The organism is Ideonella azotifigens (assembly GCF_021043325.1).
Classification (GTDB): domain Bacteria; phylum Pseudomonadota; class Gammaproteobacteria; order Burkholderiales; family Burkholderiaceae_C; genus Ideonella; species Ideonella azotifigens.
The window spans coordinates 57,010-114,287 of record NZ_JAJNKD010000018.1 but is presented as its reverse complement, the minus strand read 5'-3'; the positions used below and the strand labels follow the sequence as shown (position 1 = coordinate 114,287).

The 57,278-nt window shown below is 66.2% G+C and carries 49 protein-coding genes (2 of these 49 only partly in view); 23 read left to right on the top strand and 26 right to left on the bottom strand.

What is annotated here, in order from left to right:
* Both LRH25_RS27050 and LRH25_RS27045 read right to left on the bottom strand, forming a co-directional pair.
* Nucleotides 1-717: the 5' portion of a RelA/SpoT family protein gene (locus tag LRH25_RS27050; protein ID WP_231012874.1), read on the bottom strand. Its footprint begins 1,536 nt before the window's first position; 717 of the gene's 2,253 nt are visible here — the first part of the coding sequence; it begins with the start codon at nucleotides 715-717; its stop codon lies beyond the left edge, outside the window.
* 21 nt (nucleotides 718-738) lie between these two features.
* Entirely contained in the window at nucleotides 739-1,617 is an 879-nt protein-coding gene (locus LRH25_RS27045; RefSeq protein ID WP_141288279.1) for an alpha/beta fold hydrolase, read from the bottom strand.
* Nucleotides 1,618-1,750: 133 nt separating this feature from the next.
* Here LRH25_RS27045 and LRH25_RS27040 point away from each other — a divergent pair, with 133 nt between their 5' ends.
* On the top strand, nucleotides 1,751-2,521 hold the full coding sequence (locus LRH25_RS27040) for a 3-hydroxybutyrate dehydrogenase (protein WP_141288278.1): 771 nt from the start codon (nucleotides 1,751-1,753) through the stop codon (nucleotides 2,519-2,521).
* Between the two features lie 24 nt (nucleotides 2,522-2,545).
* On the opposite strand, the gene LRH25_RS27035 is transcribed toward LRH25_RS27040, so the two are convergent.
* Entirely contained in the window at nucleotides 2,546-3,280 is a 735-nt protein-coding gene (locus tag LRH25_RS27035; RefSeq protein WP_141288277.1) for an SIMPL domain-containing protein, read from the bottom strand.
* A gap of 158 nt (nucleotides 3,281-3,438) precedes the next feature.
* On the opposite strand from LRH25_RS27035, the gene ompR reads away from it, so the two are divergent.
* Nucleotides 3,439-4,173 (top strand): osmolarity response regulator transcription factor OmpR, encoded by a 735-nt coding sequence (gene ompR / locus LRH25_RS27030; protein WP_141288276.1) that lies wholly within the window; start codon nucleotides 3,439-3,441, stop codon nucleotides 4,171-4,173.
* Nucleotides 4,174-4,360: 187 nt separating this feature from the next.
* Nucleotides 4,361-5,683, top strand: coding sequence for a sensor histidine kinase family protein (locus tag LRH25_RS27025; protein WP_375140584.1), 1,323 nt, complete (start codon nucleotides 4,361-4,363; stop codon nucleotides 5,681-5,683).
* Here LRH25_RS27025 and ispF read toward each other — a convergent pair whose 3' ends face one another.
* Nucleotides 5,684-6,178 (bottom strand): 2-C-methyl-D-erythritol 2,4-cyclodiphosphate synthase, encoded by a 495-nt coding sequence (ispF, locus tag LRH25_RS27020; protein WP_141288275.1) that lies wholly within the window; start codon nucleotides 6,176-6,178, stop codon nucleotides 5,684-5,686. It abuts the gene before it with no gap.
* The gene (gene ispD, locus LRH25_RS27010) at nucleotides 6,175-7,278 is read right to left on the bottom strand and encodes a 2-C-methyl-D-erythritol 4-phosphate cytidylyltransferase (protein WP_141288274.1); all 1,104 of its coding nucleotides are present in this window, start codon (nucleotides 7,276-7,278) and stop codon (nucleotides 6,175-6,177) included. Before ispD ends, ispF begins: the two co-directional genes overlap by 4 nt.
* Before the next feature lie 242 nt (nucleotides 7,279-7,520).
* Here ispD and LRH25_RS27005 point away from each other — a divergent pair, with 242 nt between their 5' ends.
* The 4 genes from LRH25_RS27005 to mfd all read left to right on the top strand — a co-directional run bounded on the left by LRH25_RS27005 (nucleotide 7,521) and on the right by mfd (nucleotide 13,444).
* Nucleotides 7,521-8,411, top strand: coding sequence for a hypothetical protein (locus LRH25_RS27005; RefSeq protein WP_141288273.1), 891 nt, complete (start codon nucleotides 7,521-7,523; stop codon nucleotides 8,409-8,411).
* 15 nt (nucleotides 8,412-8,426) lie between these two features.
* Nucleotides 8,427-8,975: a hypothetical protein gene (locus LRH25_RS27000; protein ID WP_231012872.1), complete on the top strand. Its 549-nt coding sequence runs from the start codon at nucleotides 8,427-8,429 to the stop codon at nucleotides 8,973-8,975.
* Nucleotides 8,959-9,861, top strand: coding sequence for a helix-turn-helix domain-containing protein (locus LRH25_RS33210; protein ID WP_170201188.1), 903 nt, complete (start codon nucleotides 8,959-8,961; stop codon nucleotides 9,859-9,861). The genes LRH25_RS27000 and LRH25_RS33210 overlap by 17 nt, the downstream gene beginning before the upstream one ends.
* 121 nt (nucleotides 9,862-9,982) lie before the next feature.
* Nucleotides 9,983-13,444, top strand: a complete 3,462-nt coding sequence (gene mfd, locus LRH25_RS26990) for a transcription-repair coupling factor (protein WP_231012871.1) — start codon at nucleotides 9,983-9,985, stop codon at nucleotides 13,442-13,444.
* 21 nt (nucleotides 13,445-13,465) lie between these two features.
* On the opposite strand, the gene LRH25_RS26985 is transcribed toward mfd, so the two are convergent.
* Nucleotides 13,466-16,051, bottom strand: coding sequence for a DUF3772 domain-containing protein (locus LRH25_RS26985; RefSeq protein WP_141287374.1), 2,586 nt, complete (start codon nucleotides 16,049-16,051; stop codon nucleotides 13,466-13,468).
* Here LRH25_RS26985 and serB point away from each other — a divergent pair.
* Nucleotides 16,050-16,763, top strand: coding sequence for a phosphoserine phosphatase SerB (serB, locus tag LRH25_RS26980; protein WP_141287375.1), 714 nt, complete (start codon nucleotides 16,050-16,052; stop codon nucleotides 16,761-16,763). The two genes, LRH25_RS26985 and serB, sit on opposite strands and share 2 nt — an antisense overlap.
* Here serB and LRH25_RS26975 read toward each other — a convergent pair.
* Complete coding sequence (locus LRH25_RS26975) at nucleotides 16,756-17,679, bottom strand: AraC family transcriptional regulator (protein ID WP_141287376.1); 924 nt, start codon at nucleotides 17,677-17,679, stop codon at nucleotides 16,756-16,758. The two genes, serB and LRH25_RS26975, sit on opposite strands and share 8 nt — an antisense overlap.
* Before the next feature lie 111 nt (nucleotides 17,680-17,790).
* On the opposite strand from LRH25_RS26975, the gene LRH25_RS26970 reads away from it, so the two are divergent.
* Complete coding sequence (locus LRH25_RS26970) at nucleotides 17,791-18,534, top strand: SDR family oxidoreductase (RefSeq protein WP_141287377.1); 744 nt, start codon at nucleotides 17,791-17,793, stop codon at nucleotides 18,532-18,534.
* Nucleotides 18,535-18,544: 10 nt separating this feature from the next.
* On the opposite strand, the gene hrpA is transcribed toward LRH25_RS26970, so the two are convergent.
* Entirely contained in the window at nucleotides 18,545-22,594 is a 4,050-nt protein-coding gene (hrpA, locus tag LRH25_RS26965) for an ATP-dependent RNA helicase HrpA (RefSeq protein ID WP_375142189.1), read from the bottom strand.
* A gap of 125 nt (nucleotides 22,595-22,719) precedes the next feature.
* On the opposite strand from hrpA, the gene argA reads away from it, so the two are divergent.
* The 7 genes from argA (at nucleotide 22,720) to hemH (ending at nucleotide 32,026) form a co-directional block, all read left to right on the top strand.
* Nucleotides 22,720-24,060: an amino-acid N-acetyltransferase gene (gene argA, locus LRH25_RS26960; RefSeq protein WP_141290057.1), complete on the top strand. Its 1,341-nt coding sequence runs from the start codon at nucleotides 22,720-22,722 to the stop codon at nucleotides 24,058-24,060.
* A 63-nt stretch (nucleotides 24,061-24,123) separates the two neighbouring features.
* Complete coding sequence (locus LRH25_RS26955) at nucleotides 24,124-24,396, top strand: oxidative damage protection protein (protein ID WP_141290056.1); 273 nt, start codon at nucleotides 24,124-24,126, stop codon at nucleotides 24,394-24,396.
* 164 nt (nucleotides 24,397-24,560) lie between these two features.
* Nucleotides 24,561-24,866: an H-NS histone family protein gene (locus tag LRH25_RS26950; protein WP_141290055.1), complete on the top strand. Its 306-nt coding sequence runs from the start codon at nucleotides 24,561-24,563 to the stop codon at nucleotides 24,864-24,866.
* 276 nt (nucleotides 24,867-25,142) lie between these two features.
* Nucleotides 25,143-27,113, top strand: coding sequence for a DNA primase (gene dnaG / locus LRH25_RS26945; protein WP_310742447.1), 1,971 nt, complete (start codon nucleotides 25,143-25,145; stop codon nucleotides 27,111-27,113).
* Between the two features lie 502 nt (nucleotides 27,114-27,615).
* Nucleotides 27,616-29,826 carry an RNA polymerase sigma factor RpoD gene (rpoD, locus tag LRH25_RS26940; RefSeq protein ID WP_141289601.1) on the top strand — a complete coding sequence of 737 codons (2,211 nt, stop codon included), beginning with the start codon at nucleotides 27,616-27,618 and terminating at the stop codon, nucleotides 29,824-29,826.
* A gap of 143 nt (nucleotides 29,827-29,969) precedes the next feature.
* The gene (locus LRH25_RS26935) at nucleotides 29,970-30,929 is read left to right on the top strand and encodes an adenylate/guanylate cyclase domain-containing protein (RefSeq protein ID WP_141289602.1); all 960 of its coding nucleotides are present in this window, start codon (nucleotides 29,970-29,972) and stop codon (nucleotides 30,927-30,929) included.
* Between the two features lie 5 nt (nucleotides 30,930-30,934).
* Nucleotides 30,935-32,026, top strand: a complete 1,092-nt coding sequence (hemH, locus tag LRH25_RS26930; protein WP_231012868.1) for a ferrochelatase — start codon at nucleotides 30,935-30,937, stop codon at nucleotides 32,024-32,026.
* 18 nt (nucleotides 32,027-32,044) lie between these two features.
* Here the strand turns inward: hemH and LRH25_RS26925 are convergent, their stop codons facing one another.
* From LRH25_RS26925 to LRH25_RS26915, 3 genes are read right to left on the bottom strand one after another with little or no spacing between them, the layout of a single operon-like run.
* Nucleotides 32,045-33,538: a tripartite tricarboxylate transporter permease gene (locus tag LRH25_RS26925; protein ID WP_141284975.1), complete on the bottom strand. Its 1,494-nt coding sequence runs from the start codon at nucleotides 33,536-33,538 to the stop codon at nucleotides 32,045-32,047.
* A 15-nt stretch (nucleotides 33,539-33,553) separates the two neighbouring features.
* Nucleotides 33,554-34,063, bottom strand: coding sequence for a tripartite tricarboxylate transporter TctB family protein (locus LRH25_RS26920; protein ID WP_231012867.1), 510 nt, complete (start codon nucleotides 34,061-34,063; stop codon nucleotides 33,554-33,556).
* Between the two features lie 20 nt (nucleotides 34,064-34,083).
* Entirely contained in the window at nucleotides 34,084-35,046 is a 963-nt protein-coding gene (locus LRH25_RS26915) for a Bug family tripartite tricarboxylate transporter substrate binding protein (RefSeq protein ID WP_141284979.1), read from the bottom strand.
* 141 nt (nucleotides 35,047-35,187) lie between these two features.
* Between LRH25_RS26915 and LRH25_RS26910 the strand changes: the two genes are divergently transcribed.
* The 6 genes from LRH25_RS26910 (at nucleotide 35,188) to dnaJ (ending at nucleotide 41,940) form a co-directional block, all read left to right on the top strand.
* A complete protein-coding gene (locus tag LRH25_RS26910) occupies nucleotides 35,188-35,871 on the top strand; it encodes a response regulator transcription factor (RefSeq protein WP_141284981.1) in 684 nt (227 codons plus the stop codon).
* 16 nt (nucleotides 35,872-35,887) lie between these two features.
* Nucleotides 35,888-37,345: a sensor histidine kinase gene (locus LRH25_RS26905; protein ID WP_141285013.1), complete on the top strand. Its 1,458-nt coding sequence runs from the start codon at nucleotides 35,888-35,890 to the stop codon at nucleotides 37,343-37,345.
* 88 nt (nucleotides 37,346-37,433) lie between these two features.
* A complete protein-coding gene (locus LRH25_RS26900; protein ID WP_231012866.1) occupies nucleotides 37,434-37,874 on the top strand; it encodes an Hsp15 family ribosome-associated heat shock protein in 441 nt (146 codons plus the stop codon).
* Nucleotides 37,875-38,098: 224 nt separating this feature from the next.
* Complete coding sequence (grpE, locus tag LRH25_RS26895) at nucleotides 38,099-38,635, top strand: nucleotide exchange factor GrpE (RefSeq protein ID WP_141284985.1); 537 nt, start codon at nucleotides 38,099-38,101, stop codon at nucleotides 38,633-38,635.
* Between the two features lie 98 nt (nucleotides 38,636-38,733).
* Nucleotides 38,734-40,680 (top strand): molecular chaperone DnaK, encoded by a 1,947-nt coding sequence (gene dnaK / locus LRH25_RS26890; RefSeq protein ID WP_141284987.1) that lies wholly within the window; start codon nucleotides 38,734-38,736, stop codon nucleotides 40,678-40,680.
* Nucleotides 40,681-40,794: 114 nt separating this feature from the next.
* Nucleotides 40,795-41,940 (top strand): molecular chaperone DnaJ, encoded by a 1,146-nt coding sequence (gene dnaJ, locus LRH25_RS26885; protein ID WP_141284989.1) that lies wholly within the window; start codon nucleotides 40,795-40,797, stop codon nucleotides 41,938-41,940.
* Nucleotides 41,941-42,026: 86 nt separating this feature from the next.
* Here dnaJ and LRH25_RS26880 read toward each other — a convergent pair whose 3' ends face one another.
* The 9 genes from LRH25_RS26880 to ppsA all read right to left on the bottom strand — a co-directional run bounded on the left by LRH25_RS26880 (nucleotide 42,027) and on the right by ppsA (nucleotide 52,278).
* Nucleotides 42,027-43,313 (bottom strand): hypothetical protein, encoded by a 1,287-nt coding sequence (locus tag LRH25_RS26880; protein ID WP_141284991.1) that lies wholly within the window; start codon nucleotides 43,311-43,313, stop codon nucleotides 42,027-42,029.
* 448 nt (nucleotides 43,314-43,761) lie between these two features.
* The gene (locus LRH25_RS26875; RefSeq protein ID WP_141284993.1) at nucleotides 43,762-45,087 is read right to left on the bottom strand and encodes a glycoside hydrolase family protein; all 1,326 of its coding nucleotides are present in this window, start codon (nucleotides 45,085-45,087) and stop codon (nucleotides 43,762-43,764) included.
* Between the two features lie 233 nt (nucleotides 45,088-45,320).
* The gene (locus tag LRH25_RS26870; protein WP_141285015.1) at nucleotides 45,321-46,433 is read right to left on the bottom strand and encodes a PA0069 family radical SAM protein; all 1,113 of its coding nucleotides are present in this window, start codon (nucleotides 46,431-46,433) and stop codon (nucleotides 45,321-45,323) included.
* 170 nt (nucleotides 46,434-46,603) lie between these two features.
* Nucleotides 46,604-48,028, bottom strand: a complete 1,425-nt coding sequence (gene dnaB, locus LRH25_RS26865) for a replicative DNA helicase (protein WP_141284995.1) — start codon at nucleotides 48,026-48,028, stop codon at nucleotides 46,604-46,606.
* A gap of 193 nt (nucleotides 48,029-48,221) precedes the next feature.
* Complete coding sequence (gene rplI, locus LRH25_RS26860) at nucleotides 48,222-48,674, bottom strand: 50S ribosomal protein L9 (RefSeq protein ID WP_141284997.1); 453 nt, start codon at nucleotides 48,672-48,674, stop codon at nucleotides 48,222-48,224.
* Nucleotides 48,675-48,686: 12 nt separating this feature from the next.
* Nucleotides 48,687-48,971, bottom strand: a complete 285-nt coding sequence (gene rpsR, locus LRH25_RS26855) for a 30S ribosomal protein S18 (RefSeq protein ID WP_141284999.1) — start codon at nucleotides 48,969-48,971, stop codon at nucleotides 48,687-48,689.
* Nucleotides 48,972-48,990: 19 nt separating this feature from the next.
* The gene (gene priB, locus LRH25_RS26850; protein ID WP_141285001.1) at nucleotides 48,991-49,299 is read right to left on the bottom strand and encodes a primosomal replication protein N; all 309 of its coding nucleotides are present in this window, start codon (nucleotides 49,297-49,299) and stop codon (nucleotides 48,991-48,993) included.
* A gap of 40 nt (nucleotides 49,300-49,339) precedes the next feature.
* A complete protein-coding gene (gene rpsF, locus LRH25_RS26845) occupies nucleotides 49,340-49,702 on the bottom strand; it encodes a 30S ribosomal protein S6 (RefSeq protein WP_141285003.1) in 363 nt (120 codons plus the stop codon).
* A gap of 176 nt (nucleotides 49,703-49,878) precedes the next feature.
* Nucleotides 49,879-52,278: a phosphoenolpyruvate synthase gene (ppsA, locus tag LRH25_RS26840; RefSeq protein ID WP_259372422.1), complete on the bottom strand. Its 2,400-nt coding sequence runs from the start codon at nucleotides 52,276-52,278 to the stop codon at nucleotides 49,879-49,881.
* A gap of 221 nt (nucleotides 52,279-52,499) precedes the next feature.
* Between ppsA and ppsR the strand changes: the two genes are divergently transcribed.
* Nucleotides 52,500-53,324 carry a posphoenolpyruvate synthetase regulatory kinase/phosphorylase PpsR gene (gene ppsR, locus LRH25_RS26835; RefSeq protein ID WP_141285007.1) on the top strand — a complete coding sequence of 275 codons (825 nt, stop codon included), beginning with the start codon at nucleotides 52,500-52,502 and terminating at the stop codon, nucleotides 53,322-53,324.
* Between the two features lie 43 nt (nucleotides 53,325-53,367).
* On the opposite strand, the gene LRH25_RS26830 is transcribed toward ppsR, so the two are convergent.
* The 6 genes in view from LRH25_RS26830 to lpxD are tightly spaced (at most 16 nt apart) and all read right to left on the bottom strand, a layout consistent with a single transcriptional unit that may run on beyond the window.
* Nucleotides 53,368-54,144: a TrmH family RNA methyltransferase gene (locus tag LRH25_RS26830; protein ID WP_141285009.1), complete on the bottom strand. Its 777-nt coding sequence runs from the start codon at nucleotides 54,142-54,144 to the stop codon at nucleotides 53,368-53,370.
* Nucleotides 54,145-54,157: 13 nt separating this feature from the next.
* Nucleotides 54,158-54,790 carry a ribonuclease HII gene (gene rnhB, locus LRH25_RS26825; RefSeq protein ID WP_141285011.1) on the bottom strand — a complete coding sequence of 211 codons (633 nt, stop codon included), beginning with the start codon at nucleotides 54,788-54,790 and terminating at the stop codon, nucleotides 54,158-54,160.
* Nucleotides 54,762-55,919, bottom strand: a complete 1,158-nt coding sequence (gene lpxB, locus LRH25_RS26820; protein ID WP_231012865.1) for a lipid-A-disaccharide synthase — start codon at nucleotides 55,917-55,919, stop codon at nucleotides 54,762-54,764. Before lpxB ends, rnhB begins: the two co-directional genes overlap by 29 nt.
* A 16-nt stretch (nucleotides 55,920-55,935) precedes the next feature.
* Nucleotides 55,936-56,724 (bottom strand): acyl-ACP--UDP-N-acetylglucosamine O-acyltransferase, encoded by a 789-nt coding sequence (gene lpxA / locus LRH25_RS26815; protein WP_141287896.1) that lies wholly within the window; start codon nucleotides 56,722-56,724, stop codon nucleotides 55,936-55,938.
* A 7-nt stretch (nucleotides 56,725-56,731) separates the two neighbouring features.
* Nucleotides 56,732-57,181: a 3-hydroxyacyl-ACP dehydratase FabZ gene (fabZ, locus tag LRH25_RS26810; protein ID WP_141287897.1), complete on the bottom strand. Its 450-nt coding sequence runs from the start codon at nucleotides 57,179-57,181 to the stop codon at nucleotides 56,732-56,734.
* On the bottom strand, nucleotides 57,178-57,278 hold the 3' portion of the coding sequence (gene lpxD / locus LRH25_RS26805; protein WP_231012864.1) for a UDP-3-O-(3-hydroxymyristoyl)glucosamine N-acyltransferase. It continues 946 nt past the right edge of the window; 101 of the gene's 1,047 nt are visible here — the last part of the coding sequence; the start codon falls outside the window, past its right edge; its stop codon occupies nucleotides 57,178-57,180. Before lpxD ends, fabZ begins: the two co-directional genes overlap by 4 nt.

The window sequence follows — 57,278 nt, the reverse complement described above, 5'->3', positions numbered from 1 at the left end:
CACCACTTCCACACCGGCTTCGCGCTCCACACGCTTCTCGGCCAGCAGCCTGGCAATGCGCTTGTATTCCTCGGGCTGCAGGAAGCGGAAGGCCAGGTCTTCCAGCTCCCACTTGAACTGCCAGATGCCCAGGCGGTTGGCCAGCGGCGCGAAGACCTGGGCCGACTCGGCCGCCAGTGCCTGCGGGCAGCCCTGCTTGCTGGCGGCGTACCAGCGCAGCGTCTGCAGCCGCGAGGCCAGGCGCAGCAGCACCACGCGCAAGTCCTTCGAGAAGGCCAGCAGCATCTTGCGCACGCGCTCGGTCTGCTCGGCCTGGCGCGCCGTGCCCATGACCTGCGCTTCGCGCGCGGCGCGCTGCACCTGCACCAGCTTGCGCGTCAGCGTGACCAGGCTTGCATAGGAGGCGCCGAAGGCCTTCTCGACCACTTCCTCGGGCCGCTGCAGATAGTCGGCCGCATAGACCAGGTAGGCGGCAGCCTGAAGCGACGGGGCGCCGCCAATGCCGGCCAGCAGCGCGGCCATGCCTTCGGCGTGATCAAACGCGTCTTCGCCCGTGTCCAGCGCGCGGCCGGCCAGCAGCGGCTCGGCAAAGGCGCGGGCTCTTGCCAGGCCGCTGGCGCCGTCTTCGGCTGGCCGTGCGCCCGGCGGCGTGGCCAGCTCACCGGCCAGGGAAACAATGGGGGCGGTGGCGCCGTCCGGCCCGAGCTGACTTCTCATGCGCTCACTTTCATTCGGCGTTCAATCGCCCAGCAGGAAGGCGCGCACCACCTCAACCTGGTCATGCTGTACCAGCATCGGCGCATGGCCCACGCCGGCGAATTCGTACAGCGTGGCGCGCGGGCCGCGCCGTGTCATCTCGGCGGCCGTCTCAGGTGCCAGCAGATCGGACTCTGCGCCGCGCAACAACAACGTCGGGCAGGCAATGCGGTCGTAGGCGGCCCAGAGCATGGCTTCTCCGGCGGTGGCGGCCTGGGGCGTGACGGTGCGGAAAGGCTGCGCCAGCGCCAGGTCGTAGTGCGGCTTGAAGCCGTCACCATCGGGCTTCAATTGCGGCGCGCTCAGCGCCAGCCACTGCTCGCGGGTGTGCGGGCCGAAGCCTTGGGAGATCGCCCACAGCGCGTCTGCCGCTTCGTCCAGGTTGGCCCAGTGCGAAGGCTGGCCCAGGTACTGGCCAATGCGCTGCAGCGAGGCCCATTCGATCTTCGGGCCGACGTCGTTCAGCACCAGCTTCTCGAAGCGGCAGCCCGGCAGGCCGGCCAGGCTCATGCCGATCAAGCCGCCCATCGAAGTGCCCACCCAGCTGAGCTGCTGCGCATCCAGCCGGGCCAGCAGCGTGACCATGTCGGCCACATAGGCGGGGATCTGGTAGCCGGCCGGGTCGGCCAGCCAATCGGAGCGGCCACGGCCGACCACGTCCGGGCAGACCACGCGGAATTCGCCGGCCATGGCTTGTGCCAGCGTGTCGAAGTCCCGGCCCTGGCGGGTCAGCCCGTGGGCACAGACCAGCACGCGCGGGTTGTCGGCCTCGCCCCATTCCACATAGGCCATGCGGTGCAGCCCGCGGGCGTCCAGGCACTGGACTTCGCGTTCACGCGGCAGGTGCAAAGGCTTGTTCATGGAGGGCTCGGATTTTGGGTGGGGCACCAGATAATCGACTGTAGCAACCCCCGGCGGAGAACGACGGCCAGCGCCTGAGTTTCCTTGTCCGCCGAGGGGCACCCCGGCTCTTTCGTTCATCGGAGAAACGCACATGCTCAAAGGAAAAACCGCCATCGTCACCGGCTCGACGAGTGGCATTGGCCTCGGCATCGCCAAGGCCCTGGCCGCACAGGGCGCGAACATCCTGCTCAACGGCTTCGGCGAATACGAATCGGCCAAGGCCGAAGTCGCTGCGCTGGGCGTGAAGGTGGCCTACCACGGCGCCGACATGAGCAAGCCGGACGAGATTGCCGCGATGGTCCAGGCCTGCGAGGCCGAACTCGGCCCGGTGGACATCCTGGTCAACAACGCTGGCATCCAGTTCGTCGCGCCGGTGGAGGATTTCCCGGTCGAGCGCTGGGACGCCATCATCGCCATCAACCTCAGCGCCACCTTCCACGGCACGCGCCTGGTGCTCCCCGGCATGAGGCACCGCAACTGGGGCCGCATCCTGAACGTGGCGTCCACGCACGGCCTGGTGGCCTCGGCGCAGAAGTCCGCCTACGTGGCAGCCAAGCACGGCGTGGTCGGCTTCACCAAGGCGGCGGCGCTGGAGACCGCAACAACCGGCGTCACGGTCAACGCCATCTGCCCTGGCTGGGTGCTGACACCGCTGGTGCAAAAGCAGGTCGAGGACCGCGCCAAGGCCCAGGGCGTCAGCGTGGAAGAAGCGAAGAAGACCTTGCTGGCCGAGAAGCAGCCTTCGCTGCAGTTCACCACGCCGGAAGAGCTGGGCGCGCTGGCGGTCTTCCTCTGCTCGCCAGCGGCCGACAACATGCGCGGCACCGCCATCAACATGGACGGCGGCTGGCTGGCGCAGTGAGCCGGCGCTGGCGGGCGGCGAGGCTTACTTCAGCTGCACGCTGCCGGTGACGGTGGCCGTGACGCTTTCCTTGCCGGCCTGAACTGCCAGCGATTCGCCGTCTGCCGCGGACGACAGCATGGCCTTCGGCGCGGCGGCCGCGCGGTACATCGGCTGCGGCACCCCGCCGCCGTCGCTGCTGGTGCTGACTTCGCGCAGCGTGTAGCTGCCGTAGCCGAACAGCTTGGCCTGCTCGCTGGCGCGCGCCTTGAAGCGGGTGATGGCCTCGGCGCTGACCGCCGCTTCCACCGTCTCGCGGGCTTCGCGCGACAGGCTGTAGCCGACCTGCGAGATCGTCATCGTGCCGATGCGGCCGGACAAGGCGCCGATGGCCGCCATGTCGCGCCCTTCGACGAGCAGCTCGCTGCGGCCCTGCCAGCCGCTGATCGCACCCTTGCTGTTGTAGCGCGGGTAGATCGAGAAACCGGTGGTCTGCACTTCGACCTGGCCGGGCTTGGCGCCCTTGCGGGCCTCGGCCAACGCGGCGTCCACCGCCTGCTTCAGCTGGGACTGCACGCCCACTGCGTCAGCGCCCTCGCGCTGCACCGCGAAGCTCAGCCGCATCCAGTCCTGCGGGACTTCGGTGGTGGCCGTGGCGCTCAGCGTCAGCACGCCGGACGGCGGCGGCGCATCGGCGAAGGCCGGCGCGGCGGCCACGCAAAGGCTGGCGGCCAGGACGGCGGCGGAGGTGGAAAAGCGGGATGAGACGGGATTTTGCATGTGCTTCATCATCCCTCAACGGGGCATGGATCCGCGCCGCTGACCGCATTTTCAGGGCCGGTCACAGCCGGGGCAACATTTGTAACAACGCGTCAGCATCCCGTTTTGACCCTGATCCGCCCGTCAGAATCGCCGCTGTTACAAATTGGGAGTCGCTCATGAGCACCCACGCCAACACCCGCCCGGACCGCATCGTCGTTGTAGATGACGATGCCCGCATTCGCGACCTGCTGCGCCGCTACCTCACGCAGGAAGGTTTCGACGTGCTGCTGGCCGAAGATGCCAAAGCCCTGAACCGCCTGCAAACCCGGGAGACCATCGACCTGATCGTGCTGGACCTGATGCTGCCCGGCGAAGACGGCTTGTCCATCTGCCGCCGGCTGCGTGCCGCCGGCGACCCGACGCCCATCATCATGCTGACCGCCAAGGTCGAGGACGTGGACCGCATCGTCGGCCTGGAAGTGGGTGCGGACGACTACCTGCCCAAGCCCTTCAACCCACGCGAGCTGCTGGCCCGCATCCATGCCGTGCTGCGCCGCCGCCCGGCGCAGGAAGCGCCAGGCGCGCCGGCCAAGGAACAACAGGTCGTGAGCTTCGGGCCGTTTGAATTCGACCTCTCGCTGCGCCGCCTGACCAAGGACGGCGACCAGATCACGCTGACCACCGGCGAGTTCTCGATGCTCAAGGCGCTGGTGCGCCACCCGCGCCAGCCGCTCTCGCGCGACAAGCTGGCCCAGCTGGCCCGCGGCCGCGAATTCGAGCCCTTCGACCGCAGCCTGGACGTGCAGATTTCCCGCCTGCGCAAGATGCTGGAGCCCGACCCGTCGAACCCACGCTACATCCAGACCGTCTGGGGCGTGGGCTACGTGTTCGTGCCCAGCGAAATGGTCTGAGCACTGAGCCGGTGAAGTGCCATCCGTGGGAAGCGTGACGCTGCCTGACGCACCGCAAGGCGGCGCCCCCTCCGAACGTCCGGCCGAAACGCCAGAGGCGCGTGCGGCACGCCGGGCTGCGCGCAAGCGCAGCAGCAGTAACAGCGCCGGCAGCAGCAAGAAGCGCCGCCCGCGCCGGCTCGGCCCGCTGAAAGCGCCTCTGTCGCTGAACCTGTTCTGGCGCACTTTCGTGCTGCTGGCGCTGCTGCTTTCCTTCGGCATCCTGGCCTGGGTGCAGACGCTGCGCCAGCTTGAATTCGAGCCACGCGCGGTGCAGGCTGCGCAGCAGATCGGCAGCCTGGTCAACCTCTCCCGCGCCGCGCTGCGCTACTCGGACGGCATCAACCGCATCGCGGTGGTCAAGACCATGCGCGAGGAAGAGGCTGTGAAGATCGTGCCGCGCGAGCCGGGCGACAAGTGGGAAGCCTTCGAGACCGACCGCTTCACCCGCCGCGTGGCCGACGACCTGCGCGCCCGGCTGGGCCCCAGCACCGTGGTCGCCCGCACCGTCAACGGTCTGCCTGCGCTGTGGGTTGGCTTCGAGATCGATCAGGACCCGTACTGGATGCAGGCCGAATACGCCCGCGTCGAACCGCTGACGCCGGGCACCTGGATTGTCTGGGTCAGCATCGCGCTGATCGCCACGGTTTTGGGCTCGGTGACCATTGCGCGCTTGATCAACCGGCCGCTGAAGGACCTGTCGTTTGCCGCCAGCCGCATCCGCGAAGGCGAGTACGACTCGCGGCTGGACGAAAGCACCATCACCACCGAGATCCGCGCGGTCAACATCGGTTTCAACCGCATGGCGCGCGAGCTGGCCAAGGTAGAGGAAGAACGTGCGGTGATGCTGGCCGGCATTTCGCACGACCTGCGCACGCCGCTGGCACGGCTGCGGCTGGAAGCCGAGATCAGCGTGGCCGACGACGAGGCCCGGCGCAACATGGCGCTGGACATCGACCAGCTCGACGCGATCATCGACAAGTTCATGGACTATGCCCGGCCGGACGATCCGCACCCGGTGCCTGTGGACCTGAGCAGCGTGATCGAGCGCGAGGCCGCAGCCTTCCGCGACCAGTCGCAGATCCGCTTCTCGCTTCGCCTGCCGCCCACGCTGGGCGTGCTGGGCGACGACACCGAGCTGGGCCGCGTGTTCGCCAACCTGTTCGAGAACGCGCGCCGCTACGGCCGCACCATCGAGACCGGCGTGGCCAAGGTCAAGGTCAGCCATGTGCTGGCCGGCGACACGGTGATCATCACCGTGCGCGACTACGGCCAGGGCGTGCCGCCTGAAAAGCTGGACCAGCTGACCACGCCTTTCTTCCGCGGCGACGCCGCCCGCACCGCCGCCACCGGCGCCGGCCTGGGCCTGGCCATCGTCAAGAAGGCGCTGCAGCGCATCGACGCCTCACTCGAACTGGCCAACGCGCGCGACGGCGGCCTGATGGCGCACATCAGGCTCCGGCGAGCTTGATCAGTTCGCGACAGCAGCCAACAGGCAGACCGCGCGGGTCTCGATGGCCAGTCCCTCGCCCACCGGCCCCATCTTCTCGGCAGTCTTGGCCTTGACGTTGACCCGGCTGGCGTCGATGCCCAGCACCTCGGCAATGCGCGCAACCATTGCGCCGATGTGCGGCGCCATCTTCGGCGCCTGGGCGACGATGGTGCTGTCCAGGTTCACCACTTGCCAGCCGGCGGCCTGCACACGGCGGTAGGCCTCGGCCAGCAGCACGGTCGAATCGGCACCTTTGAACTCGACGGCGGTGTCGGGGAAGTGCCTGCCGATATCGCCCAACGCGGCGGCGCCCAGCAGCGCGTCGGTGATCGCATGCAGCAGGGCATCGGCGTCGGAATGGCCCAGCAGGCCATGCGTGTGCGGGATGGTGATGCCGCCCAACACCAGCGGCCTGCCGGTGACGAGTTGGTGCGTGTCCCAGCCTTCGCCGATCCGGAGTGCGGGCAGCGTCATGCCGGCGTTTCCATGCGCTGGGCAATGCGCCACAAGACGCCGCTGGGGTCGAACAGCACCATGTCGACCAGGCCCCAGGGGCGTTCCTCCGGCGGCTCGACGCGCACACCGTAGCGCGCCGCCACGCCGTTCTGCTGCAAGCCGCGCCAGAAGCCGTCCAGGTCGTCCAGCGTCAGGTGCATCATGAAATTGGCGGCGTGCTGCGGCTCGTAGAAGTCCTGCAGCAGGAAGCCGGTGCCGCCCAGCTTGAAGCCCGCCAGGTTGCCGTGCTCGAACTCCTTCGTGAAGCCGATGTCGGCATAGAAGCGCAGCGACAGCGCGAAGTCCTTGGCCGGCACGAAGGCCCGCATCTCGGGGCCTGGCCTGACCGATGCCAGCAACCGCTCGGCCAGCGCAAAGTCGCCGGGCCAGGTGACCTTGAAGTTCTCGTAGTCGCCCCGCACCAGCAGCGGCTGGTGGCCCAGGGCCTCGACGGCGCTGGCCTCGTCGGTGATCTGCGCCGGGTCTGCCGCGGCCAGCGCCGGGGCCAGCAGGCCCAGGCGGAACATCTGCGGCGTCTGTGCGGCCCACTTGCCGTCGCGCGGCACGGTGGCCTGCACGCGGCCCCGTGCTTCGGGGTGCACATCGCCGTCCGCATCGGCCTTCAGTGTGTCGGCCAACGGCAATGCCAGCAGTCCGCCCACTTCGTCGTCGTGGCAGGTGTCGATCAGCCGGTCCACCCACTCGGCGCGAATCAGGCAGCGCGCCGCGTCGTGCACCAGCACCCAGTCGTGCGGCTGCACGCCGCGCATCTTCAGCTCGGCCAGGCCATTGGCCACGGTTTCGGCGCGGGTCGCACCGCCCACCTTGGCGGTCCAGAGTCGGTCGCCCACCAGGCCGGGGAACTCGTCATCGAACTGCTCGTCGTCCGGCGCCAGCACCACCAGCGTGGCCTCGATGCGGGCCACGCCGGCCAAGGCGGCCAGCGTGTGGGCCACCAGCGGCCGGCCAGCGACCGGCTCGTATTGCTTGGGGTTGTGGCTGCCGGCGCGGCGGCCAGCGCCAGCGCAGGGCACCAGCGCAAAGCAACGCGGCACGCTGCCGATGGTCATTGAATTCATAGACCCGATTCTAGGGAAAGGCTGCACAGGGAAGTCCCTGGCCTGGCATGTCATGCCAATGCAAGTGCACCCGCAGCAGGCCTGAACAGAATGCGCTCCCGCCTGGTGCCCGCTTGTTGCGACTGGTTGCCATCGGCGGGCATTCCCTGAGGCGGCATGTCATCTCGGTACAAGTCCGCCCCAGGCACGGTGCCAAGAATCCGCTGCGTTCCCCCACAAGATGCCCTGCGAAGGAGACACGAATGAACCGTTCCCTGAACCGCCAGACCCTGCGCCCGCTGCGCCTGCTCACGCTTGCCGGCAGCGCGCTGCTGGCCGCCCACACCGCCCAGGCGCAGACCAGCTTCAGCATGACCTACACCAACGGCGCCAGCTACAACATCGCCGGCAAGGAACCCACCGCCTCGGGCAAATACCCGGTCTACGTGCACATTGGCGGCACCGGCGAGTCCTACAACAGCGCCTGGGCCAGCGCCGCCGTGAATGCCGCGGCCGCCAAGGGCTTTGTCGCCGCCACGGTGCAGTACGACAACGCGACCTTCGGCAACTGCAGCATCATCGGCGGCCGGGCCAAGGGCATCTTCGACGCGAACAGCGTCAACAGCGCCATCGCCAAGCTGTGCTCGCGTGCCAAGGCGGACTGCTCCAAAGGCGTCGTCACCGGCGGCCTGAGCCAGGGCTCCATCATCTCGGTGCTCTCGCGCAACTACGATTCCCGGGTGCGCGCCTCCTTCGGCCAGGGCACCGGCTCGACCTACACCGCGGCCTACAACCTGTCGTCCTGCATTGCCGACGGCAATCACACCCAGCCCGGCGACCGGCTGCGCATCATCAACGGCGAGCGCGACATGTTCGTCGGCGGCACCGAGGCCATCGCCCGCTCGCAGGCCCAACTCGTCACCGGGTTGACCTGCAGTGGCCAGCAGTCCTGTTTTCGCCAGAATGGCAGCGGCTGGTACATCGTGAAGGACTACGAAGTGTTGGACCTCTATGCCGACCATTGCTTCATGGGCTATGGCGGCCTGTACGGCACGCAGTGCAGCGGCCTGCTGGTCGACAGCGGCTACCAGAACGGATCCGCCGCCTGGCAGCTGAATGCCACGCTGAACTGGCTCAAGACCTTCGTCAACTGAGCAAGCTGCACACGCATGGCCCTGCGAACGTCCTTCGGCCTGACCGCTGCTGCAGCCCTCGCGGCTGCGGCAGCCGCAGGGCTGGCCTGGCTGGCTGGCGACCATGCCGCGCCCGAAGCACCGCGCTTCGTGGTGGCTGCGCCGCGGCCGGTTCAGGCCGCGGTGCCGCAGAAGCTTGCGCGCGGCGAAACACCACCTTCGCCGGCTGCGCCACCCGCACCACAACCCGTCGACCTGCCCATCGAGCCCAATCGCCTCAGCGCCGTGCACCCACAGGCCGCCGCGCAGTTCCTGCGCCAGGTCCGCGTGCTGCCGTCAGAGCGTGGCGGCTTCGAGGTCAAGGCCGTCGCGCCCGAGACGGTCTACGCCCGGCTGGGCCTGCTGCCAGGCGACCATGTCTACACGCTGGACACCGAGTCCAATCTCGACGTGGACGAGACCTCGATGATCTCGCTGATGCTGGTCACGACCGTCGAGCTGGATGTCGTGCGGGACGGCCAGCCGCTGCGCCTGCGGCTGGCCTTGAACGAGGATGCGCAAGGTGGTGGTGAACCCCGAAACTGAAGCGGCGCCAGCCGTCGCCGAGCTGCCCCGCGGGCGGGCGCGGTTGCTGGGCGACGGCATCCTGTACGCCGCGGCCGGCCTGGTCAGCGCCAGCCAGCGCCATGCAGCCACCATCGTGCTGGCACTTGGCGGCCAGCCGATGACGATCTGGACCGCGCGCGGCACGGTGCAGGGCGAGCTGCTGGTGGTGCGGCCGCTGGTGCGCAAGCGACTGCTGGCGCGTGGGGTACCGCTGGTGCTGATCGACCTGGAGCCCAACCACCCGCAATACCGCGCCTTCCATGGCGTCAACCCGTGGCCGGGTGTCGCCGCACTGGACCTGGCCCGCCACGCCGAGTTCCGCCACGTCGCCCAGGCCTTCTACCAGGGCCAACTGCACGGCAGCGAGCTGGACCAGTCGGCGCGCTGGGCCATCGAACGGGTCGCCAGCGAATTTCCGCCGCCACCGCCGCTGGACCTGCGGGTGCAGCAGATGATGACGCTGATGGACGAGAACCCCTGCTGCTCGCTGGACGAGGTGGCCTGCGCGGTGGGCCTCTCGCCGCACCGCGCGTCGCAGCTGTTCTCGAAATGCATGGGCTTGCCGCTGCGGCGCTACAGCCTGTCCAACAAGATCCGACGTGCCGCGCGGTTCATGGGCAGTGGCAGGCGCCTGACCGACGTGGCACTGGAGGCCGGCTTTGTCGACTCGGCGCATTTCGCCAAGGTCTGGACCCAGACCTACGGCGCATCGCCCTCTCACTTCTTCCCGGCGCAGCGCACCGCCATGGACGACCGGGCCTTGCCGGACTGGATCGACTGGCACCTGGCCCGCCGCCCGCCAGGCGTTGGCAACCCCGAAAAAGTCCTGCGCGCCGCAGCGGTTGCAGGTGCGATGCCGGAGTAGGCACCCCGCCAGCCTCTCCAAGCCAGGGGCCGGCAGCGAAGAACGCAGCGCTTCCCTAGAATCGGGGCGCTTGAACGCCACGGCTGCAGTCGCACCCGGGGCGCTTTGCTTTTTTCGCACCATGCAACTGCCTGTCATCGCCCCCGGGAAACGATTCACCCTGCCCCGCCCTCCCGGCTCGGCCGACGCGCTGCTGCTGGCCCGCGTGGCCCAGGCCCGCGCCGCCGAAGGCCGGCGCCTGGGCATCATCACCGCCGACCCCAGCGACGCCCAGCGCCTGGCCGACGAGCTGCCGTTTTTCGCGCCTGGCCTGCGCGTGGCCGTGTTCCCCGACTGGGAAACCCTGCCCTACGACACCTTCAGCCCGCACCAGGACCTGATCTCCGAACGGTTGGCCACGCTGTGGCGCATCCACCGCGGTGAGGTCGACGTGGTGCTGCTGCCCGCCACCACCGCACTCACGCGGCTGGCACCGCCCTCCTTCCTCGCCGCCACCACCTTCCAGTTCAAGCAGAAGGAAAAGCTGGACGAAGCCGGGCTGAAGCGGCAGCTCACGCTGGCCGGCTACGACCATGTCAGCCAGGTCGTGTCGCCTGGCGAATACGCCGTGCGCGGCGGGCTGATCGACCTGTTTCCCATGGGCTCGCTGGTGCCGTACCGGGTGGACCTGTTCGACAACGAGATCGACTCGATCCGCACCTTCGACCCGGACAGCCAGCGCAGCCTGTACCCCGTGCCTTCGGTGCAGCTGCTGCCGGGTCGCGAGTTCCCGATGGACGAGGCGGCCCGCACGCTGTTTCGCCAACGCTGGCGCGAGCTGCTGGAAGGCGACCCGACCAAATCGCGCATCTACAAGGACATTGCGCAAGGCATTGCCACCGCCGGCATCGAGTACTACCTGCCGCTGTTCTTCGAAGAGACGGCGACCATCTTCGACTACCTGGACGGCGGCTCGCCGGCCGCCCTCGTGCTGCACGGCGAGGTGGACGAAGCACTGCAGCGCTTCTGGACCGACACCCGCGACCGCCACCGCTTCCTGCAGCACGACCCGGACCGGCCCATCCTCGCGCCCGAAACCATCTTCCTGAAGGTGGACGACTTCTTCGCGCTGGCCGGCGCCCACGCCACGCTGGTGATGCGCGGCACCGAGCCGGTCGAATGGGCCCGGCCGCTGCCGGACGTGAGCGCCGACCGCGGCGCCACCGACCCGCTGGCCGCGCTGGAAAAACACATTGCCAGCACGCCGCACCGCGTGCTGCTGGTGGCAGAGAGCGACGGCCGGCGCGAGAGCTTGCTGGAGCTGCTGCGCGACCAACGCATCGACGTGCCGGCCGTGGCCTCGCTGGCCGAATTCGAGGCCGGCAGCGAGAAGGTGGCCATCACCGCGGCGCCATTGGCCGCTGGTTTCTTCTGGCATGAACCAGGCGATGGCAAGGCCATCCAGTTCCTCACCGAGACCGAGCTGTTCGCCAGCGCGCCCACCACGCGCCGCCGCCGCAAGCAGGAGCAGACCAGCAACGTCGAAGCGCTGATCAAGGATCTCTCGGAGCTAAAGATCGGCGACCCGGTGGTGCATTCGGCGCATGGCATCGGCCGCTACCTGGGGCTGATCCACATCGACCTGGGCGAGGGCCCGAGCGAGTTCCTGCACCTGGAATATGCCGACAAGGCCACGCTCTACGTGCCGGTCGCCCAGCTGCACCTGATCAGCCGCTACACCGGCGTGTCCGCCGAAGAAGCGCCGCTGCACAAGCTGGGCTCGGCGCAATGGGACAAGGCCAAGCGCAAGGCGGCCGAGCAGGTGCGCGACACGGCCGCCGAATTGCTGAACCTCTATGCGCTGCGTGCCGCGCGCGAAGGCATGGCGCACCGCTTCTCACCGCACGACTACGAGGCCTTCGCCGCCAGCTTCGGCTTCGAGGAGACTGCCGACCAGCGTGCGGCCATCCATGCGGTGATCCAGGACATGGTCAGCCCCAAGCCGATGGACCGGCTGGTCTGCGGCGACGTGGGCTTCGGCAAGACCGAAGTCGCTCTGCGCGCGGCCTTTGTCTCAGTCATCGGCGGCAAGCAGGTGGCCCTGCTGGCGCCCACCACGTTGCTGGCCGAGCAGCACTACCAGACCATCGTCGACCGCTTCGGCAAGTGGCCGGTGAAGGTCGCGGAGCTGAGCCGTTTCCGCACCGCCAAGGAGATCAAGGCGGCGCTGGAGGGGATAGAGAACGGGACCATCGACATCGTCGTCGGCACGCACAAGCTGTTCAGCAAGGACGTGAAGTTCAAGCGCCTGGGCCTGCTGGTGATCGACGAGGAACACCGTTTCGGCGTGCGCCACAAGGAAGCCATCAAGGCCATGCGCGCCGAGGTGGACGTGCTGACGCTGACGGCCACGCCCATCCCCCGCACGCTGGGCATGGCACTCGAAGGCCTGCGCGACCTGAGCGTGATCGCCACCGCGCCGCAGCGCCGCCTGGCCATCAAGACCTTTGTGCGCAACGAGGGCAAGAGCACCATCCGCGAGGCCGTGCTGCGCGAACTCAAGCGCGGCGGCCAGGTCTATTTCCTGCACAACGAGGTGGAGACCATCGAGAACCGGCGCCAGGCGCTGGAAGAGCTGATTCCCGAGGCGCGCATTGCGGTGGCGCACGGCCAGATGCCCGAGCGCGACCTGGAGCGCGTGATGCGCGAGTTCACCAGCCAGCGCCACAACGTGCTGCTGTGCTCGACCATCATCGAGACCGGCATCGACGTGCCTTCGGCCAACACCATCGTCATCAGCCGGGCCGACAAGTTCGGCCTGGCGCAGCTGCACCAGCTGCGCGGCCGCGTGGGCCGCAGCCACCACCAGGCCTACGCCTACCTGCTGGTGCCGGACGTGGAAGGCCTGACCAAGCAGGCCGCGCAGCGCCTCGAAGCGATCCAGGAAATGGAAGAGCTGGGCTCGGGCTTCTACCTGGCCATGCACGACCTGGAGATCCGCGGTGCCGGCGAGGTGCTGGGCGACAACCAGAGCGGCAACATGATGGAGGTCGGCTTCCAGCTCTACAACGAAATGCTGAGCGAAGCCGTACGGGCGCTGAAGAACAACGAAGTGCCGGACCTGCTGAGCCCGCAGAGCGCCGTGTTCGGCGCCACCACCGAGATCAACCTGCACAGCCCCGCGCTGCTGCCGGACGCCTACTGCGGCGACGTGCACACCCGGCTGAACCTCTACAAGCGCCTGGCCAGCGCCGAGAAGGCCGACCAGCTGGACCGGCTGCTCGAAGAGGTGACCGACCGTTTCGGCAAGCTGCCGACCCAGGGCCAGACGCTGTTCGACACGCACCGGCTGCGGCTGCTGGCCAAGCCTTACGGCGTGCTGAAGATCGACGCCAGCCCGAAGCTGATGAACATCACCTTCCGGCCCAACCCGCCGATCGACGGCATGAAGATCATCGAACTGGTGCAGAAGAACCGGCACATCAAGCTGGTGGGCAACGACAAGCTGCGCATCGACCGCGAGCTGACCGAAGCCCGCGACCGCGCGCAGTACATGCGCGAACTGCTGCGCCAGCTGGGCACGCCGACGCCACAGCCGCGCTGACTCGCGCTGCGCGCCGAACGGTCAGGCGGGCGTGTCCGGGGTACCGCGAACGCTGGTCTGGATGCCTGGGTCCGGCGCGGCAGGCGGCGGGGCATCTCTCAGCACCATGGACGGCGCGCGCCAGATCGGCTGGCCAGCCTCGCGAAGCTGGCGCAGGACGACGTAGAGCAGCGCGCTGCGCACCTTGTAGGCGTTGCGCGGCGAATTCACGAAACCGCTCACATTGAAGACCAGGCTGCCGTCGGCAACGGCGTCGATGAAGACGCTGGGCTCCGGCTGTTCCAGCACGTCGGGATGTTCGACGAAGGCCGCGAGCAACAGCTCGGTGACCTTGTCCGGATCGGTGCTGGACAGCGGCATCGGCAGCTTGATCTGCACCAGGCCCAGCGGGCTGTGGCGCGTCACATTGCGCACCACCTTCGTGATGAACTCCGAGTTCGGCACGATGACAGTGGAGCGGTCGCCCATCTCGATCTCGGTGGCGCGCACGCTGATGCGCCGGATGTCGCCCTCCACGCCGCCCAGCGCCACCCAGTCGCCCACCTTCACCGGCTGCTCGGCCAGCAGGATCAGGCCGGAGACGAAGTTCGACACCACCGCCTGCAGGCCAAAGCCGATGCCCACCGACAGCGCGCTGGCGATCCAGGCCACCTTCTCCAGTGCCAGCCCCACGGCCGACAGCGACAGCGCGATGGCGATCACCGTGCCGATGAAGCCCAGCAGCGTGGTCACCGAGGTGCGCATGCCGGCGTCCAGCGAAGTGGCCGGCAGGAACTGCTCGGTGGTCCAACGCTTGAGTGCACGCAGCACGGTGGACGCCAGCAGGAAGACCAGCACCGCCTGCAGCACCGCCGTCGGCTTGACCTGCAGCTCGCCGATGGTGATGCCCATCAACAATTGATTGCTTCGCTGGAACAGCTCGCGCGGGCCCTCGCCAAACGGCGCCAGCACCAGCACCAGGGCCACCAGCACGATGGTCAGCCGCAGCGCGGCCGACAGCACCAGCGCCACCTGCAGCCTGCGGCCACCGGCTGCCGCCAGGCGCGCATCGGCCGGGTCGCCGCAGTCATCGGCTTCGGCCTGCTGCTTCTCCGCCTCGGGCACCAGCCAGTCGTTGGCCAGGTCGTCGATCACGGCTGTCAGCACATAGGCGCTGAGCGCGAGGATCAGCACCCAGGCGACCTGGCGCACCACGAAGGCACCCAGCGCGATGTAGCCCATCAGCATGCCCGCCAGGCTGAGCACCAGCAACAGCCACAGCGCACCAGCGCAGAAGGTCAGCCACAGCGGCTTGGACGGTGCGTTGCCGCCCTGCTCGCCTGCCGGATCGTTGCCCGACAGCCGGTGCAGCCGGCCACCGCGGCGCAACGCGCTGGCCATCAGCATGCCGAGCAGCAGCGCGTAGCCAGTGTTGATCGCCACGACGGTGGCCAGGTCCGATTGCGCCAGGCCTGCCACTTGCTGCGCAAACCAGCCGAAGAAGGTGATCAGGCCAAGCATCAAGGGGTAGGCGCGCAGCCCGCGGGCGACGGTGTCCGGCACGGGAAGCATGCGCCAGGAGGCACGCTTGGGCGACAGCACCGCCTGGCTGATGCCCGCGATGTAGGCGGAGAAACAACTGGCGCCGACGAGGCTGCCGAAGAAGGCGCGCAAACCGGCGCTGCCACCGGGCCCGGCGTCCAGCAGCACGGCCACGGCAAAAGCCAGCACACCGGGCACCAGCATCGCCAGCAAGGCATACACCAGCGCGAACGACGAGCGCCGCACGCGCCCGCGCGGCACATGTTCGACCTCGAAGCGTGTCAGCACGCGCACCAGCCAGAGCCGCAGGACAACCGCGCCCGCCACCAGCAGCACCAGTGCCAGCATCGTCCAGCCAGGCGTGGCGGCTGCAGCGGCGGCCACCTGGGTGAGCACGCCGCTCAACCGGCTGCCGTCCCGCGCCAGGCTGGTGCCCAGGTCCTGCCAATAGCCTTGCGACAGCAGCGAGTCAGTGCGCTCGAAGAGATGGGCCTGGAAACGGGTGCGCGCCAGGTCGGCGGCCTTGTCGGCCAACTGTTCGCTCTCGACCGCCAGCAGCCGCGCAAGCTTCACCCGCGCATCCAGCTCCGACACCGATTGCTCGACGCTGCGACGCTGCTTGGCAACGTCCGGCGCCTCGCCACCCTCGGCCGGCACGGGGCCCAGCTCGGCCAGCCGCGCCTGGGCGCTGGCCAGCTCAGGCGCCTGATCGATGGCGATCTGCTGGGCGCCTTGCTGCAGCGTCAACAGGTTCTTGCGCAGGCCGGTGAGCTCACCGTCAGCGAGCTTGTCCGCATCCAGCTGGCGCGAGATCCTGTCCAGTGCCAGACGTGTCGCGTCCAGCGAGGTGTCCGCATTCTGCGTCGGCCCCTGGGCGTGGACCCAGCCTGCGGCCAGCAACGCGCCGCACAGCACAAACAAACTCAGCACACCGGCCCAGCCGCGTCCTGCCACCTGGGCCTGCCATCGATTCTTCAAATCTTCACTCCTGCGGCGCACCAGCGCGCGCTTCACCTCAAACACGGTGCCGGATAATGCCGGGCCGTGGCCGATCCGGCTGTCGGACCAGACCTCAAATTCAACCATGACCGCCACCGAAGTCGCCCCCGGTTTGTTGCTGCGCGCCGGCGCCCAGTCCTCTCTTGCCCTGGCCGACTACCGGCTCGCGGCCTTCGACATGGACTCCACGCTGATCAACATCGAGTGCGTGGACGAGATTGCCGCCGCAGTCGGCCGCAAGGCCGAGGTGGCCGCCATCACCGAGGCCGCGATGCGTGGCGAGATCACCGACTACAAGGCCAGCCTGCGCCAGCGCGTGGCACTGCTGAAGGGCGTGAACCGGGCCGACCTGCAGCGCGTGCTGGACGAGCGCTTGCAGCTCAACCCCGGCGTGGCGAGCTTCGTGGCTGCGCTGCAGAAGGCCGGTCTTCGCACGCTGCTGGTTTCCGGCGGTTTCACCTTTTTCTCCAACGTTGTGCGCGGCCGGCTGAAGCTGGACTTCGCGCGGGCCAACGTGCTGGAGATGGACGGCGAGCAACTCACCGGCCGCATGGTCGACCAGCCCTGGGGCGACATCGTCGACGGCGAGCAGAAACGCCGCACGGTGCTGGACGTGTGCGACCTGATGGGCATCGCGCCATCGCAGGCCATTGCCGTGGGCGACGGCGCCAACGACCTGCCGATGATGGAAGCCGTGGGCCTGTCGGTCGCCTTCCATGCCAAGCCCGCGGTGCGCGAACGCGCGGTGCTGAGCCTGACCGAAGGCGGCATGGACCGCCTGCTGGCCGTCCTCAAGTAACCGGCACTTCTTCCGAGGGCTGCCGCTCGCGGGCATAACGCGCGGGCGACAGGCCCACATGGCGGGTGAAGGCCACGCTGAACGTGCTGGCCGAGCTGTAGCCCACGCGCTGAGCCACCTCGGCAACGCCCGCCGCGCTGCGCCGCAGCAGGTCTTTGGCAAGCGCCATGCGCCAGGCCAGCAGATAGGCCATGGGCGCCACGCCCACCGCGCGGCTGAAGCGCTCGAAGAACGCCGAGCGCGACAGTGCCGCAAGCTTGGCCAGTTGCACCACCGTCCAGGCCTGAGTGGGATGCTCGTGCATGCCGCGGATGGCCGAGGCAAGCCGGCAGTCGGCCAGGCCGCGCAGCAGGCCGGGCGACGCACCAGTGTCTGCCGAAGACCTCAGCGCTTCGATCAGCAGCACTTCCAGCAGCCTCGCCAGCACCACCTCGCGCGCGGGCCGCTGCGCACGGCATTCGTCGCCCACCAGCTGCACCAGCGTGGACAGCCTGGGCTCGCCGCGCACATGCACCAGCTCAGGCAGCAGCGACACCAACAAGGCGGCATCCGGCGAACCGAAGCTGCAGTAGCCGATGAGGTGGCGAACATCGGGCTCGCCGCCTGGCCTGCCCAGCCTGAACTCGCCCTGGCCCAGTTGCACCGGCGGCGGATCGTCTCCCTCCCAGGTCGGCGGCTCGATGCTGGACATGGCGAAGCCGTGCGCCGAGGGAATCAGCACGAAGTCACCGGCCTGCAAGGTGATCGCCGCCTGCGCCTGGACCGAGAGCTGGCAAGCGCCTTCGAGCACGGCGCAATAGAACGGCCTGCCGGCCTCCGTGCGGCGAACACGCCAGGGCCCCGCGCCACTGACGACCTTGGAGAACGGCGTGCCGGGCTGCAGCAAAGCGACGACCTCGGACAGGGGATCGACCATGAACAGGACTCTCGGAATTGATTGGCGGACTGTTGAATGTAGCAAGTCCGGCGATGGCGACACATCATCTCGCCATCGTCCACCCCTCGCTCATGTCCCGAAGGAGTTCCCATGAAAACGATCCTGATCACCGGCTGCTCATCCGGTTTCGGCCTTGAAATCGCCCGCCACTTCCTGGCCCAGGGCTGGCAGGTCATTGCCACGATGCGCACGCCCCGCGAAGACGTGCTGCCGCCGTCCGAGCGGCTGCGCGTGCTCGCACTGGACGTCACCGACCCGGCAAGCATCCACCATGCGGTGGCGGCAGCCGGGCCGATCGACGTGCTGGTCAACAACGCTGGCATCGGCGTGCTGTCGGCCCTGGAAGCCACCGCGATGGCCACCGCCCGCGAGGTCTTCGAAACCAACACCCTGGGCACGATTGCGATGACCCAGGCCTTCCTGCCGCAGTTCCGGCTGCGCAAGTCCGGTGTGATCGTCAACGTCACATCCAGCGTGACCTTGAAATCGCTGCCCCTGCTGTCGGTCTACACCGCGAGCAAGGCGGCTGTGAACGCGTTCACCGAATCCCTGGCGCTGGAGCTGCAGCCGTTCAACGTGCGGGCCTGCCTGGTGCTGCCGGGCCGCGCACCCAGCACGCGCTTTGGCGAAAACGCCCAGTCGCGCATGCAAGGCGTGTCGGAAGCCTATGCCGAGTTCACGCAGCAGGTGTTCGCCAGCGTGCGCAGCATGTCCACGCCCGTCACGCACGCTGAGGACGTGGCCGAAGCGGTGTGGCGCGCGGCGACCGATCCGTCGACGCCGATGCGCCTGCCCGCCGGTGCCGATGCCGTCGCGTTGACCGAGGCCGGCTAAGACCTGAAGCTCAACTGGTCAGCTGGGCCCAGGTCTTCTCCAAACGCTTCGCCGACACCGGCTGCGGCGTGCGCAGCTCCTGTGCAAACAGGCTGATGCGCAGTTCTTCCAGCTGCCAGCGGAAGTCGTCAAACCGCGCGTCGGCCTGGCCTTTGAGTTCGGCCAGGCGGCGCGTGTAGCGCTGCTCCAGCGGGCGCAGTTCGGCCAGGCGCTGGCTGTCGCGCGCGGGGTCGGCACGCAGCTTGTCCAGCCGCATCACGATGCCCTTCAGGTAGCGGCTGAAATGCTGCAACTGCGGGTAAGGCGTGACAGCCACGAAGCGCTTGGGCATCAGGCGCTGCAGTTGGCCGGTGATGTCGTCGCTCACCTCCTTGGGCGCGCGGGCGTCCTTGAGCTTGCGCAAGGCGGCGGCGTAGTCGACAAGGATGCTGCCGGCCAGGCGCGCCACTTCCTGTGCGATCAGGTTCAGCCGGGTGCGGCCGGTTTCCAGGCGCTGGTTGAAGGCCTGCGCGTTCTGCGGCAGCGGGTCCTGCAGGAAGGCCCGCTCCAGCGCCACATCGATGATCTGCGCTTTCAGTTCGTCGGCCGTGCCCAGCGGCATGTAGGCCACGGCCATCTGCGTCAGGTCCGGGATGTTTTTCTCCAGGTACTTCAGTGGCTCCTTGAGCTGCAGCCCCACCAGGCGACGCAGGCCGGCGCGATGCTTGGCCGCGGCCACATCTGGTTCGTCAAAAACTTCGATCTCGACGTGCGTGTTCTTGTCGATCAGCGCCGGGAAGCCGATCAGCGTCTGGCCGGCCTTGCGGATCTCCATCAGCTCGGGCAGCTCGCCGAAGGTCCAGCTGGTGTGTCTGGCGGGAGCCGTGTCGGCCGGCGGCGGTGGTGCCGCCTTGATGCCCGCGACCACGGCCTTGCCACCCGAAGGCGTTGCAATGGTCTGCGGCTGAGGTGCTGCCACCGCGGCGGCGCCCAGCTTCAGCGAGGCCAGGGCCTGGAACGCGGAGCGTGCCTGGCCACCGAGTTCGGCCTTCAACGTGGCGAGCTGGCGGCCCATGCCGAGCTGGCGACCATGTTCGTCCACCACGCGGAAATTCATGAACAGGTGCGGCGCGAGTTGCTCCAGTTTGAAGTCGTTGCGCTGCACGGCGATCTGGCTGCGCTCACGCACGGCCTTCAGCAGCACGTCCACCAGGTTGCCCTGCGCGAACGGCGCGCTCGCGCAGAACTCGGCCACGAACTCCGGCAGCGGCACCAGGCGCGAGCGCGGGCGCTGGTGCAGGCTCTTCACCAGCGCCAGCACCTTGGCTTCCAGCATGCCGGGCACCAGCCACTCGCAGCGATCTTCGCTGACCTGGTTCAGCGCGTAGATCGGCACGCTGACGGTCACACCGTCTTTTGGGTCCTGCGGCTGGTGCAGGTAGGTCGCGACGCAGTCCACACCGCCCATGCGCAGCGTTTTCGGGAAGGCGTTCGTGGTGATGCCGGCCGCCTCGTGGCGCATCAGCTCTTCGCGCGTGAGGCGCAGCAGCTCGGGCTGCCCGCGCTGGGCCTCGCGAAACCAGCGCTCGAAGCTGTGGCCGCTGACGATGTCGCCCGGCAGCTGCGCGTCGTAGTAGGCGTAGATCAATTCGTCGTCGACCAGCACGTCCTGCCGGCGCGACTTGTGCTCCAGTTCCTCGACCTGCGCGATCATCTTGCGGTTGTGCGCGAGGAAGGGCAGCTTGCTGTCCCACTCGCCGTTGACCAGCGCTTCGCGGATGAAGATCTCCCGCGCCAGCTTCGCGTCCACATTGCCGAAGTTCACGCGCCGATTGCTGTAGACGACGATGCCGTAAAGCGTGGCGCGCTCCAGCGCAATGACCTCGGCCGCCTTCTTCTCCCAGTGCGGCTCCAGCAGCTGGACCTTGAGCAAATGCCCGGCGATCTGCGGAATCCACTGGGGCTCGATGTTCGCAAGGCCGCGGCCGAACAGGCGCGTGGTCTCGACCAGCTCGGCCGCAACGATCCAGCGGCCCGGTTTCTTGCTCAGGTGTGCGCCCGGGTGGCGCCAGAACTTGATGCCGCGGGCGCCAAGGTAGAACTCGTCATCGTCCGCCTTCAGGCCGATGTTGCCCAAGAGGCCGGCCATCATCGCCAGGTGCAGCTGCTCGTAGGTCGCAGGGCTGCCGTTGATGCGCCAGCCTTGTTCGGCGACGACGGTGTGAAGCTGGGAATGGATGTCTCGCCACTCGCGCACGCGGCGCGGGTTGACGAAGCTGTCGCGCAGGCGCTGTTCCTGCTGGCGGTTGCTGAGCTTGTGCGAGTCAATCTGCTGGCCGGCCTGCGCAGCATGGCCGTGCTGTCCACGGCCTTCTTCTATCCACTTCCACAGCTTCAGGTAGCCCATGAATTCCGACTTCTCATCGTCGAACTTCTTGTGCTTTTCGTCTGCCGCCTGCTGCGCTTCCAGCGGCCGGTCGCGCACGTCCTGCACGCTGAGCGCGGACGCAATGATCAGCACCTCGCTCAGTGCTTCGCGCGAGCGGGCTTCCAGGATCATGCGGCCCACGCGCGGGTCCAGCGGCAGGCGCGAGAGCTCCTGGCCAATGCGCGTGAGCACGTTGGCATCGTCCACCGCGCCCAGTTCACCAAGCAGCGCGTAGCCGTCGGCAATCGCCTTCTTCGGCGGCGCTTCGAGGAAAGGGAATTCCTCCACGTCGCCCAGCCGCAGGCCCTTCATGCGCAGGATCACGCCGGCCAGCGAGGAGCGCAGGATTTCGGGGTCGGTGAAGCGCGGGCGCTCGTTGAAATCCTTCTCGTCGTAAAGCCGCACGCAGATGCCGTTGGCCACGCGACCACAGCGGCCGGCGCGCTGATTGGCGGCCGCCTGGCTGATGGACTCGACCTGCAGCTGCTCGACTTTGTTGCGGTAGCTGTAGCGCTTCACGCGCGCCTGGCCGGAGTCGATCACGTAGCGAATGCCGGGCACCGTCAGCGAGGTCTCGGCCACGTTGGTGGCCAGCACGATGCGATGGCCATTGCCGGCCTCGAAAACGCGGTCCTGCTCCGTCTGCGAGAGGCGCGCAAACAGCGGCAGGATGTCGGCGTCCCGGTGCAGCGGCTGGTGCGCCAGGTGCTTGCGCAAATGATCGGCTGCTTCGCGAATTTCTCGCTCGCCAGGCAGGAAGACCAGGATGTCGCCACGGGCCTCGCGCCAGAGTTCGTCGACCGCGTCGGCGATGGCATCGTTGAGGTCGAAGTCCTTCTTTTCCTCGAAGGGCCGCCAGCGCTGCTCGACCGGGAAGGTGCGGCCGCTGACCATGATGGTCGGCGCCGGGCCGTGGATGGATTCGAAGTGCCTGGCGAAGCGGTCCGCATCGATGGTCGCCGAGGTCACGACGATCTTCAGGTCGGGCCGGCGCGGCAGGATCTGGCGCAGGTAGCCGAGCAGGAAATCGATGTTGAGGCTGCGCTCGTGCGCCTCGTCGATGATCAGCGTGTCGTAGGCCTTGAGCAGTGGGTCGGTCTGCGTCTCGGCCAGCAGGATGCCGTCCGTCATCAACTTGACGGATGCCCCTGCTTGCAATCGATCCTGGAACCTCACCTTGTAGCCCACCACCTCGCCCAGCGGCGAATTCAGCTCCTCGGCAATGCGCTTGGCCACCGAGCTCGCGGCAATGCGCCGCGGCTGGGTGTGGCCGATCAGGCCCTTGCCGCCAGCCCCCAGGCCACGGCCCAGTTCCATCGCGATCTTCGGCAACTGCGTGGTCTTGCCCGAGCCGGTCTCGCCGCAGACGATGATGACCTGGTGCTGCTGCAGCGCGCGCGCAATCTCCTCGCGCCGGCCGGAGACCGGCAGCGATTCGGGATAGCGGATGGGCGGCACCGGATTGGCCGGGCGCGGAGGGCGGGCTTCGCGCACAGCTCGCGCCTCGCGGGGTTCACGGGCTTCGCTGCGCTCTGCACGCTCGGTGCGGGGCGGACGCGGCGGCCTCGCGGCAGCGGGGGTGGCGGCAGTGTCCGCAGCAGGGGCGGCGGGCGCGTCGGCGGTGGGATTGGGAGGGGAGGCTTGTCGATTCACGAGGCGCGGATTATCCCGCGCCGGGCAAGTCCGGTCCTGCGAACCCGTCGTGTCCTTGTCGACGCGCCACCGAGCAAGCCCTTTCCAAGGACGGCGACGGCAGCTGCGGCACAATCCGCCCCGTGATGGATCTTGTCTTTCCCCATACCTTCGTGCCCTGGTTTCGCTCGGTGGCGCCCCATATCCATGCTTACCGCGGCAAGACCTTTGTCGTCGGCATGACCGGGGAGCTGATTGCGGCGGGGAAACTCAATTTTTTTGCGCAGGACATGGCCATCCTGCAGGCCATGGGCGTGCGGCTGGTGCTGGTGCATGGCTTCCGGCCGCAGGTCAACGAGCAACTGGCCGCCAAAGGCCATGCCTCGGTGTTCTCGCATGGCATGCGGGTGACCGACAGCGTGGCGCTGGATTGCGCGCAGGAGGCCGCCGGCCAATTGCGCTTCGAGATCGAAGCGGCGTTTTCCCAGGGCTTGCCGAATACGCCGATGGCGAATTCCACCGTCAGGGTGGTGTCAGGCAATTTCCTGACGGCACGGCCGGTCGGCATTGTCGACGGCGTGGATTTCATTCACAGCGGCGTGGTGCGCAAGGTGGACGCAGCGTCGATACGCCGGGCGATCGACATTGGCGCGATGGTGCTGCTCTCGCCTTTTGGCTTTTCGCCCACAGGTGAAGCCTTCAATCTCTCGATGGAAGACGTGGCCACCCAAACCGCGATTGCGCTGCAGGCCGACAAGCTGCTTTTCATGACCGAGATACCCGGTATTCGCGAGCAAATTTCCGATCCGGAAAGTGCGATTGACACCGAGCTCTCGCTGGCCGAAGCCGAGCGCCTGCTGAATGCCCTGCCGGCACCGATGCAGCCCACCGACACGGCGTTTTATCTCAAGCATTGCGTGAATGCCTGCCACGGCGGCGTAGAGCGTTCTCACATCCTGCCGTTTGCCACCGATGGCGCACTGCTGATGGAGGTATTCACCCACGATGGCATCGGCACCATGGTGGTCGATGAAAAACTCGAAAGCCTGCGCGAAGCGGGCTCCGACGACGTCGGCGGCATCCTGCAGTTGATCGAGCCATTCGAGCGCGACGGCACGCTGGTCAAACGCGACCGTACCGAAATCGAACGCGACATTACCAACTACACGGTGATCGAACACGACGGCGTGATTTTTGGCTGCGCTGCGCTGTATCCCTACCCCGAAGCGCGCACCGGAGAAATGGCCGCGCTGACGGTTTCGCCGCAGGTGCAAGGCCAGGGCGATGGCGACAAGATTCTCAAGCGCGTGGAGCAGCGCGCGAGGCAGATGGGCATGGACACCATCTTCGTGCTGACCACGCGCACCATGCACTGGTTCATCAAGCGCGGTTTCGTGCAGGTCGATCCCGATTGGCTGCCCGAGGCCCGCAAGCGCAAATACAACTGGGACCGTCGCTCCCAAGTGATGATCAAGAAGCTGGGCTGAAGCCCGGCATTCCGGGGCCGCCGGCCCCTTTTGAGAACCCGAACCCGATACGAGAGCAATACCATGGCACGCATCATCCAGTGCAGCTACCTGAAGAAAGAAGCCGAAGGGCTGGACTTCCCCGTCTACCCGGGCGAGCTGGGCAAGCGCATCTACGAGAACATCAGCAAGGAAGCGTTTGACCTATGGAAGCGCCACCAGACCATGCTGGTCAATGAAAACCGCCTGAACCTGGCCGACGCACGCGCCCGCCAGTACCTTGCGCGGCAGATGGAACAGTTCCTGTTCGGCGGCGGTGCCGAACAGCCGGCCGGCTTTGTGCCGCCCAGCGCCTGAGCGCAGCCACTAACCAGGGTTTTTTCTGACATCTGGTATTGGCATATCGGGTTTGTCGCAGTCGTGGGAATCTGTGACAGTTTTGTGGGCTTGCCTGCGGAACCTTTCGCTGACCTCGGTTATCATCCGCTTGCCCTCCGGGTTCATTGATTGGAGATAACCGAATGACCACGATCCAGGAACTGCTGGCGCAGAAAGCAGCGCTCGAGAAGCAAATTGCTGAAGCGCAGCGCGCCGCCAAGTCCGATGCCATTGCCAAGGTCAAGTCGCTGATGAGCGAATATGGCCTGACCGCCGCCGATCTGGCTGGCAAGGCGCCCACCGCCCCCAAGGGCGAAGGCACCAAGAAAGTGGCCGCGAAATACCGCGACCCGGCCACCGGCCAAAGCTGGACCGGCCGAGGCCTGAAGCCCAAGTGGCTGCAGGCTGCGCTGGCTTCCGGCAAGTCGCTTGGCGACTTCTCGGTTTAAGCTTTGCGACTTCGCGGTTTGAGTACCGCGGGTTCGCCCGGACCTTCCGGTTGAAATTCGCCAGCATTCAGGGGGACGCCGTCAGCGGCGGTGCATGGCAGAAATCAATCGGCAAATCGGCGGCCAGCCGATGCGGCGAACATTTCTTCAGGCAATAGCGCGCTTCATATTGCTTTGCCACACCACAGGGCGGCCTCGGCTGCCCTGTTGCTTTTTCTGGCGCAGCTTTTGGGTGGCGCCGAGCCTTGCCCCAGGGCAATGCCCTAGACTTCCGTTGTGATCCCACCAGGTTTTATCCAAGAGTTGCTGTCGCGCGTGGACGTGGTCGAGGTGGTCGGCCGCCATGTCGAGCTGAAGAAGGCCGGCATCAACCACAAGGGCCTGTGTCCTTTCCACGGCGAAAAGTCGCCCAGCTTCATCGTCAGCCCGTCTCGCCAGACCTACCACTGCTTCGGCTGCGGCGTGCATGGCGACGCGATCCGCTTCCTGACCGAGCACCACGGCATGAGTTTTGTGGAAGCCGTGCAAGACCTGTCGCAACAGGTTGGCCTGCAGGTGCCGGAAGACGAGCGCAGCGAGGCTGACCGCGCCGCAGCGGCCGAGCAGCGCCAGCGCCAGACCACGCTGACCGACGTGCTGGCCAAGGCGGCGCAGCATTACCGCCAGCAGCTGAAGTCCAGCCCACGCGCCATCGACTACCTGAAACGCCGCGGCCTGACCGGCGAGGTCGCCCAGCGCTTCGGCCTGGGCTATGCACCCGAAGGCTGGCGCACGCTGGCGAGCGCGTTTGCGCGCTATGACGATCCGCTGCTGGCCGAATCCGGCATGGTCATCGCGCAAGGCGCGGACGAAGGCAAGAGCGAGGCCGACCAGAAGCGCTACGACCGCTTCCGCGACCGCATCATGTTTCCCATCCGCAACGTCAAGGGCGAGACCATCGCCTTTGGCGGCCGGGTGCTGGACAAGGGCGAACCCAAGTACCTGAACTCGCCCGAGACGCCGGTCTTCGTGAAAGGCCGCGAGCTGTATGGGTTGTACGAGTCGCGCACCGGACTGCGGGAAAAAGGCTACGCGCTGGTCACCGAAGGCTACATGGACGTGGTGGCACTGGCGCAGCTGGGTTTTCCCAACGCGGTGGCCACGCTGGGCACGGCCTGCACTGCGGAGCATGTGCAGAAACTGCTGCGCTTCACCGAACAGGTGGTGTTCAGCTTCGACGGCGACGCCGCCGGCCGCCGCGCCGCCGGCCGGGCGCTGGAAGCAGCACTGCCACATGCCACCGACACGCGCAGCTTCCGCTTCCTGTTCCTGCCCGCCGAACACGACCCGGACAGCTATGTGCGCGCCCATGGCCAGCAGGCCTTCGAAGCCCAGGTGCGGGATGCCGTGCCACTGTCGCGCCAGTTGCTGGAACACGCGGCCATTGACTGCGCGCTGGACACGGCCGAGGGCCGGGCGCGCATGCTGGCCCAGGCCCGCCCTCTGTGGCAGGCCTTGCCCGACGGCGCACTGAAGCTGCAGCTGCTCAGCGAGCTGGCCCGCCAGGGCGGCCTGCCGGCGGAAGAGCTGTCCGGCCTGTGGGGCCAGGGCCAGGGCAATTCACGTGGCAGACCAGGCAATGCCCAGGCCCACGGCAGCTCGCCGGCAGAGACAGATGATCCTTTTGACGACGGCACGCCGCCGGGCGAGCGCTACGCCAGCCGCGGCAAGTTTGGCAGCGGTGAGCCGGCCTGGCGCAAGCGGCCTTTCAATCGCGACCGCGCCGGCCAGGCGGAAGGTCCGCCGGCGGTGCGTGGCCGCAGGCCAGCGCCGAAGAGGCCGGAAGACCGGGTGCTGCAAATGCTGTTTGGCCAGCCGCAATGGTGGGACAGCCTGCCCGGCAACGAACACGATTTCCTGCACGCACTGCCCGCTCCGCACGGCGACCTGATTGCCTGGCTGGAGCGCGACCTGGCCGAGCACGGCCCGCGCTCCTGGGCGGTGCTGCGCGAAGCCCTGGCCACTGACGAAGCACTGCCCGAAGCCAGCCGCCAGCTGGCGGACGGCGACGCCGACCCGGGCGCCACGCTGGACGATTTCCGCCGCGCGCTGGACGTGCTGCTCGAACGCGACCTGGCACAGCAGATGAAGCAGCTGCTGGCCCAGGCCGGCGCCGATCCGGCCGCGCTGCAGCAATACCGCGAGCTGGATCGCCAATGGCGGGAAGTGAAGCGCCGCCAGGCGGCTGCGCCAAAGGACGAAAGCTAGTCCGGCAGCCACGCCTGCGAAATGGCTGGCCGATACGCGAAGAAAATCAGCGAAGTCCCTTCGCTTTTCAAGGCCTTGCCTTGCTCAAAAATAGTGCATTTGGGTAAAATCCGATTTTCAGCGGCAAGAGTGACAGCAGCACTGCCGGCATGGACCACCCGCATGGACAGCCCATGCCATGGGTAGAACGCACTTCAAGTTCTCAAGGCCGGTCCCCTCCCTCCGCCAGCGCTGCACGCAAAAATGTCATGTCCACGCGAACTTGCCCGCCGGAATGAGCTGACTGGTTTGCGCCCACTGATTGCGCTGCCTTTGCTTGTGATGTGGCGACACCGTCGCCACATGGTGAGCAAGGCAGCCGGCAGGTTTTCAGTTCTCCATGCCCTGCTTTTGCTGCAGCGCGTTTGCGCGCTGCAGCTGCCGCACGTCGGCAAGGCAGTATCAGGAGCCTGAAAACGCTGCCCCTCACGACTGTTTCCCCAAGGTTCCCTCAAGGATCTGCATGACCGCCAAGAAGACCGCCGCCACCAAGACCGTCAAGGCCGCCGCCGATGCGGAAGACACCAAGCTGACCAAGACCAAAGCGGCAGCCAAGACCGCCACGGCCACGGCAGAAGACGGCAAGGCCAAGCGTGGCCGCAAGCCGAAGGCGGAAACCCCGGCCAAGAAGGAAGCGGTCGAGGAAGTCGAAGACGACCTGAGCGACATCGAGGCCGAGCTGGAAGGCGAGGTCGAAGTCGAGGTGGTCGAAAGCTCCGAAGTCGTCGAGGAAGCCGAGGACAAGCCCAAGGCCAAGCCGCTGCGCATGAAGGTCAGCCGCGCCAAGGAGCGTGCGCTGATGCGTGAATTCGGCCTGGACGAAACCGCGCTGACCGAAGAAGAAGTCGCCAAGCGCCGCCAGGAGCTGAAGACGCTCATCAAGATGGGCAAGACGCGTGGCTACCTCACGCACCAGGAAATCAACGACCACTTGCCCGAGAAGCTGGTCAACGAGGAAATCCTCGAAGCCATCATCTCGATGCTCAATGACATGGGCATCGCGGTCTACGAGCAGGCGCCCGATGCGGCCACGCTGCTGATCGCTGGCGGCGCCACCTCGACCGCCACCGAAGAAGAAGCCGAAGAAGCGGCCGAAGCGGCGCTGTCCACGGTCGACTCGGAATTCGGCCGCACGACCGACCCGGTGCGCATGTACATGCGCGAAATGGGCTCGGTCGAACTGCTGACCCGGGAAGGCGAAATCGAAATCGCCAAGCGCATCGAAGGTGGCCTGCAGGCCATGATGCAGGCCATCTCTGCCTCGCCGACCACCATCGCCGAGATCCTGGCGATGGCCGACAAGATCGCCGCCGGTGACATGCAGATCTCCGACGTGGTGGACGGCTTCGTCGCCAAGGACGAGGCCGACGACTACGTGGCCGAAGAAGACTTCGACGAGTTCGACGAGGAAGACGACGACGACGGCAATGGCGGCTCCAAGGCCCTGACCAAGAAGCTCGAAGAGCTGAAGAATGCCGCGCTGACCAAATTCGCCGACCTGCGCATTCACTTCGACAAGATGCGCAAGTCCTTCGAGAAGGAAGGCTACAAGTCGCAGCCGTACAGCAAGGCGCAATTGGCCATCAGTGAAAACCTGATGACCATCCGCTTCACGGTCAAGACCATCGAGAAGCTGTGCGACATCCTGCGCTCGCAGGTGGACGACGTGCGCCGCTACGAACGCGAGATCCGCAAGATCGTGGTCGACAAGTGCGGCATGCCGCAGGAACACTTCATCAAGACCTTCCCGCCGAATGCCTTGAACCTGAAGTGGGCCGAGAAGGAAATCGCGGCGGCCAAGCCGTTCAGCGCCATCCTCGCCCGCAACCTGCCGGCCGTGCAGGAACTGCAGCAGAAGCTGATCGACCTGCAGGCCCGTGCCGTCGTGCCGGTCGAAGACCTGAAGGACATCAACCGTCGCATGAACGAGGGCGAGAAGGCCTCGCGCGATGCGAAGAAGGAAATGATCGAGGCCAACCTGCGCCTGGTGATCTCGATCGCGAAGAAGTACACCAATCGCGGCCTGCAGTTCCTGGACCTGATCCAGGAAGGCAACATCGGCCTGATGAAGGCGGTGGACAAGTTCGAATACCGCCGCGGCTACAAGTTCTCGACCTATGCGACGTGGTGGATTCGTCAGGCCATCACCCGCTCGATCGCCGACCAGGCGCGCACCATCCGCATCCCGGTTCACATGATCGAGACGATCAACAAGATGAACCGCCTGTCGCGCCAGCATTTGCAGGAGTTCGGCTTCGAGCCGGACGCTCCGACGCTGGCCGAGAAGATGGAAATGCCCGAGGACAAGATCCGCAAGATCATGAAGATCGCCAAAGAGCCGATCTCCATGGAAACGCCGATCGGAGACGACGACGACAGCCACCTGGGCGACTTCATCGAGGACACCAACAACACTGCGCCCATCGAGGCCGCGATGCAGGCCGGCCTGCGCGACGTGGTGAAGGACATCCTCGACAGCCTCACCCCGCGTGAAGCCAAGGTGCTGCGCATGCGCTTCGGCATTGAAATGTCCACCGACCACACGCTGGAAGAAGTGGGCAAGCAGTTCGACGTGACGCGCGAGCGCATTCGCCAGATCGAAGCCAAGGCGATCCGCAAGCTGAAGCACCCGAGCCGCTCGGACAAGCTGCGCACCTACCTGGACAACATCTGATCCAGCAAAGCCTGACGCGGGCCTGACAGCCCCAAAATGAAAAGCGGGGAACGCAGCAATGCGTCACCCGCTTTTTCGTTGGCGCCCGGGTTTTCCTGGCCCCTTGCGCCGGCCTGTGGCTTGCGCGCTAAACTCAATCGGGCATGGCGACCATCAAGCGCAGATACGTATTTTTTGCTGACCTGCGAGGCAGCACCGCGTTGTACGAAACGCTGGGCAACGCGCACGCCACGTCAGTGGTGACGGACGTGATCCGCAACCTCGCCCGCCGCGTCCCGGAATGCGGCGGTCAGCTCGTCAAGACCCTGGGCGACGGCCTGATGGCCGTGTTTCCGCGCGCCATCAACGCAGTGACTGCCGCGGTGCAGATGCAGGACGACCTGGAGCGCCAACCCGCGCCGAGCGACCGGCCCACACCACGCGTGCAGCTGCAGATCGCGATCAGCGCCGGCGAAGTGGTCGAGGTCGGCGGCGACTGCTTCGGCGACGCCGTCAACGTCGCGGCCAGGCTGCTGGACCATGCCGGCGACAGCGAATCGCTGATCGGCCGCGAGGTCTACGACGAATTGCCCTGGGAAGTGCGCTCGCGCTTCCGGCACCTCGACAAGGTGCACCTGCGCGGCCGCGTGGAGCCAGCCGAGGTGTTCCTGCTGGCCCGCAGCAAGGGGCCGGACACCGAAGTCACCCACCTCGAAAGCCCTTCGGCCACGCATGACGCGCTGGGCGTGCTGCTGAGCTGGCGCGGCCAGCCGCACCGCTTCCTGCGCGACCGCATGCCGGTGTTGCTGGGCCGCGGCGCGGCCTGCGGCATGAAGGTGGAGGACGCCCGCGTTTCCCGTACCCATGCCCGCATCGACCTGATGGGCGGCGCACTGCAGCTGACCGACCTGAGCATCAACGGCACCTTCGTGCGCTTTGCAGGCGACGACGAGGTGCTGAGCCTGCGCCGCGGCAGCTGCACGCTGCATGGCCAGGGCGAACTGGGCCTGGGCGGCTCGCCCAACGACGCCAGCGTGGCCACGCTGCGCTTCTCGCTGATCGCCCACAACGACCCGCCACCACCGCCCTTCCCGCCAGCCGCCGCTCCCTGGCAGCACCGCTGAACCGCATGCCACCACCCGCTCCCGCCCCGTCCTTCCAGCACGGGCAGGCGCCGCGTGTCGGCATCCTGTTCACCAACCTGGGCACCCCCGACGCCGCCACGCCGGCGGCACTGCGCCGCTACCTGGCCGAGTTCCTCAGCGACAGCAGGGTGGTCGAGATCCCGCGGCTGGTCTGGTGGCCCATCCTGCACGGGATCATCCTGCGCACCCGGCCGGCCAAGTCGGCACGCAAGTACGCCAGCGTCTGGCTGCCCGAAGGCTCGCCGCTGCTGGTCTGGACCCAGCGACAGGCCCGCGAGCTGCAGGCCGAGCTGGCCGCCGACGGCCTGCCTGTGATCGTGGTCCCAGCCATGCGCTACGGCAATCCGGGCATCCCCGCCGCCCTGCAGGCCCTGCACGACCGGGGCGTGGACCGCATCCTGGTCCTCCCGGCCTATCCGCAATACTCCGGCGCCACCACGGCCAGCACCATCGACAAAGTCGCCGAATGGACCCGCCGCACCCGCCGCCTGCCGGCGCTGCGCTTCGTCACCCAGTACCACGACGACGCAGGCTACATCCAGGCGCTGGCCGCCAGCGTATGCGCGCATTGGCAACAGGCTGGGCGCGCGCCCATGCTGGTGATGAGCTTCCACGGCATGCCCGAACGCACGCTGCACCTGGGCGACCCCTACCACTGCCAGTGCCACAAGACCGCCAGGCTGCTGGCCGAGGCCTTGGGCCTGTCGACCGAGCAGTACCGCGTCACCTTCCAGAGCCGCTTTGGCAAGGCGAAGTGGCTGGAGCCGGCGACAGAACCCACCCTGGTGGCGCTGGCGCAGCAGGGTGTGGCGCAAGTCGACGTGGTCTGCCCTGGGTTCTCAGCCGACTGCCTGGAAACACTGGAGGAGATCAGCCAGGAAGCCAGGGAGGCCTTCCTGCACGCAGGCGGCCAGGTGTTCCACTACATCCCCTGCCTGAACGATTCACCGGCGCACGTCGCCGCGCTGGCGGCGCTGGCGCGGCGCCATCTGGCCGGCTGGGAACTCGACCCGCCCTCGCCGGCCACATTGGCGGCCACGAAAGCACGGGCCCTGGCGGCTGGCGCCAGGGCCTGATCGCCAAGCGGTGGACGCTCAGGCGACGCGCCGGCGGCCCCACCAGCGCATCACGCGCGGCAGCACCAGCACCGCCACCACGCAGGCCAGGAAAAAGACCGACACCGGCCGGTCGATGAAGACCGTCCAGCGGCCTTCGCCGATGGAGAGTGCGTTGCGCATCTGCGCTTCGGCCAGTGGCCCCAGGATCATGCCGACGATGACCGGTGCGGTGGGAAAGTCGAAGCGCCTCATCAGCACGCCAGCCAGGCCGACACCGAACATCAGGAACAGGTCGAAGCTGCTCTGGCGCATGCCGTAAACGCCCACGGTGGCGAAGATCAGGATGCCGGCATAGAGCTGCGGCCGCGGGATCTTCAGCAGCTTCACCCAGAGGCCCACCAGCGGCAGGTTCAGCACCAGCAGCATCACGTTGCCGATGTAGAGCGAAGCGATCAGCGCCCAGACCAGGGTGGCCGAGGTGGTGAACAGCTGCGGCCCGGCCTGGATGCCGTAGTTGGACAGCGCAGAGAGCAGGATGGCCGCGGTCACCGAGGTCGGGATGCCCAGCGTCAGCAGCGGCACCAGCGTGGCCGTCACAGCCGCATTGTTGGCCGCCTCCGGCCCGGCCACGCCTTCGATGGCGCCCACGGTGCCGAACTCTTCCGGATGCTTGGAGAGCTTGCGCTCGGTGGCGTAGCTGAGGAAGGTCGGGATCTCCGAGCCGCCCGCCGGCAGCGTGCCGAACGGAAAGCCGATGGCCGTGCCGCGCAGCCAGGCCGGCCACGAACGGCGCCACTCCTGCCTGCTCATGTGCACGCGGCCGGTGCTGTTCAACTTGGCTTCGCTGCGGCCCTCGTAAAGGGCGTTGTAAAACGCCTCACCCACCGCAAACAGGCCCACCGCGATCAGCACCACCTCAATGCCATCGAGGAACTCCGGAATGCCACCGGTGTAGCGCACCTGGCCGGTGATCTGATCCAGCCCGACCAGGCCGATGGCCAGGCCGATGAACAGCGCCGTCATGCCGCGCAGTGCACTGGCACCCAACACCGAGCTGACGGTGGTGAAGGCCAGCAGCATCAGGCAGAAGTATTCCGGCGGGCCAAGTTGCACGGCGTAATCGGCCACCAGCGGCGCAAACAGCGTGACCAGCACCGTGGCGATGGTGCCTGCCACGAAGGAGCCGATGGCGGATGTGGCCAGCGCCGCGCCCGCGCGGCCGCTCTTGGCCATCTTGAAGCCCTCGAGCGCGGTCACCATGGTGCCCGTCTCGCCAGGGGTGTTCAGCAGGATGGAGGTGGTGGAGCCGCCATACATCGCGCCGTAGTAGATGCCAGCGAAGAAGATCATCGACGCGGTAGGCTCGACCTGCGAGGTGATGGGCAGCAGCATCGCCACCGTCACCGCCGGGCCCAGGCCAGGCAGCACGCCGATGGCCGTGCCCAGCGCGCAGCCCACGAAGGCCCACAACAGGTTCACCGGCGTGCCCGCCGTCATGAAGCCTTGCAGCAGTTGGTGCCAGATGTCCATGGTGTCTCCCTCCGCTCAGAGCCAACCGGTGCCGGTCAGGCCCGGCAGGTTGATGGCCAGCAATTGCGTGAACAGCCAGAACACCGGCGCCGAGATTGCCAGCCCAACGGCCGCGTCGACCAGCGTGGTCCGCACGCTGCCGGCCGGCTTGCCCTCGGACAGGCGCAGCCCGCGCACCGCCAGCACGTAGCAGAGCGCGCAGCTGAAGACAAAGCCAATGCGGGTGATGGCTGCGGCGTTCAGCAGCACGCCGGCCGCCACCCAGGCCATCGAGCGCCAGTCACCGTGCGCCGCGCCTGACGGCGTTTCCATCGCACGAAAGCCGCCCCGCCGGGCTTGCCAGACCAGCCCCACGCCGCAGGCCAGCAGCGCCACGGCCACCAGCCAGGGCAGGAAGTTCGGACCCACGCCGGCATAGCCGGCATTGGCCGGAATGGCCAGCGCGCCAACAGCCAGCACACCACCCAGCACGATCACACCGGCACCGACCAGCATCTGCGGCCGGTTCACCGCGGGCGGTGACATCAATTGCTCATCAGCCATGCTCAGACCATGCCACTCTTGGCCATGATGGCGCGCAGCGAGGCGAACTCACGATCCACGAACTCGTCGAAGGCCGGGCCGCTGAGCAGCGCCGGGGTCCAGCCGTTTTTCTGGATCGCCTCGGCCCAGGCCGGGGCCTTGGTGGCCGCCAGCACCATGGAGGTCAGTGCCTTGCGCTGATCGGGCGTGATGCCGGGCGCACCATACACGCCGCGCCAGTTGCCGATCTCGACGTTGATGCCCAGCTCCTTCAGTGTGGGCGCGTTCAGCCCAGGCAGCCGGGCCGGCGAGGTGACGGCGATGGGCAGCATCTTGCCGCTGGCGATGTACGGCTGGAACTCGCTGTAGCCGCTGCCGCCCACGCTGACATTGCCACCCAGGATGGCCGCGACGGCTTCGCCACCGCCGCGGAACGGCACGTAGTTGATCTTGGCCGCGTCCACACCCACTTCGCGCGCGATCATGGCCGCGGCAATGTGCTCGGTGGCGCCGCGCGAGCCGCCGCCCCACTTGACGCTGCCCACGTCCTTCTTCATCGCGTCGACCACGTCCTTCATGGTCTTGAAAGGCGAGTTGGCCGGTAGCACGAAGACGTTGTATTCGCTGATCAGGCGCGCGATCGGCGTGGCCTGGCTGAGGTCGACCGGCGGCTTGCCGGTGATGATGCCGCCCAGCATCACGGCGCCCATCACCATCAGGGCGTGCGGGTCGCCCTTGCTGGCATTGACGAATTGGGCCAGCCCCAGCGCGCCAGCGGCACCACCCTTGTTGTCGTAGCTGACCGAGGAAGCCACGCCGGCATCCTGCAGCGCCTTGCCCAGCGCTCGGCCGGTGCTGTCCCAGCCGCCGCCCGGGTTGGCCGGCACCATCATCTTCAGCGCCACACCAGCGGCGTGGCCCGACATCGGCAATGCGCCGGCTGCGGCCATCGCGGCCAGGCTCTTGAGGAAAGCGTCTCTGCGCATGGGCATGTCTCCTGGGAGTTTTTGAATCGAATCGGGCGATGGTGACGCGCGAGGCTGTCAAATGGCTGTCCATCGGCCTAGGGGAAATGCGGGTACGGCCACCGGCATGGCCCTACCGCGGTCGGTGCTATGGTGGCCCGCATGAAGGTGCTGCTGATCGAAGACGACGCCACGATGCAGGCCACGCTGGCCCGCACGCTGAACCGGCGCGGCATGCAGGTGGTCTGCTGGGGCGAGGGGCAGCGGGCATTGGAACGCTGGGAGGCCTGCATGCCCGACGTGGTGCTGCTGGACCTCAGCCTGCCGGGCCTGGACGGGCTGGAGGTGCTGGCACACGCCCGCGCTGCCGGGCTGACGACGCCAGTGATGATCCTGACCGCGCGCGGCACCATCGGCGACCGTGTGATCGGCCTGAACACCGGTGCCGATGACTACCTGCCCAAGCCCTTCGACCTGGACGAGTTGGAGGCGCGCATCCGCGCCATGGCCCGCCGCGCCGCCGGCAGCGGGCCTGCTGCCTTTGCCGCGCCCAGCAACGGCTTTGGCGGCCTGCGCTGGGAGGGCGATGAAGGAGCGATTTACCACGGGGACGAGGCCCTGGAGCTGACCCCGCGCGAAACCGCGCTGCTGCGCGCACTGCTGCAGCGGCCCGGTCATGCGGTGACCAAGGAGCGCCTGTTCGAGGCCGTGTTTCCGGGTGAGCATGAAGTGCAGTTCGAGGCAGTCGAGGTGGTGGCTTACCGGCTGCGCAAGCGCCTGCAGCCCACCGAGGTGCAACTGGTGACGCTGCGCGGCCTGGGCTACCTGCTCAAGGCCGACAGCTGAGCCGGGGCACGTGAACATGGGCTCGACCGGCTGGCTGGACACGGCCGGGGCGCGGCTGTCGCTGCGCAGCCGCTTGCTGCTGGGCATCCTGCTGCCTGCACTGCTGGTCATCGCGGTCAACACGGTGATGCTGTACCGCCAAGCCTTGCGCGCGGCGGACATTGCCTATGACCGAACGCTGTTGGCCACGGCCAAATCCATCGGCGAGCTGCTGGAGGTCAACAGCGAGCAGCCCGGCACTCACCTCAAGGCCACCCTGCTCTACTCGGCGCTGGAGCCTTTCGAGGCCGACAACCGCAGCCGCATCTTCTACAAGGTCACCGGCTTTCAGGGCGAAACAGTGTCCGGCTTCGAAGCCTTGCCCACTTGGCACGGCCAGTTGCCCGCCAAAGGCCCCTACGCGGCGCTGGTGGACTTCTACGACGACCGCTACCAGGGCACGCCGGTGCGCGTGGCGGTGCTGCTGCAGCCAGTCGTCTGGCCGGGCGGACAAGGCATGGCCATGGTGCAGGTGGCCGAGACGCTGGAGCTGCGACAGACGCTTGCGCGCAGCCTGCTGGTCGACACGCTGTGGCACCAGGGCGCACTGCTGCTGCTGATTGCGGCGGTGGTCGGCGTGGCAGTGCAGCGGGCCACGCGGCCCATCCGCGCATTGAGCCAGGCACTGCACACCCGGGCCGAGGGCGACCTGACACCGGTGGACAGCAGCGGCGCGCCAAAGGAGTTGCGGCCGCTGGTGGATGCCACCAACCACTTGATGGGCCGGCTGCGCCACCTGCTCGACCACCAGCGCCGCTTCGTGAGAGACGCCTCGCACCAGTTGCGCACGCCGCTGGCGGTGTTGCGCGTGCAGGTGCAATCGGCCCGCCGCGGCGATGTGCCGGCCGAGCTGGCGCTCAAGGAGATCGAAGTGACGGTGGCCCGCGCCACGCAACTGGCCAACCAGATGCTGGCGCTGGCCAAGGTCGAACAGATGCGCCAGGGCGAGCCCGCACCGGTGGAAGACTGGGCCGAGATCACCCGCGCAGTGGCGCTGGACCTCTCGGCGCTCATTGTCGACCACGGTCTGGACTTCGAGATCAGCACCCAGCCTGCGCCCATCCGCAGCCACGCCTGGGCGCTGCGCGAGCTGACACGCAACCTGCTGCACAACGCCATCAAATACAGTCCGCCGCAAGGCCGGCTGACGGTGCAGCTGGTCTGCGACGGCCGGCACGCCGCGCTGACCGTGGCCGACACCGGCCCCGGACTGGGCGAAGCCCAGCAGGCCCGCCTGTTCCAGCCCTTTGCCACCGGCGCCAGCAGCCTGGGGGCGGACGAGGCGCCGACCGAGCACGGCAGCGGCCTGGGCCTGGCGATCTGCGACCAGATTGCGCACTCGCTGCAGGGCCAGGTGACGCTGGAAAGCCGCAACGTACACGGCCGCATCACCGGCCTGGACGCGATCGTGCGGCTGCCGCTGGCGGCTGTGTGACGCGCCCAGTGGCGGCACCCGGATCGGCATGCGCCTTGCCCAACCACCCCGGACAAACCGAGCGTGAAGCTGAAGGACAATGCATGCCGTGATCGATCCGAAACTGTGTGACCACCCGGTGCGGCTGGACAAGTGGCTCTGGGCCGCGCGCTTCTTCAAGACCCGCTCGCTGGCCGTGGAGGCCATTGGCAAGAACCGCGTCGAAGTGAACGGCCAGCCGGCCAAACCCTCACGCGACCTGCGCTTGAAAGACCGCATCCTGCTGCGCGAGCCGGGGCTTCCAGCGCGTGAAGTGCAGGTGCTCGGCCTGACCGAAATCCGCGGCCCGGCGCCTGTCGCACAGCAGCTCTACGAGGAAACCGCGGCCAGCCTGCTGGCTCGCAGCGAAGCCCGCGAGGCGCGCCGCCAGGGCGTGGAACCGGCGCAATCGCTGGCGCATGGCCGCCCCACCAAGCGCGACCGGCGCCAGTTGAGCGACTGGAACCGCTGGAGCGCCAGCATCGACGACGCCGAGGGCGGCAAGGTCTGACCCATCATCCTGACCGCGACCGCTCTTTCCGGGCAAAGCTCGCCCATCTCGCGCTCGCGTTTGCCACGGCCGCGCAAAAAATCTTCAAGAAAGCGCGCAAGGCCCTCTTGAAAGTGCGGACACCGCCCTCAGTTGACCCGCCAAGTCGGGCTTCACACGCCACAACCACCAATTTCGCCCGCGCCACCGCGGGCCCTCCCAACGGGCCTTTGCCCCCGCCTCCGATGAACACCAACGACTCATCCCTGGATCCAAACGCATCGGCCGAACAGCAGGACGCCGCACAGGCCGTGGCGGGCGACCCTCCGGCCGAAGCCCGCCTGGCCGAGCTGGAAGCCAAGCACACCGAAATGGCCGATGCCTACCTGCGCGCCAAGGCCGAGATGGAAAACATCCGCCGTCGCGCAGAAGACGAAATCAGCAAGGCACGGAAGTTCGGCGTCGAGTCTTTTGCCGAAAGCCTGCTGCCGGTGAAGGACAGCCTGGAAGCCGCGATCGCAATGCCTGATGCACCGGTCGAAAAGGTGCTGGAAGGCGTGCACGCCACGCTGCGTCAGCTGGCTGCGGCGCTGGAGCGCAACAAGGTGCTGGAGATCAACCCGCCAGCCGGCACACGCTTCGACCCGCACCAGCACCAGGCCATCAGCATGGTGCCGGCCGAACAGGAAGCCAACACCGTAGTGGCCGTCCTCCAGAAGGGCGCGTCCATCGCCGAGCGCGTGCTGCGCCCGGCCCTGGTGACTGTGGCCGCGCCGAAGTAAGCCGAATCAGTTGTTCACAGGGCCCCGCGCCCTTGAAATCAAGACAGTTATCCACAATTCCGAGACAACCGGAACACATTCCTCACAGGAGCAGAAAAATGGGCAAGATCATTGGCATTGACCTGGGGACCACGAACTCGTGCGTCGCCGTCATGGAAGGCAACTCGACCAAGGTGATCGAGAACTCCGAGGGCGCTCGCACCACCCCGTCCATCATTGCCTACCAGGAAGATGGCGAAGTGCTGGTGGGTGCCTCGGCCAAGCGTCAGGCCGTGACCAACCCGCGCAACACGCTGTACGCAGTGAAGCGCCTGATCGGCCGCAAGTTCACCGAGAAGGAAGTTCAGAAGGACATCAACCTGATGCCCTACGAGATTGCCGCGGCCGACAACGGCGACGCCTGGGTGTCGGTGCGCGGCAAGAAGCTGGCCCCCCCGCAGGTCTCGGCCGAAGTGCTTCGCAAGATGAAGAAGACCGCCGAGGACTACCTCGGCGAGGAAGTGACCGAAGCCGTGATCACGGTACCGGCCTACTTCAACGACGCCCAGCGCCAGGCCACCAAGGACGCTGGCCGCATTGCCGGCCTGGACGTCAAGCGCATCATCAACGAGCCGACCGCGGCTGCCCTGGCCTTCGGCCTGGACAAGCACGGCAAGGGCGACCGCAAGATCGCCGTGTATGACCTGGGTGGCGGCACCTTCGACGTGTCCATCATCGAGATCGCCGATGTGGACGGCGAGATGCAGTTCGAAGTGCTGTCGACCAACGGCGACACCTTCCTGGGCGGCGAAGACTTCGACCAGCGCATCATTGATTACATCGTCTCCGAGTTCAAGAAGGAACAAGGCGTCGACCTGACCAAGGATGTGCTGGCCCTGCAGCGCCTGAAGGAAGCCGCTGAAAAGGCCAAGATCGAGCTGTCGAACTCTTCGCAGACCGACGTCAACCTGCCTTACATCACGGCAGACGCCTCCGGCCCGAAGCACCTGAACATCAAGCTCAGCCGCGCCAAGCTGGAAGCCCTGGTCGAAGAGCTGATCGAACGCACCATCGCGCCTTGCGCCACCGCCATCAAGGACGCGGGCGTCAAAGTCAGCGAAATCGACGACGTGATCCTGGTCGGCGGCATGACCCGCATGCCCAAGGTGCAGGACAAGGTCAAGGAGTTCTTCGGCAAGGAACCCCGCAAGGACGTGAACCCTGACGAAGCCGTCGCCGTGGGTGCCGCGATTCAAGGTCAGGTGCTGGGCGGCGACCGCAAGGACGTGCTGCTGCTGGACGTCACCCCGCTGAGCCTGGGCATCGAGACCTTGGGCGGCGTGATGACCAAGATGATCAAGAAGAACACCACGATCCCGACCAAGTTCGCGCAAGTGTTCTCGACGGCGGACGACAACCAGCCGGCCGTGACCATCAAGGTCTACCAAGGCGAGCGTGAACTCGCCGCAGGTAACAAGAGCCTGGGCGAATTCAACCTGGAAGGCATTGCCCCGGCCGCGCGTGGCCTGCCGCAGATCGAGGTGAGCTTCGACATCGACGCCAACGGCATCCTGCACGTCGGCGCGAAGGACAAGGCGACCGGCAAGGAAAACAAGATCACCATCAAGGCGAACTCGGGCCTGTCGGAAGATGAGATCCAGAAGATGGTGAAAGACGCCGAGCTGAACGCGGCGGAAGACGCCAAGAAGCTGGAACTGGTGCAAGCCCGCAACCAGGCCGACGGCATGATCCACTCGGTCAAGAAGAGCCTGGCCGAACACGGCGACAAGCTGGACGCCGGTGAGAAGGAAAAAATCGAGACCGCGCTGAAGGAAGCCGAAGAGGCACTGAAGAGCGACGACAAGGCCACCATCGACGCCAAGAGCGAAGCCCTGATGACCGCCAGCCAGAAGCTGGGCGAGAAGGTTTACGCCGAGCAGCAGGCGGCTCAGGCCGCCGCCGGCGGCGCTGCAGGCGCGCAACCTGGCGCCGAACAGCCGCAGGCTGCCAAGCCGGCTGACGACGACAACGTGGTGGACGCCGAGTTCAAGGAAGTCAAGAAGTGATCTCCGGCCGGGCCTCGCATAGGGGCCCGGGTCGGTGATTCGCCGCGTCGGGCGCGCAGCTTGCAAGCTGCGCCCTCACGCGGCGGCTTTGTTTGAAGCGTTCAGAAAGAGTACATGGCAAAGCGTGACTTTTACGAAATCCTTGGCGTGGCCAAAGATGCCACCGAGGACGACATCAAAAAGGCCTACCGCAAGCTGGCCATGAAGCACCACCCCGATCGCAACCAGGGCGACGGGGCGAAGGCGGCCGAAGAGAAATTCAAGGAGGCCAAGGAAGCCTACGAGATGCTCTCCGACGCGCAGAAGCGCGCGGCCTATGACCAGTACGGACACGCCGGCGTGGACCCGAACCGCGGCGGCGGCGGGGCGGGCCCTGAAGGCTTCGGCGGTTTCGCCGAGGCCTTCGGCGACATCTTCGGCGACATCTTCGGCGGCCAGGGTCAGGGCGGGCGCCGCGGCGGCGGTGGCCAGCAGGTCTACCGTGGCAACGACCTCAGCTACGCGATGGAGATCACGCTGGAAGAGGCTGCGCTGGGCAAGGAGAGCCAGATCCGCATTCCCACCTGGGACAGCTGCGACACCTGTGGCGGCAGCGGCGCCAAGCCCGGCACCAAGGCCAAGACCTGCACCACCTGCAATGGCGGCGGCACTGTGCACATGCGCCAGGGCTTCTTCAGCGTGCAGCAGACCTGCCCGCACTGCCACGGCACTGGCAAGATCATTCCCGAGCCCTGCACGACCTGCAACGGCGCCGGCAAGATCAAGCGCCAGAAGACGCTGGAAGTGAAGATCCCCGCCGGCATCAACGAAGGCATGCGCATTCGCTCGGCCGGCAACGGCGAGCCTGGCACCAATGGCGGTCCGGCCGGTGATCTCTACATCGAGATTCGCATCAAGCAGCACGAGATCTTCGAGCGCGACGGAGACGACCTGCACTGCACCGTGCCCGTCTCGATGACGACCGCGGCGCTGGGCGGCTCGGTCGAGGTCCCCACGCTGACGGCCAAGCTGGAGATCGAGCTGCCCGAAGGCACGCAGCACGGCAAGACCTTCCGCTTGCGAGGCAAGGGCATCAAGGGCGTGCGCTCGGCCTATCCCGGCGACCTGTATTGCCATGTGACAGTTGAAACGCCGGTCAAGCTCACCGAGCATCAGCGCAAGTTGCTAAAGGAGTTGGAGGAGTCGCTGAAAAAAGGCGGCGAGAAGCACTCTCCGAACGCCAAGAGCTGGACAGACAAGGTCAAGGACCTGTTCAAGTAACTCGCAAGCTGCCCCCGGGTGGCAGCGGAATTGAAAAGGCGCCCCCAGGGTCGCCTTTTTTTGCGGGGTGGATTCCAAACGCGCGATCAGTCAAGTTCGCCGGGCGCTTCCGGGATCACTCGGCGACTGGCTGCCTGCAAAGCAGGATTGGGTTTTCCGAGCCGGGTATCCACACGCCATACGCCTTCAGGCTGAGAGTCCTCGGTATCAGTCCGGAGCTTGTAGCGGTTGTAGTACAGATACGGCCCTTTGGCCGTGATGAAGTATTCAGGATCCATGCGCACGCGGGGCTCTGCGTCGGGTGAAATCAGTGGAATGATTTTCGCTTTTTTGGGCAAAATCATCGACATGGCCAGCACCCCCGGCTTGGACAAGTCCGACGCGTTGGCACTCTTGTTCATCTGGTAAAAAATATAAGACTTGCCATTGAAGAGGAAATACTCCGGCGACCAGAGATGCGGCGTTTCAGGCGGCAGATCGAGTTGAATGATGGAAGTCCAGTGCTTCTTTCCGGTTTCATCCTTCAACTTGCGATGCACCACCAGTTGCTTGCCATTGCGCACACTGAAAAATACATACTGGTTGTCGTATTCGGGCGCGCGCCACATCATGGCACCTGCATGGTCTGCATCTTCGTCGGTGATTTGCTTGAGTACCGCGGTATCGGTGTCGAACAGGAAGACCTGCTGCCGGCCGTAGCCCTTGGTGCCTTCGAGGCCGGTGGCGGTCAGGATGATCTTGTGCGTCCCCGGAACCCAACGGCGCGAACCGCCGCTGAAGCCAGTGGTGGGCAACTTGGTCTCATCATTGGTAGACACCTCGGAGTCGCGCCAAAAGGTGCGGCGCTTGGCCACGTCCTGGTAGTGGATGCGCGGCGCCAAATCGTCCAGATCCTGAGTGCCAATTGGTGATTGGCGCTTCTCTCCGCCCGGCAGCGATGCTGGCAGCCAGGTTCCGTCAGCGTTTTGAGTGGCGATGGCAAGCACGGCCGAATCCGGGCTCTGCGGGACGTCTGGCTGGTAGCGCGTATAGACCAGCTGCGAACCCGCGATCGAGGAAAACATCCACTCCGGGCCGTTGCCGAAGTCCGTGGCGTAAGCAGTATGGCTGTCGACCTGCGTGCCCTTGCCATTGTCCGGCAGAAACTTGCCGGTCTTGATGTCCAGGGGCGCCACCCACAGCCGATAGTTGTGATCGGTGAAGGCCAGTCTCGAATTGCCGGAGCCGTGGTTGCAGGTCGGGCAGTCCACGCCGTCTCGTCCCCAGTCGAATTCGAAGTCGACGATGTAGTTGGGCGTCACCTGGACTTCCGGGGCTGGCCCTTCCTTCTTGGCCGAGGCGACCTGGCCGGCCAACAACAAAACAGACATCATGGCAACACGCCATCTGGCCCGCTTTGTCAAATGGCGGACAGTTTGCTTTGAATACTCAACCGCAGAGTTGCAAACTACGCTCTCTACAGGGATGCATAAGGGGTTCTGAGCCATCATGTTGACCTCTGCGGCCATGCCGCTGGCAGGAGCAGTTTGGCCACTGCTCGCATGTCACAAGTTGAAGTTGCAGCCTCGAATCGAGTTACAACCGCGGGCGCCCACCGATACTGCTGAGTCGACGTTCAGATATCGAATTTACACGGATTTTTTTTGATGGCAATCCACCATTGTGGGGTACTTCCTCAGCTTTGGGGAAGATGCCAATATGTCTCGCCAATTCGCTTGGTGATGCACCGCTGGATCGGAAATTAAAAAAGCGACCCGCAGGCCGCCTTTTTTGTCAATTTGCCGACACTATCGGCAAGTCATGCAGGAACATTTACCTGGCTCATTTGGTGGATGATTCGCCACCCAGCTGGGTATCGACACGCCACACACCCTCAGGAACTGATGGCATCGTGTCGGTCTGCAGCTTGTAGCGGTTGTAATAGATGAACGGCCCCCCGGCGGTGATGAAGTACTCCGGGTCCATGCGCACGCGCGCCGGAGCGTCCGGGGGCGTCAGCAAGGTCAATGCCGAATTTCCCGGCAGGATGCCCATCATCCCCAAGGTACTCGGTTGGGTGAGGTTGGTGGAGTCGCTGGTAGTGTTCATCTGGAAGAAGATGTACGACTTCCCGTTGTACACAAAATATTCCGGCGACCAGATGTAGGGCGAATTGGACGGTGCAGCCAAGGTGGCCACCGGCGTCCAGGCGGCCACACCGGCGGCGTTCGGCAACTTGCGATAGACGACCAGTTGCGTGCCGTCTTTCACCGTGAAGAAAACGTACTCGTTATTGAACTCAGGCGCCTGCCACATCATGGCACCCACCTGGTTCGAAGCATCGTCCGTGATCTGGGTCAAGGTGTCGGTATCGGTGTCGTACAAGTAGACCTGCCGGTAACCCTGACCCGAAGTCTTGCGGGTACCCAGGCCCGTCAGGATGATGCTGTGTGTGCCGGGAACCCAACGGCGTGACCCACCATTGAAGCCTTTGGTCGGCACCTGGGCTTCTGTTGAACTGGCAGACTGCCGCCAGTAAGTCTTGACCTTGTTGTAGTCCTGGTACTGGATGCGCGGCAGGGTGTCGCTGAGGTCCAGCGTGCCAATCGGCGACTGCCGCTGCATGCCGTTTGGCAAGAATCCCGCGGCCCAGGTGCCGTCGGCGTTTTGGCTGGCAATCCCCAACCCTGTGCTGTCTGCCGTCGGCGGATCTACGTCCGGCTGGTACCTGGTGTAGACCAGCTGGGAGCCCAGCGCTGAGAACATCCATTCCGGGCCATTGCCGAAGTCGGTCGGCAAGGCGGTGTGGGTGTCGACCAATTGGCCACGACCGTCCAGCGGCTTGAACTTGCCCGTCTGGAAATCGACCTGACCTACCCAAAGATTGTTGGTCAAGTCGGTGTAGGCCAACCGTGAATTGCCGGCTCCGCTGTTGCAGGTCGAGCAGTAGGTGCCGTCGCGACCCCAATCGAACTCATAGTCGATGATGTAGCGAGAGGTCACCTGCACTTCGGGTGCGGGCGTTGCCGTGGCGGTGCCTGCGGCGTGGACAGCACTGGCCACGCCGCCAGCCAGACAAAGGGCAAGCGCGGCACGGCTCAAAATCGCCGCGCAATGTTGCACGCCGATCGGCGTGACGCCTGCTTGCGAAATGTCCTGCTTCTTCATATTTGAATCTCCTGGCCGCCGGTCAAACAGGCGGCATGCGGGTCACCGTTGCCGAAACAAGCCACCGTGACATTTGTCATCTGAAGCTTGCTAACCGTCACCTACGACTACACCGATGACGTACGGTTACCACTCTACGCAGCGCAGCGTCATGACACCAGCATTTTTGGCGCTTGCTCCCTAACTCTCATGACGCCACACGTCAACCCGCACTGGCGCGGTGCAACATGGGGTTAAAACAAGCTCAATTGGTGCAGTGCGCCAGCTCTGGCAGGCGGTCTGAATTCACCGAAATCCAACACTGTCCGGGTGTTGTTCAGACCCAGCTTGCGCACCGCGAGCGTGAACCGCTGGCGCAGCAGTTCCGCCCAGGCGCCTTCGCCGCGAAGCCGGGTGCCAAAGCGAGCGTCGTTGTCGCGGCCGCCCCGCATCTCGCGCACCCTGGCCATGACCCGCGCGGCCCTGTCCGGGAAGTGGGTCTGCAGCCAGTCCTGGAACAGCGGATTCACTTCCCAGGGCAAGCGCAGCGGAATGCTGAAAGCCGAGACGGCACCGGCCTGTGCGGCCGCCTCCAGGATGCGCTCAAGCTCCGGTTCATTCAGGAACGGGATCACCGGCGATACGCTGACCCCCACCGGTACACCCGCCTCGCTCAAGCTCTGGATGGTTTTCAGGCGCCGCTGCGGTGAAGCGGCGCGCGGCTCCAGGATGCGCGCGAGTGCCGGCTCCAACGTGGTCAGGGACACATAGGCCGCCGCCAGGCCTGCACCGGCCATGGGCGCGATCAGGTCCAGGTCGCGTTCGATGCCTGCCGACTTGGTGATGACAGAGAACGGATGCGAAGCTTCGCAGAGCACTTCGATGATCGCGCGGGTGATGCCCAGCTTGCGCTCGACCGGCTGGTAGGCGTCGGTTGCGGAGCCGATGTTCAGCTGCGCTGGCGTGTAACCCGGCCGGCTCAAGGTTTCCCGCAGGCGCTCGGCAGCGTTCACCTTGGCAATGATGCGCGTCTCGAAATCCAGCCCAGGCGAGAGATTGAGATAGCTGTGCGTGGGCCGCGCAAAACAGTAGATGCAGCCGTGCTCGCAGCCCCGGTACGGATTGATCGACAGGTCGAACGGAATGTCTGGCGACTCGTTGCCGGTCAGGATGGATTTGACATGCTCGAAGATGACTTGCGTGCCCGGCGCCAGTTCTTCGGCTTGCACAGCCTGATCCAGCGCACCCCAGCCGTCGTCGACCGGCTCACGCTCGTCGCGGCTGAAGCGGTGCGCAATCGCCCAGGTCGTGCCCCTGCCCTTGCGCGGTTGCAGCGTGATGGGCGCCGTGGGCACCGGCGCAGCCATGGGTGCGGGTGTGGAACGCCGCAATGGCGAGCGCTTCAGCGAGGCCGCATCGTCCAGGGACTCGTCAGCTGGCGGGAGTGAAAAACGGGATGGCATGCTGTATTTTTATACAGTATTTCATCCCTCGCCGCCAGCCATTGAATCCACCGCGCAGCCGGTGGCACGGCGGCTCAGTATTCGCTGCCGCCGTAGGCGGCGTCGGGCGCCAGATTGTCGAACTTGGTCGATTGCTTCAGGAAGGCGAGGTGCACCGAGCCCACCGGGCCGTTGCGCTGCTTGCCAATGATGATTTCGGCGGTGCCAGGAATCTTGGATTCCTTGTTGTAGTAGTCGTCGCGGTAGATGAACATGATCACGTCCGCGTCCTGCTCGATGGCGCCGGATTCGCGTAGATCGGACATCATCGGCCGCTTGTCGGTGCGGGTTTCGACCGAGCGGTTCAGCTGCGACAACGCGATCACCGGGCAGTTCAGCTCCTTGGCCAGCGCCTTCAAGCCGCGCGAGATCTCGGAGATTTCGGTGGCACGGTTTTCACCATTGCCGCTGCCACTGCCGCTCATCAGCTGCAGGTAGTCGATGACGATCAGGCCCAGCTTGCCGCATTGGCGGGCCTGGCGCCGCGCACGGGCGCGCAGTTCGGCCGGGTTCAGTGCAGGGGTCTCGTCGATGAACACCGAAGCCTTTGAGAGCTTGTCCACGGCCTCGGTGAGCCGGCCCCACTCGTCATCCTTCAACGCGCCGGTGCGCAGGTGCTGCTGGTCGATGCGGCCCAGCGAACCGACCAGACGCAAGGCCAGCTGTGCGGCGCCCATTTCCATCGAGAAGATGACCACCGGCAAACCTTCGCTGACGGCCACGTACTCGGCGATGTTCAGTGCGAATGCGGTCTTGCCCATGGACGGACGCGCGGCCAGGATGATCAGGTCGCCGCCCTGCAGGCCCGCGGTCATGCGGTCCATGTCGTAGAAGCCGGTGCGCACGCCGGTCACGTCTTCGGCGCCGTTTTCAGCGAGCTCGGTGACCCGGTCGATCAGTTGCATGACCAGTTGGTCCATGCTCTGGAAACCGCCCTTGCTGCGCTGGCCTTCCTCGCCGATCTTGAAGATCTTGCCTTCGGCCTCGTCGAGGATTTGCGAGACCTGCTTGCCCTGCGGGTTGAAGGCCTGGGTGGCGATCTCGTCGCTGGCGGCGATCAGCTTGCGCAGCACCGCGCGCTCGCGCACGATCTCGGCGTAGCGCCGCAGGTTGGCCGCACTGGGCACGCTTTGCGCCAGTGCGTTCAGGTAGCCGAGACCGCCGCATTCGTCGGCCTTGCCGAGGTTTTGCAGCCGCTCGAAGACGGTGATGACGTCGGCCGGCTTTGAGGTGCTGATCAGGCCGCCGATGGCGCCAAAGATCATGCGGTGCTCGTAGCGGTAGAAATCGCCCTCGCTGAGCACGTCCGCCGCCCGGTCCCAGGCACCGTTGTCCAGCAGCAGACCGCCCAGCACCGACTGCTCGGCCTCAATGGAATGCGGCGGCACGCGAAGTTTGGCGACCTCGTCGTCACGGCTCTTGGCGGAGCGTCCGCCCAGTTCTTCGAAGATCGTCGACATCAGCAAATCATAAGAGGCAGGCGCCTGGCACGGTGTGCGCAAGCCTGTGGAAAAGCTGGGGGAAGCGGGTGCACAAGCACCGGCCGTCCCTTGCGAAAGCGCCCGTCCGGAAAAGAAAAAGGGCCGGTTCGAAAACCGGCCCCTTCTGGGCGTGCACCAGTGTCGCAGCCAAGCTGCGACCTGTGGGCCAGGATCAGTCGGTGGCGCCGACGACCTTGACGTTGACTTCCACGACCACGTCGGTGTGGGCAGCCACGTTGACCGAGAAATCGCCAACCGCCTTCAGCGGGCCGTTGGGCATGCGCACCTGGGCCTTGACGATCTGGAAGCCTTGCTTGACCAGGGCTTCGGCGATGTCGCCGTTGGTGACGGAGCCGAACAGTCGGCCATCAACGCCAGCCTTCTGGCTGACGATGACGGTGACGCCGTTCAGCTTCTCGCCCAGGGCCTGGGCGGTCGACAGCTTCTCGGCAGCGACCTTTTCCAGTTCCGCGCGGCGGGCTTCGAATTCCTTGATCGCGGCGTCCGTGGCGCGGCGGGCGCGCTTGGTCGGGATCAGGAAGTTGCGGGCGTAACCGTCCTTGACCTTGACGATGTCGCCCAGGTTGCCGAGGTTGGCCACTTTGTCCAGCAGGATGATTTGCATGGTGTGGACTCCTTAGACGCGGTGCATGTCGCTGTACGGCAGCATCGCCAGGAAGCGCGAGCGCTTGATGGCGGTGGTCAGCTGACGCTGGAAGAACGCGCGGGTGCCCGTCAGGCGAGCCGGCGTGATCTTGCCGTTTTCACCGATGAAGTCGCGCAGCAGGTCCACGTCCTTGTAGTCGATCGATTCGACGCCAGTGACAGTGAAGCGGCAGAACTTCTTGCGGCGGAACAGCAGCGATTGCTGGTTGCGCTTGGGACGGCGGTCCTTGGAAAAACGTGACTTTGGCGGGGGCATGTCAATGACCTCTGAATTTCTATCCGGATACAGAAACGGGCTCGTCGACGTCGAGTTGCGTGATGTGAAACACCAGACCCTTGCCATTGCGCGAGGGGGCCAGGAAGCCGGCAAACATCGCCTGCACTCCCAGCGCCAGCCGCTCGGCCTGACGGGTGATGTCCCCGATGACCACCGAGCGGATCTCCAGCGAGACCTTGCGGGGTTGCCCGTTCTGGCTGACCTCGGACTCTGCCTTGAGCAGCATGTCCAGGGCCGGCAGACCGGCGGGGGTGTAACGCATCTTGCCTCGCTCCACCACTTGGGCGGCCAGAACCAATCGGTTCATCGAGGCTTGCAACTCACAACCGACTTGAACCCTGCTGGGCTCAGGCGGTGGTTTCCTGGGCAGCCTTGCGGGCTTCTTCCTTCTCGACCGACTTCATCATCACGGAAGGCGTTGTTTCAGCCTTCTCGAGCTTGACGGTCAGGTGACGCAGCACGGCGTCGTTGAAGCGGAAACCGGTTTCGAGCTCAGCCAGCACCGCGGTGGTGCACTCGATGTTCAGGCACAGGTAGTGCGCCTTGGCCAGCTTCTGGATCATGTAGGCCAGCTGACGGCGGCCCCAGTCTTCCACCCGATGAACCTTGCCACCACTGGTGGTGATCAGGCTCTTGTAGCGCTCCAGCATGGCCGGAACTTGTTCGCTTTGATCCGGATGGATCAGCAGAACGATTTCATAGTGACGCATCGAAACTCCTTGTGGATTCCATTGAGGAAGCCGCACCGCGCGTCAATCTGCAGGTACGGCAAGGGGGAAAAGCCTTCGATTATAGCACAAGGGCGCCAGATTTCCCCGGCGCCCCTTGTGAAGAGAAGAGCGGCCCATGCAGCGCCTGGGCGCACTGCACGGTGCTGTTGCCTGGCCTACTTGTTGCCGGCCAGGCGAGTCCAGGTCTCGATGACCGAGTCCGGGTTCAACGAGATCGACACGATGCCTTCGGCCGCAAGCCAGTCAGCGAAATCCGGATGGTCGCTCGGGCCCTGGCCGCAGATGCCCACGTACTTGCCGGTGGCCCGGCAGGCGGCGATGGCGCGCGAAATCATGGCCTTGACGGCAGGGTCGCGCTCGTCGAAGTCATCGGCCAGCTGCTCCAGGCCAGAGTCGCGGTCCAGGCCCAGCGTCAGCTGCGTCAGGTCGTTGGAGCCGATGGACATGCCGTCGAAGTGCTCCAGGAACTGCTCAGCCAGGATGGCGTTGCTCGGCACTTCGCACATCATGATGAGGCGCAGGCCGTCGACGCCGCGCTTCAGGCCGCGGCCCGCCAGCAACTCACCGACCTTCTCGGCCTGGCGCACCGTGCGCACGAAGGGCACCATGATCTCGACGTTGGTGAAGCCCATGTCGTTGCGCACGCGCTTGAGCGCTTCGCATTCCATGCCGAAGGCATCGGCGAACTCGCTGTTGATGTAGCGCGAGGCGCCGCGGAAGCCCAGCATCGGGTTCTCTTCGTCCGGCTCGTAGCGCGAACCGCCGATCAGCTTCTTGTACTCGTTGGACTTGAAGTCAGACAAACGCACGATGACAGACTTGGGCCAGAAGGCGGCGGCAATCGTCGCGATGCCTTCGGTCAGCTTGTCGACATAGAACGCACGCGGCGAGGCATGGCCACGGGCCACCGACTCGACCGCCTTCTTCAGGTCCTTGTCGACGTTCGGATAGTCCAGGATGGCCTTCGGGTGCACGCCGATGTTGTTGTTGATGATGAACTCGAGCCGGGCCAGGCCGACGCCGGAATTCGGCAGCTGCGCGAAGTTGAAAGCCAGCTGCGGGTTGCCGACATTCATCATGATCTTCACCGGGCAGTACGGCAGTTCGCCGCGCAGCACTTCGGTGACTTCGGTTTCCAGCAGGCCGTCGTAGACGTAGCCGGTGTCGCCTTCGGAGCAGGCCACCGTGACCAGCGCGCCGTCGCTCAGCGTGTCGGTCGCATCACCGCAGCCGACCACCGCCGGAATGCCCAGTTCACGCGCGATGATGGCCGCGTGGCAGGTCCGGCCGCCGCGGTTGGTGACAATCGCCGAGGCCCGTTTCATCACCGGTTCCCAGTTCGGATCGGTCATATCGGTGACCAGCACATCGCCGGGCTGCACGCGGTCCATCTCGGCAATCGAGCTGACCAGGCGGACCGGACCGGTGCCAATCTTCTGGCCGATCGCGCGGCCCTCGGCCAGCACCGCGCTCTGGCCCTTGAGCTTGTAGCGGAGCTCGACCTGGCCTTCGGCCTGGCTGCGCACGGTCTCGGGCCGGGCCTGCAGGATGTAGAGCTTGCCGTCCACACCGTCCTTGCCCCACTCGATGTCCATCGGGCGGCCGTAGTGCTTCTCGATGATCACGGCGTACCTGGCCAGCTCGGTCACATCGGCGTCGTTCAGCGAGTAGCGGTTGCGTAGCTCGGGCGGCGTGTCCACGGTCTTCACCAGCTTGCCGGTGGCCAGGCGCTCGTCGTCGCTGGCGAACTCCATGCGGATCAGCTTGGAGCCCAGGCCACGGCGGATCACCGCGAACTTGCCGGCGGCCAGCGCCGGCTTGTGCACGTAGAACTCGTCCGGGTTCACGGCGCCCTGCACCACGGTCTCGCCCAGGCCGTAGCTGGAGGTGATGAAGACCACGTCCTTGAAGCCGGACTCGGTGTCGATCGTGAACATCACGCCGGCAGCGCCGACGTCCGAGCGCACCATGCGCTGCACACCGGCAGACAGCGCCACGTCGGCGTGGGCGAAGCCCTTGTGCACGCGGTAGCTGATGGCGCGGTCGTTGTAGAGCGAGGCAAAGACTTCCTTCATCTTGTGCAGCACGTCTTCAATGCCATGCACGTTCAGGAAGGTCTCTTGCTGACCAGCGAAAGAAGCGTCCGGCAGGTCTTCGGCAGTGGCCGACGAGCGCACGGCCCAGCTGGCCGACGGCGAGCCGGCCACCACACGCTCGAACTCGGCGCGCACAGCGGCCTCGAAGTCCGGCGGGAACGGCGCGTCGATGACCCACTGGCGGATCTCGGCACCGGCCTCGGCCAGCGCCCGGACGTCTTCCGTGTCCAGCCTGGACAGGCGGGCGTTGATCCTCTCGGTCAGGCCGCCGTGTTTCAGGAACTCGCGAAAGGCATGCGCCGTGGTGGCGAAGCCACCCGGCACCCGCACGCCGGAGGCGGCCAGCTGGCTGATCATTTCGCCGAGGCTGGCGTTTTTCCCGCCAACGACCTCGACGTCGTTCATCCTCAGTTCTTCAAGCGGCGCGACCAGGGCGGTCGCCAGGTTGGTTGTAGACACGGGAAAGCTCCTTGATGACAAAAAACCTGTGCCGCTGTCCAACCCACCCATGACGGAGCCCGCGCTGCAGCGCGCTGAAATTCGATGACGAGACTGCAGGGGCTCATGAACGCCGGGGGTTGCCGCGAGCAGATCGCGGCCAAAGGATGCGAGATGCGCGCCATTCTACGGACGGATTGCCTATCATCGGCAAACCATCCCTGAAACCCTCGCGTGCATTCATGCCCAACCGCAGTGTTTTCTACGTTTCCGACGGTACCGGCATCACCGCGGAGACCTTCGGCAATTCCATCCTCGCGCAGTTCACGGCCAAGCCACGCCATGTGCGCAGGCCGTTCATCGACAGCGTCGAGAAAGCCAACGCCGTGGTGGACGAGATCAACACCACGGCCGAGCACGAAGGCAAACGGCCCATCGTCTTCCTGACGCTGGCCAGCGTGGAGATCCGCGCCATCCTGACCGGCGAAACCTGCAAAGGCATGGTGATGGACATGTTCCAGTCCTTCATCGAGCCGCTGGAAATCGAATTCAACCTGAAGTCCAACCACCGGGTGGGCCGCTTCTCGGATGCCGCCAAGAGCCAGGAGTACAACGACCGCATCGAGGCGATCAACTTCTCGTTGGCGCACGATGACGGCCAATCCTCGCGCAACCTGCAATCTGCTGACGTGATCCTGGTCGGCGTGAGTCGCAGCGGCAAGACGCCGACCTCGCTCTACCTGGCGATGCAGCACGGCATCAAGGCCGCCAACTACCCGCTTATCCCCGAAGACTTCGAGCGCGGCCACCTGCCCAGTTCGCTCTCTCCGCACAAGCGCAAATGCTTTGGCCTGACCATTGACCCGGACCGCCTGCAGCACATCCGCAACGAGCGCCGTCCGGGCAGCAAATACGCGTCCATCGAGAACTGCCGCTACGAGGTCAACGAGGCCGAGGTCATGATGAAGCGCAGCGGCATTTCGTGGCTCAGCTCGACGCACAAGTCGATCGAGGAAATCGCCACCACCATCCTGCGCGACATCCGGCCAGACCGGCTGATCTACTGATCGTCAGGCCGTCCGCCGAAGCCCTTCGCTCAAGCGAGCGGTTTCAGCGATGGCGTGTCGCAAAAAGGCAGATCGCCGCCGCCGCGGCCACGTTCAGCGACTCTTCGCCGCCCGGCTGCGGAATGCTCACGGTGTGGGAGCAACGCGCCATCAATGCCGCGTCAATGCCCTGCCCTTCATGGCCCAGCACCCAGTTGCAGGGCTGAGGTAGCTGGCTTTCGCCCAGCACCAGGCCGGCATGCGAACTGGTGGCCAGCAGCGGCAATTGCAGCGGCGCCAGGTCTTCGGGCAGCAGCCCCTCGACCAGCTGCAGCGCAAAGTGTGCGCCCATGCCGGCGCGCAGCACCTTGGGTGACCACAGCGCCGCGGTGCCCTTCAGCGCCAGCACCTGCTTGACACCAAAGGCCGCCGCGCTGCGCAGGATGCTGCCCACGTTGCCGGCATCCTGCAGGCGATCCAGCACCACGCCAGGCTGGTCCGACAGCAAGGCCGGGCTGGCCGGCCAGGCCACCAAGGCGCCGATGCGCGCCGGTGACTCCAAGGTGCTGAGGCTGCGGAACAGCGCCTCGGGCAACTGCACGCAGCGGCCTGCATGGTCGGCCCAGACCCGCCAGTCGACCCGCTCGCGCCAGGCCGATTCGGTCATCACCAGGACCTCCAGCGCCCAGCCGCGGCGCAGCGCCGCGTCGACCAGGTGGTCACCCTCCAGCCAGATCGAGCCGAGCTTGCGATAAGCCGCCGGCTCCGCACCCAGCTTGCGGATGCGCTGCAGCAGCGGGTTGTCGCGTGCGCTCAGGCGCTCGGCCTCTTCGTGGTTCATGGGCAGGCGAAGGTCAGCAGGCGTCGAGGCCAGGCAGGCAGGCACGCACCGGCGCAAAGCTGCGGCGGTGCACCGGCGCGGCGCCGTGGGCACGCAAGGCTGCCAGGTGTTCGGGCGTCGGGTAGCCCTTGTGGCTGTCGAAGCCGTAGTGCGGCCACTGCGCGTGCATGTCCAGGCACAGCCGGTCGCGGTGCACCTTGGCCAGGATGGAGGCCGCCGAAATCGACTGGACCTTGGCGTCACCGTCGACGATGGCTTCACCCGGCATCTTCAGCACCGGCAGCCGGTTGCCGTCCACCAGCACCTTGGCAGGCAGCAGGCGCAGGCCTTCGACCGCGCGGCGCATCGCCAGCATCGTCGCCTGCAGGATGTTGAACTGGTCGATCTCTTCGACACTTGCCTGGGCGATGGCGCAGCACAAGGCCTTGGCGCGGATCTCGTCGAACAGCGCCTCGCGCCTGCGCGCCGTCAGCACTTTCGAATCCTTCAGGCCGGCAATGGGCTGCAGTTCGTCGAGGATGACGGCCGCAGCCACCACCGGTCCGGCCAGCGGGCCGCGCCCGGCCTCGTCCACGCCGGCGATCAGGCCGGCCACTTCGAAGTGCAGGTGAATCTGCTCAGGCTTGGAGGAGCGTCGCGATGGCATCACTGGCCTTGCGCGCCGTGTCCTGGCGCAGCGTGAGGTGCATGGTTTCAAAACGCTGCGCCAGTTGGGCGCAGCGGTCCGGATTGTCCAGCCAGGCCAGCGCTTCGCGGGCAATGGCTTGCGGCGTCGCCTGGTCCTGGATCAGCTCGGGCACCAGGAATTCACGCGCCAGGATGTTGGGCAGGCCGTGCCAGGGCAGATAAGCCTTGCCACGCATCATGCGGTAGTTCAACCAGTGCAGGCGGTAGACGATCACCATCGGCCGCTTGAACAGCGCGGCCTCCAGCGTGGCCGTGCCACTGGCCAGCAGCGTCACGTCACAGGCGGCCAGCACTTCGTGCGAGCGACCATCCACCAGGTCGACCGCGAGCCCGGGCGCGTGCTGGGCCAGCAGCGGCAGCAACAGTGGCCGCAAACCAGGCGCGACCGGGACGACAAAGCGCAGCGGCCCCCGTTGCACAGGCCACGCTGCCGCCATCTGCACCGCGGCTTGCAGCAGCGCGGGTGCAATGTGGCGAATCTCGCTGCGGCGGCTGCCGGGCAGCAGCGCGACGATGGTGTCCCCGGCGCCGAGGCCCAGCGCCTGCCGCGCGGCTTCGCGTGGCGGCGCCAGCGGAATCAGGTCGGCCAGCGGATGGCCTACGAAGGTCGCGGCCACGCCGTGTTCGGCCAATAGCGCTGGCTCGAACGGGAACAGACACAGCACATGGTCCGCCGCGGCGGCCAGCTTCTTGACGCGCTCTCCGCGCCAGGCCCAGATCGACGGACAGACGAAGTGCACCGTGCGCAGGCCACCGGCTCGCAATGCAGTCTCCAGGCCGAAGTTGAAATCGGGCGCGTCGACACCGATGAAGACGTCCGGCCGCTCGACCAGCAGGCGCTCGCGCAACTGGCTGCGGATGCGCAGCAACTCGCGCAAATGCATCAAGGCGTCCACGTAGCCGAACACCGACAGCTTGGCGCTGGGCCACCAGGCACTGAAGCCCTCGGCAATCATGCGCGGCCCGCCAATGCCGGTCGCCTGCGTGCCTGGCCAGCGTGCGTGCAGGCCTTTGAGCAGCAGGCTGGCCAGCAGGTCGCCAGAAGCTTCGCCGGCCACCATTGCCAGGCGCGGGGCCGGGTTCGTCATGGGTGCGGGCCGGCGCTCAGCGCACGATGCCGCGCTTGGCGGCCGCGAGGAAGTCCAGCATCGTGTCGATGTCAGCATCAGCCTCGGGCCGCAGGCCTTTCAGCGCCGTCATGCCTTCGACGGCCTGCTCCAGCGTCAGCGACGAGCGGTACAGCAGCTTGTGCAGCTGCCGGATCACCGTGGTGCGCTCGTTGCTGAAGCCACGGCGACGCAGGCCGGTCAGGTTGACCGCGCGAGCCACCAGCGGGTTGCCGTCTACCGTCATGAAGGGCGGCACATCCTGCGAGACATGGGCCTGGAACCCGACCATCGCCTGCGAGCCGATGTGCACGAACTGCAGCACGCCACTGAGGCCACCAATCGTCACCCAGTCACCCACATGCACATGGCCGGCCAGCGTGACGCCGTTGGCCAGCACGTTGTGGCTGCCCAGGCGCACATCATGGGCCACGTGCACATAGGCCATGATCCAGTTGTCCGAGCCAATGCGGGTGATGCCATCTTCCTTGGCCGTGCCGAGGTTGAGGGTACAAAACTCGCGCACCGTGTTGCGGTCGCCAATCTCCAGCGCCGCCGGTTCGCCGGCATAGCTCATGTCCTGCGCCACCGCGCCGATGGAGCTGAACTGGAAGAAGCGGTTCTGCTCGCCGATGGTCGTGTGACCTTCAATCACGCAGTGCGGGCCGATCACCGTGCCGGCACCGATGCGCACATGCGGGCCGATCAGGCTGTAGGCTCCCACCTGCACCGACTCATGCAGCTCGGCCGCCGGGTCCACCAGCGCAGTGGCGTGGATCTGCGTCATGGCGGACTCAGCAGATCTTGCGCATCGTGCACATCAGCTCGGCCTCGGCGGCGAGCTCGCCGTCCACCGTCGCGCGGGCCTTGTACTTGATGATGCTGGACTTCACACGTTCGATGGAAGCTTCCAGGATCAACTGGTCGCCCGGCTCGACCGGCCGCTTGAAACGGGCGCCATCGATGCCGGCGAAATACACCACCATGTCGTCACCTGGATCGACATCGTTGGACGCGAAGGACAGCAGCGCAGCCGCCTGGGCCAGGGCTTCCAGGATCAACACGCCCGGCATCACCGGGCGGTGCGGGAAGTGGCCCAGGAACACCGGCTCGTTGATCGACACGTTCTTCAGCGCCTTGATGCGAACGTGCTTTTCCATCTCCAGCACGCGGTCGACCAGCAGGATGGGGTAACGGTGCGGCAGGCGCTTGAGGATCTCGTGGATGTCCATCGTCGGGGTCATGGTGTCTTGTTCTGCTGTTCAAGCGCGCGCACGCGACTTCTGAGGGTATACAACTGGCGCAGCGTGGCTGCGTTCTTTTCCCAGTTCGCGTTGGTAT

Coding starts and splice junctions, on each gene's coding strand:
- LRH25_RS27045 (WP_141288279.1), bottom strand. CDS start 1,617: ATGAACAAGCCTTTGCACCTGCCGCGTGAACGCGAAGTCCAGTGCCTG.
- LRH25_RS27040 (WP_141288278.1), top strand. CDS start 1,751: ATGCTCAAAGGAAAAACCGCCATCGTCACCGGCTCGACGAGTGGCATT.
- LRH25_RS27035 (WP_141288277.1), bottom strand. CDS start 3,280: ATGCAAAATCCCGTCTCATCCCGCTTTTCCACCTCCGCCGCCGTCCTG.
- ompR (WP_141288276.1), top strand. CDS start 3,439: ATGAGCACCCACGCCAACACCCGCCCGGACCGCATCGTCGTTGTAGAT.
- ispF (WP_141288275.1), bottom strand. CDS start 6,178: ATGACGCTGCCCGCACTCCGGATCGGCGAAGGCTGGGACACGCACCAA.
- ispD (WP_141288274.1), bottom strand. CDS start 7,278: ATGAATTCAATGACCATCGGCAGCGTGCCGCGTTGCTTTGCGCTGGTG.
- LRH25_RS27005 (WP_141288273.1), top strand. CDS start 7,521: ATGAACCGTTCCCTGAACCGCCAGACCCTGCGCCCGCTGCGCCTGCTC.
- LRH25_RS27000 (WP_231012872.1), top strand. CDS start 8,427: ATGGCCCTGCGAACGTCCTTCGGCCTGACCGCTGCTGCAGCCCTCGCG.
- mfd (WP_231012871.1), top strand. CDS start 9,983: ATGCAACTGCCTGTCATCGCCCCCGGGAAACGATTCACCCTGCCCCGC.
- serB (WP_141287375.1), top strand. CDS start 16,050: ATGACCGCCACCGAAGTCGCCCCCGGTTTGTTGCTGCGCGCCGGCGCC.
- LRH25_RS26985 (WP_141287374.1), bottom strand. CDS start 16,051: ATGGTTGAATTTGAGGTCTGGTCCGACAGCCGGATCGGCCACGGCCCG.
- LRH25_RS26975 (WP_141287376.1), bottom strand. CDS start 17,679: ATGGTCGATCCCCTGTCCGAGGTCGTCGCTTTGCTGCAGCCCGGCACG.
- LRH25_RS26970 (WP_141287377.1), top strand. CDS start 17,791: ATGAAAACGATCCTGATCACCGGCTGCTCATCCGGTTTCGGCCTTGAA.
- argA (WP_141290057.1), top strand. CDS start 22,720: ATGGATCTTGTCTTTCCCCATACCTTCGTGCCCTGGTTTCGCTCGGTG.
- LRH25_RS26955 (WP_141290056.1), top strand. CDS start 24,124: ATGGCACGCATCATCCAGTGCAGCTACCTGAAGAAAGAAGCCGAAGGG.
- LRH25_RS26950 (WP_141290055.1), top strand. CDS start 24,561: ATGACCACGATCCAGGAACTGCTGGCGCAGAAAGCAGCGCTCGAGAAG.
- rpoD (WP_141289601.1), top strand. CDS start 27,616: ATGACCGCCAAGAAGACCGCCGCCACCAAGACCGTCAAGGCCGCCGCC.
- LRH25_RS26935 (WP_141289602.1), top strand. CDS start 29,970: ATGGCGACCATCAAGCGCAGATACGTATTTTTTGCTGACCTGCGAGGC.
- hemH (WP_231012868.1), top strand. CDS start 30,935: ATGCCACCACCCGCTCCCGCCCCGTCCTTCCAGCACGGGCAGGCGCCG.
- LRH25_RS26925 (WP_141284975.1), bottom strand. CDS start 33,538: ATGGACATCTGGCACCAACTGCTGCAAGGCTTCATGACGGCGGGCACG.
- LRH25_RS26920 (WP_231012867.1), bottom strand. CDS start 34,063: ATGTCACCGCCCGCGGTGAACCGGCCGCAGATGCTGGTCGGTGCCGGT.
- LRH25_RS26915 (WP_141284979.1), bottom strand. CDS start 35,046: ATGCGCAGAGACGCTTTCCTCAAGAGCCTGGCCGCGATGGCCGCAGCC.
- LRH25_RS26910 (WP_141284981.1), top strand. CDS start 35,188: ATGAAGGTGCTGCTGATCGAAGACGACGCCACGATGCAGGCCACGCTG.
- LRH25_RS26905 (WP_141285013.1), top strand. CDS start 35,888: ATGGGCTCGACCGGCTGGCTGGACACGGCCGGGGCGCGGCTGTCGCTG.
- grpE (WP_141284985.1), top strand. CDS start 38,099: ATGAACACCAACGACTCATCCCTGGATCCAAACGCATCGGCCGAACAG.
- dnaK (WP_141284987.1), top strand. CDS start 38,734: ATGGGCAAGATCATTGGCATTGACCTGGGGACCACGAACTCGTGCGTC.
- dnaJ (WP_141284989.1), top strand. CDS start 40,795: ATGGCAAAGCGTGACTTTTACGAAATCCTTGGCGTGGCCAAAGATGCC.
- LRH25_RS26880 (WP_141284991.1), bottom strand. CDS start 43,313: ATGATGTCTGTTTTGTTGTTGGCCGGCCAGGTCGCCTCGGCCAAGAAG.
- LRH25_RS26875 (WP_141284993.1), bottom strand. CDS start 45,087: ATGAAGAAGCAGGACATTTCGCAAGCAGGCGTCACGCCGATCGGCGTG.
- LRH25_RS26870 (WP_141285015.1), bottom strand. CDS start 46,433: ATGGCTGCGCCGGTGCCCACGGCGCCCATCACGCTGCAACCGCGCAAG.
- dnaB (WP_141284995.1), bottom strand. CDS start 48,028: ATGTCGACGATCTTCGAAGAACTGGGCGGACGCTCCGCCAAGAGCCGT.
- rplI (WP_141284997.1), bottom strand. CDS start 48,674: ATGCAAATCATCCTGCTGGACAAAGTGGCCAACCTCGGCAACCTGGGC.
- rpsR (WP_141284999.1), bottom strand. CDS start 48,971: ATGCCCCCGCCAAAGTCACGTTTTTCCAAGGACCGCCGTCCCAAGCGC.
- priB (WP_141285001.1), bottom strand. CDS start 49,299: ATGAACCGATTGGTTCTGGCCGCCCAAGTGGTGGAGCGAGGCAAGATG.
- rpsF (WP_141285003.1), bottom strand. CDS start 49,702: ATGCGTCACTATGAAATCGTTCTGCTGATCCATCCGGATCAAAGCGAA.
- ppsR (WP_141285007.1), top strand. CDS start 52,500: ATGCCCAACCGCAGTGTTTTCTACGTTTCCGACGGTACCGGCATCACC.
- LRH25_RS26830 (WP_141285009.1), bottom strand. CDS start 54,144: ATGAACCACGAAGAGGCCGAGCGCCTGAGCGCACGCGACAACCCGCTG.
- rnhB (WP_141285011.1), bottom strand. CDS start 54,790: ATGCCATCGCGACGCTCCTCCAAGCCTGAGCAGATTCACCTGCACTTC.
- lpxB (WP_231012865.1), bottom strand. CDS start 55,919: ATGACGAACCCGGCCCCGCGCCTGGCAATGGTGGCCGGCGAAGCTTCT.
- lpxA (WP_141287896.1), bottom strand. CDS start 56,724: ATGACGCAGATCCACGCCACTGCGCTGGTGGACCCGGCGGCCGAGCTG.
- fabZ (WP_141287897.1), bottom strand. CDS start 57,181: ATGACCCCGACGATGGACATCCACGAGATCCTCAAGCGCCTGCCGCAC.